Raw genomic sequence first — 57,671 nt, forward strand, 5'->3', positions numbered from 1 at the left:
ATGTTTGCATATCTGCGCTCATGAATTCGTTGTACAGATTTTTCGAAGAATTCCTGGTGTTTAGCCATTCTCGCATTACCATACTCTTTAGCAATGTTAGAGATTTCAGTTACAGCATCCATACCAGGGATGTGCTCACCTGTTTTAACCATGTTGGAGAAGTTATGGAATCCAATACCTTGAGAAGCAGCTACAAGTAAACTTGATTGTCGGTATCCTTGAACACCCATTTCACTGTAAACTTCTTCTGCTCCACCTAAGATTTGGAGAGACTTCTTAATGAATTCCTGATTTGACCCTTTGTAAACTTCACCTTTTCCTACTTCTAGGAATGGTTTGTTCTTAAATAGACCGCGCTCAACAAGGTCAGCTGAAGCTAAATCATAATCCAATCCGTTACTAGGATTATTAATTTTATCAATCATGCTGTAAAGGTCGCCCATTACTTCTTCTGCAGTTTGCTTAGAACCTTCTACTTTCTTAGCTGAGATAGACTTCTGAGAATATTCACGAAGGAATTCATCCACCATTGCAGTTTCTCGTACATAATCATCCCTAGAGTATTTCATTGCTCCTTCTGCTTCATTGAATAGTTTGTATTTCGTTTCTGCCATTGTCATAAACGCTGCAGACATTCTCATACGTGTATTATCTACACTACCAATTGTAGAAGAAGTTGCACGAGCTAAGATTGATTTTTCGTGTTCGGCCTTACCTAGTCCGAATTCACCATTCTTAACTGTTCCCCAATCATCATACACACCCGTACTTTGAAATGACTTACGAAGAACATCATGTGCTTCTCCACCAAACATATCTCCTAATGAAAGGTCTTTATTTGAGAAAAAGGCATCTGACAATGCAATTACATCTTTATGATCAGCACTTACCTTCATTGTGTTAGAGACGTTTGTACGGAAGTCTTTTTCCATACTATTCATGATTTCAGTCGCTGCTAATTGGTTCTTCGCTCTATCAGAATCATGTAGCTTAGTAATGTCATTTAACACTGCACTTCTTTGCTTCTCATCATCTATTCCATAATGAGTTAAGAATACGGCTAAGTTATCACCGTCAAAGTCCCCGGAAATACGTTCAGCCATACCACGTAATCCGACCACTTGCCCTTCACCAACAGCATCACTGATTTTCAGTTTAAGAGCTTGAGTCGTACCAACGTCAATCGATGGATAACGAATAGTAGTTGAGAACACATCGTTTTTGTTCCAGTTTTTCATAACATACTCTGTCATGTCCTCTGGTTTGATTTTCGTTGTATCTGTACCCCAAGATTTCGCAATGTTTTCAGCTTTGTCTCCAATTAAATTACGAACGTCTTTCTCGTTCATGTAGACTTCGCCTTCTTTAGCGATACCGTTGTTTACCCACTTTTCGCCCTCTTTCTGATAAGCTAGAGCAGGGTTAACGCCTCCAAATTGGTATTGAGAAGACATCGGCAGTCTTCTTGCCATGATCTTAGCCATACCTTCTTTTGAGGTTGAATCACCAAGAGTTGTAGTAAGATTAGCTATCTCTCTGTTTATTTCTGTTTCTAGAACTCCACGTCGTTTAGCTACATCTTCTGCAGAGAACTTATCTGTTGTAAATAAGCCGTTATATTCTTCTGTTTTTCTTGCAATAGAAGCATAGTGACCTTTTAGTGTATCAAGGAACTCTGTTTTCTCTACATAGTTAACATCACTAGGTAGTTTCATTGAATTGATATCAAGAAGAGGAATGTGTTGGTTCGCTGCGAACTCTGGAAGCTTTAAATACGCTGTTCCTTTTGTGTTAAGTAAGTGTTCTTGGATCTTCTTACCTTTACCGCCAGACTCTAGATTGAACTCGGTTGCTCCGGCATTAATGATAGTTTTATTGTAATCACCAACAGTGAATGTTTGACTATGGCCAGACTTATGAGGAATTGATTCGAACGAATCCTTACTTACATGAAGTACTCCATCTTTCATCTGTGCATTTACATCCGTCATTACTCCCATACCATCAGAAGTGTAATCAATTACTACATCTCCTGCTTTAGGAGTCCAACCGCCGTCATAGTTACCAGCAACTTTAACCATCTCATTAAATACTTTTTGTTGCGCTTTAATTTCTGGTGAAGTTTGAGAACCGTAAACCATATCACGCATGAAGTTAGCATGTGCAGAAGATTCTCCTGGTTTGTATATACCTGTTCGAGTATAAGAACGATCTAACATGTCAATCTCTTTAACCGTGATTTTACCGCGATCAATTCCACCCTGACGATTCCAAACATCATGGGCCATTGTGATATCAGCAAACACTTCACGATTCAGACCTAGCTCTTTCATCCACTTAGCTGAAAGTTTTTCACGACCTTTTTGATCAAGCTGCTTTCCATCTAAACCAAAGTTGGAATCCACAACATACTGACCATTATGATTAGTAGTTTTAACACCTAATGTTTCTTCGACATCTTTGTAAAATGCAGAAAGTGCTTTATCTTCCGAACCGTAACCAGTAATTTTCTTATCTACTGTACCGTTGAATTGTTGACGAATTTGAGTATCATAACCACGAATTAATGCAGGTAAGTCAGTAGCACCCTTCTTTTCTCCTAGATGAGAAATAACCTGCTCTACTCCTTCTACGCCATATAAATCACTCATGATTTCTCCAAGCATAGGAGTCATAGTAGCACGGAAACCACCTTCAGTTACTGCTTTGAATCCATGTCCTGTTTTACGTTGTCTACCCAATACAAGAGATCTCTTATCAATGTCATCTGCGTTGAATCCAAGGATAGATACTTTATCACCTTTCTTAAAACGTTTGTCATCAACAATTTCATTTTTTATATTGTTAATTTCATATTTCCCAAGAGTAAGATGGTTCTTTTCATTGAACATCGAATTTATATCGATATTTAATGGCTTATCAAAAGTGATTCCTTTCTCTTTCCATAGACCGTTACCAAGACCTTGTTTTTCAGCCTCTTTTTCAATAGCTACCTCAATAGAATTGTTGAACATTACTTTTTCAGCGTTCATATTAATACGAACTTCGTCCATTCCATCGAAGGCTTTCATTAGTTTATGATCCATAAACGCTAGACCTTCACTAGTCGAAAGCATACCCATATCTAAGGCCTTCTTCATTTGTCTTGCTTCTACAGGAGAGATTTGATTTTTAGATTGAGCTGTATCAATCATGCTCTTGTATTTCGTAATAGTGTTAGCATCTTTTAGCTTTAATGCAATTTCTTCATCCGTCATATAACCTGTTTGCATTGTAATACCGCGGACTTCATTTGCATCATCAAGTGCTTTATATGCAGCTGATGAAATAAAGCTGTTTTTTGTACGGAACGATTGGTCTTTACCAGAACCACGTAATACTCGTGATGCAACTTCTTGGTCTACTTTTCGATAGTTGATTGTTTTATGCGGGTTCTCTACTGAATCAGCATAGTAGTTACCTAATGCCATATAAGTACGAGCATCTGTATTTGCAGTACCAACAAAACCTTTTGAAGCAGAACGGTTGTTAATACCAAACATACTTCCTTTTAATCCAGAAGCACCATTTGCGAAATCAAGAAGTCCTCCGGCAGTAGCGTAACCTTTTGCTCTTTGCCCCATTGCTTCAAAGAATGTAATTCCTTTTTCTTTTGCATTTTGAGCAATAATATCAGCAGAGGTGTTCAAGCCTAATCTTTTTTGATTTGCTTTATACCAAGCTTCTGCATAGCCTGTGATGTCCCATTTACTTGAACGAACTTCACCACTAATAGCTGATTTAATATCAAACATTTCTTTATCATCGAAATGTAACTTTCGGCTTGCATCAGTAGGAACAGGATCTACTTGTCTTCCAACACGATAACGAAGTCCTTGTCTGATTTGAACAAATGCATTCTTATTGCCAGTACCTTCAGCAATTTCAGCTAACTCTTTAGCTTTCTTAGAATAATCAAGAATCATATTAAGAGCATCTGTAACTGACGTACTATGATAAGCTCCTTTTGCACCAATACCAGAACGAACAACAGAAGCTTTTCTGTTTCCACCGTATTTCACCTTCATGTCTTTATCGAAGGATGGAAGTTCAATAGTTGCTAATCTAGGGTTACGAACTAGTTCTTCGTATGTCTTTACTTCACTTAAATCCATACCGCTCTTTTTATCAGCTAAGATAAGCAGTGGATTTCCTCCATCCATGAATCGAATTTGAGTATTAAAGTCATTGCTGTAAGATGATAAAATCTTACCAACAAGATCCTCATACTTAGCAGCCATACCACTTGCTTTACTAATTGTGTCTGCATCGTTCATTCCATGTGCGCCGAAATTCTTCTCAAATAATCTTTTAATGCGGCTATCCTGCTCTCTTAAGAATCCTTTTAGTGGACTGTTACCATTTAATATGTCTTTAGCATTTTTGTATGAACGAGCGTTCTCAATGCTTTCATGCATAACATCTGGTAGGTTCTTCATTAGTCCTTTGATTGCAGTTGTACGGTTATCCGTCATCTGATTCGTTACTTCACGAACGAAATTATCTGTACCCATATTTTCTACCTTGTCACGAACAAGATTAGACATTTCAGTAAGAGCTGTTTCGATTTTATTACCTGACATAACTTCTTGTTTCATTTGTCCGATAAGATATTTTACATCTTTTGAAGCTTTACCTTCTGGTGAAAGTTTGAAGTTGTTAATGATGATATCCTGTAATTCATCAATACGAGCCATCTTGTATGACTTCTCAGGATTACCAATACGATCCCCTCTTCTTCTTCCATTAATATAAGAACGGAAAGAACCTTTGATTGAGTTCGTATCTTTTGCATTGAAAATAGTTTTATCTTCTTCTCCAAAAGCAAAATCGAAAAATCTATTTCCTTTAGCAGTTACATGTGCTTTGTTATCGCCTTGCTCATCTAACTTATTTTTAATGTGTCGCAGAGCAATTGATTTCTGTTCGTCGCTTAACCCTGAAGCTTTTAGAGTACTCATGGCTGTTCCCCATACATCTCTTTCCCCTTCTAATCGTGCGACCATGTGAGGGAACTTCATAGCTAGTTCTTCTGTTCCTCCATTTTTAACAACGTGTGATTTCCAATCAAAGCCTTCTCCTACACTACCTGCTTTGTCTAGATAGTTGTAGTATTCATTCATCTTCTTCCATCCATTATTATCGAACATTCTTTCATATTCACGGAAGGAAGCGTCATGTTTTACCTTTAAATCACGTAAGCTTTTAGAAATTGCATCATCCATTGGCATGAAAGAACCATGAATTTGTTGAGCTAGTCCTTCTTGAGTTTCAGACATTAATAAGATGCTTTTACCCTTAATATCTTTAGAATCAAGTCTTGCGCCAAATCCTTTTTTATTTGTTCCTGGTAATGCTACGTCTTGTAAAAATTCTTTAATTGTAAAATTCTCGTTTGAAGGAAGAGATGTGTTTAAGTTCGCCCATCGGGGTTTCATCTTCCCATCTCCATCAACTGTTCCCACAAGATTGTATTTGTGCTTCTCTTTGTCAAAATAACCACTCTGATAAGAGAATACGTCTTGTCCTGCTTTTAGGATTTCTGTTTTTAATGTAGAAGGATTAAGGGCATAAGCTGGAGATTTCTTCGCTTCTTGGATGAATGATTTAATTTTGTTGTGGGTGAATCCTGCAATTTCAATATTCGCTTGAATATCGTCTTTTGCTAAGTGATACAGATAAGAAGATTGATTCGCTTTAATCTTTTTCTTGCTTAATAAAGATTGGTGGATGTGTTCTTGTCGTAAACTTGAACCTGTTAATGAATAAGGATCTTTAGCGGTAGCAGAATATCCGTGATAAAAATCTAATGAATCTTTTGCTACACTTCTAAAGAATTCTTTTGTACTTCTATTTCCTGCAGCACCAATAATAGCTGGTAAGTCATAGTGATGAATGTTGTATCCACCTAACTTTGAATTCGTAGATTTGATATGATTTTGGAAAATAGATAGTGCATCTTCAACCTTTGTTCCTTTGTGGTAAAGGTTATTAAGGCCTCTCTCAATTTCTTCTATTGTATTTCTTGTAAAAGCTGTACCTGCAGAAGGAACACGAGAATGTCCTAATAGTGACATGTAAGCTTTACCATTACTTGTAGCACTCTTGAATTTATTTGCATCAGAATACTTAGCTAAATCTAATAATGTACGGTGCATATCCTGTGAAACTGCCATCATTGGATTTTGTTTTAATCTATTGATTTGTTGCTTTAATCGAGCGTATTCATCTTTTCCCGGAGCAACTGCCATCGATACGATAGAACCTTTATTTTTAACAAAGTCTTTCCCGTTGAACTTAGTTCCACCAAAAGATAACTCAGTCATAGCAAATAAATCTAGACCTTTATTACTTCTCATATGTTCAGGTGTACCGATTGCTTCTATATCAAAGAATAATACGTTGTCGTTACCTTTTAAATTCATAAAAGGATTTAATGCCTGTTGAGCATTCACATTAAAGCTATTTGGAGTACGAGCCGACTCCCAAATTCCTAATGAACTAATACGATTGTCTTTTGTTAATTCGTTATATGTTTGAGCTATTGCGCTTTGTCTATATTCAGCAGCTGTACGTTCTGCTGCGTTCTCCATTTTAATCTTGCCTGAACCATCCGCAGATTCATAAGCAGGTGTTAATGTTCTGTTCTTTATAGGTACTCTTTCGATTCCTTCCATAATACCCTCCTAATAAATAACGGCGTCCGTCTAAAAAGACTGAACGCCGCTTAATGTATTCTAGAATAATGAGGAATGTATCCCTGCATTAAGATTATCTAAAATTTCATTTTGCATATCCTTCATGATGTCGATGGAAGTATTAATTCCACCTGGTCCCTCTCCGTAAGAAGTAGTTAATTGAACATCTACATCTGAGAGTCCTAACCCTGACAACACCTCACGCAAGCGACCTGTATCGATCAAACTACTTAAAGAGTGTATTGGTATTGCTTTTTCTCCTGATTTCTCCGCTCTAGCTTGGTCTTTACTCCAATAACCAGAAGTAGTTGGGTTTACACCTTGCTTTTTCATAACCTTGATTTTTATATCATCAAGATTTGTACTAGCGTTCCATCCGGACCAATTCTCACTCGGTAGATAATGACCATCAAAGTAATCTTCAATGTCTTCTTGTTTATCTACTTTAAGTCCCCAACTACCTTGTAAGATTCTTTTGATGTCCTCAGGAACATACTTCAGAATCTCTTGACGTTCTTTACTGCTAGTCGTCTCAAGGAATCGAGGAATGTATTCTCGCTCTTTTGGTGTTAAGGCTCTCATTAACGATGTTCTATCAGAGGCTCCAGTCTCACCCATGCTATACAGAGTACCTTCATACTCTTGTCGATACTTAATAGCTAAAGATGTGTACTTACCTGCTTGATAGGCTTCTTTTGCAGACGAAATATCTTCTATTTCGCCAGAGAGTTCATGAATTTGTGATTTAACGGCTTCGGTGTCACCATAACCCATTTTTTTAGCCCACGACAATGTTTTCTTCTTGTCTGTTAGGTAACGTTTTAAGCCTTTGTTTTTTCGCCCTTTTTCTGCTGCAGCATCAAAGAATTCTTCTACATCTACGCCCTCTTCGCTTCTAGCAAGCTGACTAGCTTTTTCGTAAAGACCACGATACTTAACGTATTTTAAACGGTCAAAGTACTGGTTAATTTCTCGTTCATCTTCACGCTCTTGAGGGATCCAAACATTATCTAAACCAGGAAGAATTCTACCTGCTCCTTCATCCAATACACGGAGAGTAGAAAGTCCCGCACCGATAGCAAATCCAGCTACACGACCTAGCCCCTTAGCTTTTGTTGTCTTGCCCCAAAGGTGACCGATAGCTGCCATTTCTGCACCAGCGATAAGTGGATTTTGAGAAGCGACCGTATTTACCATCGGCTTAATCCAACCCTCATATGGCTGTGTCCAAGGTCTCCAATCTGAACCGTATACTTGATCTCTCTTATAACTTTCAATCGGTGTACGTACCTGTAAGAACTTATCAGCTAGTATTCCGACGAAAGGAATCTTAGGAAGAATATCATGCGTTAACATCTCAGTATACTTACCGACAGTTACCATGTCATTTGAATAAAGGGCTCTTGTAGAAGTTGGGCTACCATCATCTTTAATCTGAACTGGATTCTTCCAAGTTCGGTTTGCGATAAGAGCATTTAATGACTGACCTTTGTTCGTCTCAAACCAGAAACGGCCTTCTTCATTTTGGTTCGTGTATACAACAGCATCCATTGAACCGTATGTATCCTTGTTCATTCGCGCAACAGGATCATCAGCAATACCAATCTTAACTTTTGCACCAACTTTTAAATACTGTCCCATCCAATCAATAACATCTTGGTTATCTTTTTGTGTTAATTTAATACCCGCTAATTTGATTGGAGCATCGAACTCTCGAACCATGAAAGTATTTGCATCGATAACTTTAGAGATTGTTACATTCTTTTCTTGAATGTCAGCATTTGAAAACTTCTTATCGTACCAATGATACGTGTCCTGTTTGTCGTGAACCTGTTTCTTAATCTCATCAACTTCTTTGGCCATGTCTTCTGTAAGACCACCAGATTGACGTAGTAATGAGATTTGATGCTTAGCTACTTCATACTGTTCGCTATCAGGGTCAACATCTGCTAAGATACGGAAGCGGTCAAACACACCATAGTTTGCAAACTCACCAGAACCAGTTCCGTCCGGATGAAGTTTGTAAAGAGTTTCATATGCTTTACCAGGGAGTCTTATTTCACCCTTCTGTATTTTCGTATATGGATCACCGTGTAAGAAATCTGTAGATGATCCTATACCTGGCAACCATTCAGGCATTGTGTTTCGAATTGGAGAATAATAATCTTTGTTAGGGTCACGAGGAACATAACGACGACCAATCTCCGATAGCGCACCACCGGCACCACCAAGGTTCATATCCCAAAAAGCACGACTTGGAGAAGTCATTAATGTTGATGGAGCAAGTGTTGTTCCACGCCATGACTCTTCATATCCAATTCCTGTTTTTGTTAAGAAACCATAGATACCACCTAACTCAGACGCACTATAGAATCCATCTTTAAGCAAACCTGCTAAGTTATCAAGTTGACCAATACTGTCAAGATCTTGTGGGATTCCCATGTTTCGAAGTTTCATTAAGCTATTAACTGTTCCTGCTTCTACACCGTCACCCATTTGAGCAAGCTGATAGTTTTGTTCAGCTAGAACGTTTTGAGATCTTGTAGCACCACTCATGCCTCTACCGATAATACTTCCACCAACTGCTGTTCCGCCTGAGCCACCTATAGAACCTACAGGGCCTCCTACACCGCCACCAGCAACGTTTGTTTTATAAGCAGGTGTAATTCCATTACCGTAGTTAACAATACCAGCATCAGCACCATAATTAGCTGCTGAACCACCAAAGTAATCACCTGTTCCTTGATCAGCGTACATATTGTATTGAGTGACTGCACCTGTTCCAGAAATACCGACATAAGAACCATCATTAACTGGACTGTACTTATCTTGGATATATTGGTTGATAGAAGAAATGTATTCTTCATGCGCTTTCTCTAATCCCTTATGTTCTTTACGAGGTTTTAAGATTCGGCCAACAGTTCCATCGATAAGATTACCCACGATAGGAATGTTTTGTAATTCACTAAAACCACCAGTAATAGCATATGGCCTATCTAATTCATGTTTGTTTTCATAATGATAAGGGTCTGTTAAGAAGTGTTTGATTGGAGCGAACGGATGAGTTAATGTAGGCATCCAGTTATTTGCCCAGTATTCACTTTCACTACCGTACATAGTGTCTGTGAATTTATAATCAGACTTTAATTTACGATACCAGTTGGCTTCAAAGTGGTCGATTCCTCCACCAGCCCAAGGAGAAGGAGAACCAATTCCCCAGTATCTATTTTTACGAATTGCATCTTCACCAGACTCATAGTATTCTCTAGTGTCTTCACCACTGCGGAAATCACTAAACATACCAAATGTTAAGAAGTCTAACTGTTTAACTCCTAGCCATTCCCCAACTTGGTCAGCACCTGCATTTTTAAATACATTTGCCCAAGGACGTAATGCCTTATTAATACCAAGTCCCTCTTTAATACTTTGAAGAGTTGTATGAGTATTTACGTATGCATCTGCAGCAGTATCACTAACCGTATCGCCTGTTAATCCATCAAAGTAAACAGCTTGTTGATAAGCTGCGTATGGAAGAACAATACGACGTAAATATTGGTTACCGATAATACTTTGGAAAGAACCTAGATTCTTCTGTGATAAACTTAATCCGAAGTTACCTAGCTGATTATCTAGACGTTCTGCTAATCCGTACATAATAGCAGTTGAGGTTGTTACATTTTCTAAAGAATCTCCATTAATGTGTCTTCCTGCTAACATCTCTTTTGAAACTGCTAGACCTTGTTGAACTAATGTTGAGGAAGCATTTCTTGCATACATTTCTGTATTAATCGCAAGATCCCAACCATCATCAATTGGACCGTAATTTTTTAGGTTATTTATGTTTAACTCTGATACAATTTCCTTACCAGCTTTACCTAATCCACTTTTACGCATGATAATGAAGTCCGCGCCGTTAGGAGAAGGCTTTCCTGCTTCTGGAGCCCTACCTGCAATAGGTTGAGCACGCAAAATACCTTCTTGAAGGTCTTGACCAAAGCCATTTAGACTAACTCCACCACTTTCAAACATTAGCTTAGTATCATCATAACCAACATCGCCTTTGTGGATGTTCATTACATCTTCAAGGAATGTCTTCGCTTCACGAGGTCTTGCATCGATATTGTGGATATTGTCATAACCTAAAATGTCAGTTAATGTTTCTAAGTCCTTCGCATTCTTTACATCTGATTCAGATAGAATACCTTTATTTCTTGCATCGATTAAATACGCAAGAGAACTTCTTTTTCTTGCTCCATTCTTAACGACATCCGGAGCAAAGTCCCCTGCTTCATTATCTAAAGCCCTTAAAGCATATTGATGGAATGAACGTCGTAGTTTTTCTGTTGCAGGGATAAGTGCTGCATCATCACCAAATGTAGGAACCATAAACTCCATTAAAGATGGTAAGTTTTTATCGACTGCTGCTTCCCTTGAGGAATTGAACCCTTCAGGATCGTTGATGTACTTTTGTGTCCATCTACCTAATTCTTTAACAGATGGATCCTCATAATGTTTTAAAGCATCTCTACCTGATAAGTCTTCATTGTATACAGAACGAGTATGAGACTTGTACATTCCTATGTTGGATGATTGATTTTTAAGTTCTTTATTAAATACAAGAGCTGCATCTTTTACATAGTCATCATCAGTTAATCTAGCAAAGTCGAAAGCTTCTCCATTTACTTTAATATGGTCAAATAACTTGTTTACGTGAGGAGAAAGAACTTCTGTAGCTTCACGAGTAAGACTAGTTGCACTCTTGTCCATACCAACACGCATTACATTGTAAACATCACGAACCATATCTGACTGATTCTCTTTAGAGGTATGTAAATCATATACTAAACCTCTTAGTGCATTTGGCCCGTACTTTGGATCTGCAAGTTTATCCCATGCTTTTCTGTATGTTTCTGCTCGGCTTTCATTTTCCTGATACCCAACATCAAATAGTTTCTTAATCCATCCACGTTCATCCACTACATCTTTTTCGCTATAGTTGGTCATGTTTTTATGCATACGTGAGAATGCACCGAATTGTGATGGAGCTAAGTATAGGCCTTCATCAACTAAATCCAGTCCACCTGTTTCTGTATAACGAAAAACATTTCCACCAGTATAGAAATGATCACTGTTCTTTAACGGATTACGAATAGCTCCTTCTTGAGTCGCTTTAGCTACTCCATCAAAAGCTTGGTCGCCTAAGTTTCTTACAAATCCATGAACTTGTCCTGCGGATAATACTTGTAAGCCCTCTTTAGCTTGACCAGAGCGGAATGCTTGCCAAGGTGTTAAATCAACCGGGTTAATATTAAGAAACGGAACTTTAACACTTTCTTGGAAAGAATCTATTGCACTAACAGCACCAGATTTTAAATGTCGATTATCAATCATTTCACCTGTTTTTGCGTGAGTATATAAATTCTTATCAAGAATCATATCTTCAAAGTTGAAAGATATCCCCTTTTTACCTAACAGTGCATTTAAATCGTCATTGTGTTTGTTGTTGTCTAAGAATTTTCTTAACTCCTTAGTAACATCAATAGACTTTTCATTTCCTTTTTCATCAACATCATCAATGATTAATCCATATTTACGTTTAGTAGCTACATCAAACTTCTCAGCATCTTTTAACGTAGTATGATTAAAACCTTTCTTCTTAAATTGATTGCTTAACACATCTGTTTGTTTCATTGCATCTTGAATGAAACCATATGCAGAAGCGGTCTCCATCGCTTTTGCTTGAGATAGGATTGAGCCTTTATTCCCTTCAAATACTTTTCTAGTATCCTTATATTGCTCAAGGGTTTGAAGCATTTGTTTCTGGAATGTATTTCGTTGTGTACTATCTTGGAATTTAACCTTATGAGAGTACTTACCATCCTCAAGCTGCTTTATGAAGTCATCAACGTGATCAGCAGGGCTATTGAAAATACCTTTATTCTGATTGTGGTAATGGGTGAGAGCATTAAGAATTTTGTCTCCACCATTGTTTTTAATAGAGGATTGTTTTCGTAGGTTTTCAAGGATTTTATTTTGACGGAATGACTGAGTTGCTGCGTATTCAAACTTATTAAGACCACCCATATTTCTCTTATGGAATTCTTTATAGTAACGACTAACGAATTCTGTATTGTTTTGACCTGGGCGATTCGTAAGCATTTGTCTCTTCTTAATACTGTTACGGACAGAAGCTTCAAAGTTTTTATGCATCTTCTCTTGGATATTACTATCGAATCCACCGCGCAATGTTCGAATAACAGATGGATTATCACCAAGAGCATCAGATATTCCCTTCATAAATACTTTTGCATCGGATAAAGCACTGTATGCATGTCCATCCTTACTTAATACCCTACTCCCTGTGACCGATGCATTACTAGATAACTCAGACATAGCTTTACCTATCATTGCTCGGTTACGGTAAGCCATTACTCCTCCACCGATAAGGGAACCTGTTTTTGCTATATTACTAAGCAGATGACTCTTCTCTTTCTCTTCACCCGTATAGCGTTTATCAGCCATACTTACTCACCACCTTACTGTTGTTGTTGCATATCTGATTCATTCACTAATTGTAATCCTCTTAGATTTTCTAACAACCATTTAGCTTTAACATAATACTCTGCTGTTTTAGCCATTGGCCATGATTCTATTTCGCTTAATGGGATATCTTGAAATGCTTCTTTTATTACTAATGGAAGTTGATTTTCTGAATCCTCCATATGTTTTTCCCATCTAGCTATCATGATTTTAACTTTTTGTGCCTTTGTATATCCTGACTCTTCTAGAATAGAACGACAAAGAATTTCTGGCACACCTGCAAAAATATCTAATGAGTAATCCTCAATAACTGGTTCGATAACGCAAGTTTTACAGATATATTCTGTTCGTTCATAGTCATCGTTGTATACTTCCTGGGCGATTTTCAACTCTTCTTTACTTAATGCACGGAAGAAAAATAGTACATCACTTATTTCCTGCATGAAGATATGTCCGTGCTCTTCATGCCACATACGCAATTGTTCTTTGAAGTATACTTCTTCTTCATACGTTTCAAATTCAATAGGTAATTCTTCTACCTTGTCATTCAATAAATTAGGATCGATTAACATGTTATTTCCTCCCTATAATAAAAATAGGAGGCGATAATACGCCTCCTCCGCTTTTAGCTTAAGCGCATTGCGCCTGTTTTCGCTACGAATCCTGACTTCTCTAACACCATTTCATGTAACAGTGTAGGAATACCAGCCTTACCATTTGTCATATTCATGAAACCGTAGTTAGCAGGGAAAAGAACTGCTTTCTCACAAATACGTTCTTCTTTATAGAAGTTATCTGCATTTGGAATTTTAGCAATATCCTTGTATTCTTTACGCTTAATTGGGCGCCATACGAATTGGTTTTCTTCATCAAATTCAGTGTAGTATACTTCTCCTGCGTACATTGACTTCCATTTTTCTAACTCGTTATAAGTTGGACCACCTGGGAAGATTTCTTGTTCTGCTTTTGAAACATCATCTTCATCAAATTTTTCTCCTGCTGGTACAACTGGAGCTTCTTGATCCTCCATGAAAACTTCTTCTTTTTCAGCACGTTTTGCCATTGTGTTTCCTCCTCTTTCTCTCATAAATATAAATGACTTTTAGGTTACTATAACTCTGTTATGTAAACCGTCTAGTCAGACTAATACGCTTTTTGTACATTTCCTGAGATATCTTTCGCTATAAAAGTATATACTTCAGAAATGGGGTTTCCAGATGGATCAACTCTTTGAGAGACACCTGTTAGTTGTACCCCGACGATAGTTTGGGCGGTCTTATAGCTTCCTGCTCCTCTAACAGCGCAAGGATTGTTCCCGTAAGTTAGCAAGATATTGAAACCATTTTCCTTTAAAGCCTTATTCTTTGAGTTTTCATTTGTGCTATAAAAGAATGTATCAGTTCTACGGCTATCTATTAACTTTGAAGAGTTAGAGTTTGTTCCCCATAGTGCATTTTCATAGTCATCTGCTAAAGCCTGAAAATTATCTATCAGATCTTCAACCTTTGTGTTTTTGTGGGCACTCTGTCCACCATCACCGTTAAATTCTGCTAGGTTAAACCACTCTTGTTCGTCTGTCATTTCAGAACTTAAACTATTAAGTACGGTTTGTAAATAACCAGCTTCTTTGAAGTTAATAGAAAAAGAACCTTGGACAAATCGACTTCCTCTAGCTACCCTATCCCACGTATAAGAAGCAAACCCGTAGATTGGTGCTAATTGTTCTTGCATTGTCCATTCTATTTCTACAATTTCATCTATCCAGTTATCTCCGAAATAGATTCGGATATCTGTTCCTGAGTAATAATTCGCATAACCTTTTTTAGGTTTCCCTACTGGCGTGTAAGCTCCATCACTCATATTTCTTACCACCCTTCATCAAAAACATCTGGTTTCATTGTGTCGATATCTAAAGCAATGAACTCCATTGTGTTTTCTGTAATCATGTCTTCAACTGACATCGTTTGTCCTTCTGAAATAAGATATACTCCGTAGATTACTAGTTTTGAAGACTGGCCATACTCATTCATAAAGTTGATTGTTATATCGAATGGTGGCAGCTCATCACTCTTATTAATCGGACAACCATCTCCATTGTTGTTATGATCTCTCATAATTTCATATAAAACGTGACGGTCAAATACAGTAAAGATTAGACTTCCTGCCACTGTTCTTGCTCCACGTACAACACCTTTAGCTGCAATCTGTCCTAAAGCATACACTGGAGCCGTTGGTCTAAATACAGAGTAAGAGATTGTCTGTAATTGACCTAACACTACAGATTTACCGCCTTCAGGAGTTACAACGGCAACGATATCTGTACCTGCAAAACTTGTATAAGTCTTCTGATATCTACTACTCATGAAGACACCTGCCTTTCTATTTTTCTATAACCGGAACATAACCACTCGAAAATAATTTTGCTACCAAATACAAAAAGAGATGCCGAAGCACCTCTTTAGGTTTTATTATTCTACTTCCCAGTCATCTTGTGGGCGCATCTCAACGATGTTACGAGCGATGAAAGTACAAGCTTTTTCTGTAGTGTTGTCATCTACACTTAAGCCCATTCCTTCATTAAGAATCTCTACGCCGTAGATTTCCATTTTACTAGCTTGTCCATATTCGTTAAGGAAGTTGATAGTGATATCAAATGGAGGGATTTCGTCGATGAAGTTGGCTTTACGTTTTGTCTGCCATCCTTGTACAAGGTCATTACGTTGAGTTAAAGCTGCAGCGTTTGCATCTACATCTAAAACTTGAGTAGTGCTACTTGATAGGGCATCTGTTTGGTTTAAACCATGACGGTGAACAGAAGCTTGTTGTTTAAGGTTGAACAGTGCATCACGGTCGAAGATAGTAAATACTAAACTTCCTGCGATACCACGTTTACCACGAGAGAATGATTTTGGGTTTGGGTCACCCATTACGTACACAGGACCTTTTTCACGAGTAACTGAGTAAGTAATAGCTTGTAATTGACCAACTACCTGTCCATTAAATGTACATACGATGTCTGATCCACCGTAAGTAGTAAATGTTTTGCTATAGCGAGAAGCTGTTGTACTCATAGGTTAGTAACCTCCTGTTATTCTTTTATATAAGAGAGGGGCGTTGATTCCCCTCTTCTCATCAATTGTTATTACTGGCTAAGTCCTTGTAGCATGTACTCAGGAGGAGCTAAGTTAACTTGAACTTCTACACGACGTAATTCGAATGCCGGGATGATTTCTAAAGTAACTGTTGCTTGGTCTAAGTAAACTCCAAGATTACCAATTGTAAATTTGTATCCTTGGATAGCACCTGCTTCGCGGATTTTCTCTAATGCTGACTTAATAGCAGTGTTCATTGCGTTATATTGTGGCATTTCATTCGCTTCACCAATGAATGGTTCTACTGCTTCACGAACAACTTGCACTGCAAGCTGAGTGATACGAAGAGTAGATAAGCGAGCGAAGTCACTTTCACGTACTTTTCCAGCTGTAAAGATAGATGGAGCAGTTGTGATTCCATCTGTAACAACTAGTTGAGTTGAATCTTTCAGGCGGAATGTAACGATTTTCTTGCTAGTCAGTTTAGAAAGTTGGCGAAGAGAGTAATCAAAGCGGATAGCTTTAACACCTTTTACCGGTTTGTTTGTAGGAGCACTTTCTTTTCGAAGAGTTGAAAGTAATGAAGCGTAGTGAGTCGCACCATTTACATAGTGGATTGAGTTTGTAGTTGGCATGATTACCCCAACTTCAGACCCTACTACTTGAAGGTAAGGAGAGATTTCTGTGTCAAGCTTAGATAGCTCGTCCACATATTTGCGGATTGTAGAAACTTTCGTATCTACTGGAGATTTAACCCCGATGTATCCGATAGCAGCTGACTTCATTAAAGTCTTCATTGAACAATAATCAGCAACTGTTTGAGCGAATGAACCGCGGTGGATTACACCGAAGCTTGTTTTCTTCCAAGATGCTACTTTGCTACCTAATTGAAGACCAGTAGCTGTTGTACCAGCTTGTACAGAAGCAGGAGCATCAAAGTAAAGAACGATTTTACCACTGTCTTCTCTTACGTTAGCTTTGATACCAGTTGGATCTGCATCGATAACAGCTTTGATATCTTTTACTAAGTCGCTAATAGTTAGTGTGCTGCCGTTGTAAGTTTTTGCAGGAAGCGTAAACGTTACATCTTTGCCGTCAACTTTTACTACTAATTTATCGTTAGTTCCAGTTGTGATTTCTACTGGATAAACAATAGAATTAGATTCCATTACATAAGAAGAAGTAACCATTCCGCTGATGTAAGGGAAGTCTTCAGAGTTTGGAACTTCAGGGAAGAATTCACCAACTAGGTTAGTAGCTTCGTCCTCAAGTGTAACTCCTTTAAGAACTACGTGATCTACTGAGAAATCAAGTAGGTCGCTCATTAGTAAGTCATAGAAATAGATAAACTTACGACGAATACGTACAGCTTCTGTAGAGCCAACTAAAACGTCTTTGAACTTAGCTTGAGCTTCTTGTAGAGTGTTTCCTGCAGCTACAAAAGCATCGATTGCATATTGCTCAAGTTCAGCAGCACGCTCTAGGCTGATTTCTTTAAGAGCTACTAGGTAAACCATTCTAGCTCCTCCATCAGTAGCGGCTTTCCACTCTGCAGCAATCGGATTTACTTCTCCTGCTACATAGAAATCACCAAATCCAGCTTGTACAAGTTCATTTGAACTACGGATTAATACTGGTTCTTCAGGAGCATCTTTCGCAAGAGATGGAGCGATGATTAGGATCGATTCTGATCCGCCACGTTCCGGGATGATTAAACCACCATCTTTTAGCGTGACATTAATACCAGGAAGATTTTCGTAAAGCATGGGTTTGCCCCCTCTTTATTTTGTTGTATTTGAAAAGCGACGAGCGCTATTCATCCAGTTGTGGTTTTGTTGTTTCTTGAAGTCTCTTTTCTACGACATCTATCACACGGAAGATATCTACAGGGACTTCTGTTAATTCTTCGAACTTAGCAAAGTAAACAAGTCTGCGAATTTTACTAGCATCACGGATATTTGCCTTTGATAAGTCTGTTTCCATCCTTACGAATTGAAGTTCTTTAAGCCCCTTCTCTTTAAGGAATCCCGTGTATGTTGCAAGTGTTTGACGAAACTCTCTTGTGAGCTTGTCCACTCGTGCATTGGTTTCTTCCCAAATCTCAAAAACGATCTCTGCATCAAACACCTGACCATAAATTTTAGTTGCAGGTGGTAGAGTTCCATTCGGGTCTTCATTAAAAGCAAGGTAACGTTGACGAGGTTTAATTTCTCTGGTGTTTTTACCAATTAACCCTGGTTGTAGTACGCTTAGATAATGAATAATGATTGGATATTCCACATGCTTGTCATCTGTTACATTTGGTCCATCGGGGATAAAGCTTCCCCATTTAGGGCCCCATGCGGCATCTAATAGATACTTAATTGTTTTTGCCATGTCTTCATAGTCCATAGAACCATTTGCTTGAGTCGGCTTACTGATTTCTATTGCCATGAAACATTCACCTCACTTGATGGAACATAAGTAAAGGAAGTTCTAACCGATTCAATTTCTCCATACAACTCAAATGAGATTGATAGAGTGAGATTTACTTGGTCATAATCTAAGACTTCCATTTTTATATTTCTGTAGATTGGATGATCTTCTGAAAGATTATCGATGAAGGCATCAACTTGTGTGATGATGGATTGAAGTAATACGAAGCTGAATGGTTCTCCAATGTATTGATTAAAGAATCCAGCGATTCGGTTAACGTCGTAACTTATACTTCGAAGGTAATGAGGTTTTGAATAGAGTGTGTTTTGAGGGTAAAGATTTTTTGAGGAAAAAGGAACAAATCCTTTTTTAATTGATGGTACGATACATATATAACCACTACTTGTTAATTTAGCAACTTCAACCTTTTTGAGTTCCCTACTTTGTAACGTATTTATATACAGCAGTTGCTTATTAGTAGCTGAATTGTGGAAATTAGGTAGTTTGTATCGCATACAAGCGTAAGTTGCTGCAGCTGGCTGTGATAAATACTTTGGATTTTCCGAGTCCTGCATACCTACTACAACTTCTACATGTTCTAAATGACGACTTTCTTCCTTATTAATAGAAGCTTTTTCTAGAAGTGTTTGTATTTGAGGTTCATATGTATCCTCACCTGTTACCGAATAACGACTCTCTGAGAATAAGTCAGAACATAAAACAACTGAGCAGAAAATAGATTGTTCATTTGTTTTTGTCTTAGCAAACTCCCCAAATATAGAAGTTAGGTCAACAGATGCTTTTTCGTAAGGAATGTCTGTAAATAGGAGTGTATCTATTTGAAAACTACTTAGTTCCCCTGTAAAGAACAATTCACTTCCATCTTCATCAATTAAACTATCTCTTAGTAGCTGTAATTGCATTTGGAGCTTATCTTCTGAGTCTGAATCATCATGATTACTTACATAATGGAATCCATCGTCCGCTCCTGTAAATCGAACATGTCTCTCTGTCGAACACAATCCGCTTATAGGAATCTGATTAACAACTTCTACATCTACTTCCCCTGCTGTAAAATAAAGGTCTTGTTTAATTGCAAAAGCTAATTCATCCAATCCTTTATAATCAGCAAACAAATAGGAATAACTATTGTTCACACCCTTAATTACCATATGAGTTGGGAACAAGTGAATACTGATATCGTTTGATTGATCTGTTGCTTCTAATGTCTTGAATCGAAGTGCCGGAGTGTTTAACTCGTCATGGTTAACTACACATTCTCCATGTGTTCCGTTTAATCGAAGGATTAGTGGTGTAATTCCATATTTTCTTGCCATTCTTACGTTTTCTGTTAGACGACAATTACCAAGAACAAAAGATGGGTCTGTGTCCTCTCTAATAATAAAAGGTGTCCCTACTGGCCCATTCAAAGAAAAACCCGCTAACACTAGAAAGCGAGTATTCTTTTCCATGTGAGAAGGGAAGATAAGTTGATTGTATTTATACATTCTTACCCCTCCAATAAAATATTGTATTGTTTAACGCCATTTATTTCTGAAATGCGGATACCACGTATTTTGCTTCTTACAGGCTGTACAGTGGCAAAGTAGACTTTGTAAATTGTTTTTCCTTCGCCAAGATCTTGAGTATGGTCTACGTTTGTGATTTTCCAGATACCTTCATCTTTATAAGAAGGTCGTCCGAAGTTGTCCCAATCCACTTCTACAATCAAGTCTTTTTCGTTAGCTACCATGTTTGGTTGGAAATAATACTTTCTACCCCCTGTTAACACATCTCCAATAGGATTTTCCTTTAAAAGACCTGCTAACTGTGGTTCTAAAGCAATTGTTTCAGCTCTTGTTGTATGTCTTTCAGCGATGAAAGAATAACCCAGCCCGAGACAAATCGGGCATTCCCGATCCGCCTCTTGGGTTACTTCGTTATAACAAGAACATAAAAGCTTCTTATCTTGTCTAAGAACTAGTACATCATGACCGTACTCTTCCAAGATTTTTTTGAATTCATTAGATAGATCGAAACTTACTCCCATTATCTATTCACCTACTTATCGAAGTCTTTCAGTGTAGTTCTTGTTACGAAATCAGGGTATGGTGATACTGATTCACCTTTTACTGCATTACCTGGTTTTGCATATCCTCTATTGTGATGACCATGAATAAGATCTTCCCAAGGTTTTAATGCTCCTTGTAATTTCTTAATCATAGAAGACACATTGTTTGAGCTTGAGCTTCCAGCCTTTTTCGATACGGACAAGTCACCTAGTTTAATGCTCTCGTCACCACTTGAAGAAACAGCACTTCCACCACTTAATAATGAATCGATGGTTACTTGTGTGTTTACATACTCATTAATGTAGTAAGGCGCGTCACCATCTTTATGAAGTTCTTCATCAAATGCTGGGGATTCAAACCAAATATCACATGCAAACTGACTGTACTTTCTCATTAATGATTGAAGGAATCGCGTTGATGGATTTAGTCCAAACTGCTTCAATACTTCTCTGATTTGAGTAATGTCACCATGTAAATGTTCAGGTGTACCTACGAAGCCAAATGTATAAGTCATTCCAGTAGGTAAAGTATTTTCACCTTTTAGGTTCTTAGAAACTACTACTGTATATTCCTTACCTTGTCTAAAGACTGTAGGGCCTTCTGCAGGCGTAAAGATTAATACATTAGCATTCTCTTCATCTAGGCTTATACGACCTTTTATAGCCTTATTAGGGCTATATGCACCTCTCGTATCAATTAAGGAAAGTTGTTGTTTGTAAGGGGCTTCTACAACGTAGAACAAGGGGTTTGTTTCGGGCTGGTCTTCACCAAATAAACTACTAGCAATGGTATCTGTAAACACCACTACCACTTCAGAGGGCTTCTGTAGCTCTCCTGTTTGAGGGAAATGATCGACAATAGATAACTGACCAACTACTGTTCCTCCCCCGCCGCTCTCTCCACCATTGCCTGTAGTTGGTGGGTCTACTACTGGTGGAGTTACGGGTTGTTCTCCTTTTTTCTCGATGTAAATTTGGCTTGTTAACCAAGCTGTCTCTTTATCACCTGTAACACCTTGAACATGTACATAATAGTTCTTCTCTGCTTCTAAACGATACGGGATAGTGAAGCTAAGACTTGTTGTTTTACCCTCTAATGGGTTCTTTGGCCACAAATCATAAGCTTCAGGATTATTTGAAGTAGAAAGACGAACATTAAAGTAAATCTCTTCCCCATCCACTAATCCATTAGGTAAGTCCCACTTAGCAGAAATAAAGTAGTAGTCTTGTGCTAATACTAAGTTTTCTAAAGCGGTAATTCCCTTTTTCTGAACAGTTACAAACTCATATGTCTTTGTACTAGGAAGATAGTTGTTATCGATTGAAACAACCCCACTTGCTCCGCCCATTACCATTGTTTGATACTGTGTATTAGGTTCAAGTGGAGCATTAGGAGTAATCTCGTACACTTTGTTCACGTTGTTATATCGCCCAGTGTACTCTACGAAATCACCATTTACTTTTCTTAGGCGAATCGTATTACTATTTAACGTATCAAGATTGATATGTTTAGCGAACGTGATTGATATTGTAGTAGATAGCTCTACATTTGATTCATTTGATACCGGATCAACACCCAATACTAGATATGCATTAGAAGGCATCTACCTCACCTCGCTTATTCAGTTTCTTTTTTAGTACTTTTACGAGTTTTCTTAGCAGGCTTAACTTCTGCCGCTTCAATTACTACTTCCTCTTTCTCTACCGGTTCAACTACTTCTGGTTTAACTGGCTCTTCGTCTTGAACAATATTTTTACCATTAACGAATTCACGAGTTTGTTTATCGTAAGGAAGTAAAATGTTTTTACGTAAAGCTGATTGGATACCAGATAGTTTATTTTCTAGAATATCAATTGAGTAAACATTGATTGAGCGACCTTTTTTAAATGTAAGACCACTAACCGTGTCTTCAAATTCCTCTTCTGAAAAATACGGAGATACAAAAACTTTTAATTCTGTCATGAATAATTCATCCTTTCGGTTCTGTGTTTTGTTTGGGTTATCCTATAAAAGAAGCCCCTACATCAACTGTAGGAGCTCCGTAGGAACATAATTGTTATTCAATTAGATAGCGTCGTGTGCACCTTTAACGTATCCTGAAGCTTTTGGATCCATGTCACTTGGTAGTGGCATATCAGCAAAGCTACGAGTTGGAGCTGGGTAAGTTTTAGCGAACTTGATGTTTTTAGCAACAGCGATTGCTTTTCCGCCGTTTAGTACGCCTACGCCATAACGCTCACGTAATTTTAGAGATTGGATGTCACGAGTTGGATCATCGAATTGCTCTGTAGAGATCTCATCTTTAACTAGCATTACACCAACGTTGTTTTTGTCTACTAGGAAGAAATCGAATTTCTTGTTAGCTTGATCGAAAGGAACGAATGGAGAGAATACTACTTCTAAGCCTAATGCGTTTGAAGTGTTGAATGTACGAGGGTCAAAGTTTGAAGTGCCTTGTCCAAATGCAGCAACGCTTGTGCCTTCTAGAGCAGCGTTCTTAGCAAATAGAGACCAGCAAAGAGGGTGCATGATGATTGTTGTAGGAGTGTATCCTGCGCTCATGATTGATACAGCCATGTCGATGATATCTTCAGCAGATAATGTACCGTTAAGTTCGCCATCGAATCCACGACCTGTAGGGTGTCCGTCAGTACCAGCTGGGAATAATTCCGCATCGTATACTACGTGACCAGTTTTCTTAAATTCGTTGAAGCAAATTTCTTCTTTCTTAGCAGCCATTGCACGACCAGCAGCGCGAAGGTGTAATCCGATTACATCCCATTGTGAATCTGAGATCATTTCGTCAGTAATAGCGATTTTTAAACCGTATTTCTTAACTTTAACGTCTACAGATCCGATTCCGCCTTGAGCTAAGTCTAGTGCTTGGTTTGGATATTCTTGTCCTTCTCCGATTTCGAATGCGCGAATTGCTCCGAAGTGGATGAATTCCATTGAACGTCCTTCATTTAATGTAACCTTTTGGAATAGGTTAGATACTAATGTTAAAGGTTCAGCAGCCTCTAATACTACTGTAGAGATTACTTTCGGGATTAAAATGTTTGCATCAGCCGATGTTAATGCTTCACTTACTTGTACGCGTTGATTAGCAGGTACTTTTCCTGCATAACCCATCATTTTTGTGTACTTCTCATGAAGTTCAATATTTTGAGTTTTTTCCATGATATATGTATCCTCCTGAGTGTTTGTGGTAAGATTTAAAGTGGGGGATTATAGACTTTCCAGCCCCCACCTTAAATGGGAATTGTGTCTACTTATCTTTTAAGCTGTTGATCTCAGGACCGTAAAGGTTAAACTATTAGGTTATTATTTTAGGAGATTACATGTTTAGAAGAATAAGTGAGGGGTATTTCGAAGTTGATTATTTTTGAAGTAAGATACGTACTGCACCAACAGAACCTTTGTGGTCCCAAGCAGTAGGAATTCCAGCGATTGGATCAACTACCATTGGTACTGTTAAAGTTAAACCAGTGTGTTCTACAGCTGCATCAGTTTCATTGATTGGTAAGTAGATAACAACAGTGTTGTGAGTAACGTCAACGTGCATGTCGTTAGCGTTTACTGCTTTACCACCAATTTGAGCAGCTACATCAGCTAGTTTAGTAGTATCGATTTTTTGTTTTAATTTGATGAATACAGCAGCGTTTTTAACTCCTGCACCAACTACTACTTTGTTGTTTTTAGCGTCGAAAGTAGTACCTTCAGCACCACGAACAGCTTCAACGTTAGCGTTCATTGTCATTGCACCCTCTGTGCCAGAAGCAACAGCGAAGTTACGAGTTTCTTGAGCGCGGAAGAATCCGTCAGTTAAGAATGGAATTCCAGTTAAGCCTTTAGCACCTAACATTTTTTCGAATTCAGGCTTCCAACCTTTTTCAGTGTAAGAAGATCCATAAGGGAATGCGCCTACACCTGTACCTGGAGCACCTGGAGATGGAGCGTGAGACATTTGTTTTAAGAATGCTTCCATTTCAGGGTTAACTAACTCTGAGTAGTATTGAAGGAATCCAGCTGGTGGAAGTTCAGTTTCTTTCGCCCAAACTTGTCCAACGATAGCTTCAGGAGCATCTGTGCCTTTTACGTATTTACGGAAGTTACCGTCTTTGTCAGAAACAACGCGGTCACCAGGCATTAATTTTGTTGTATCTTGTTTTTTCTCAGATACAGCAGCACCGAACTTCATTGCTTTTGCAAGTACTTGAGCAGCAGCTAAATCAGCAGTACCATCAGTTTCGAATAAAGGAACCTCAACATAGTTACGAGTGATAACAGTTGGTTTTGTTAAAGTTGAATGCATTCCGTCACGACGACGAGAATAAACGTTGTGTAAGTTTACACCTGCGATTTTTTCAGCAGCATCTGTTGCTTGTTTAACAGCTGTTTTTTGATGACCTGTTTCAGGATCATACTCAGCGCCAACTAATTCAACGATTTTACCTTTTGCAAGTACTACCGTTTGGTTACCCTCTGGGCCGTACTCATAGATGAAAGATTCAGCGCCGTTAGTACGAGAGATAATTAAATCTTCCGCCGGAGCCATACCTTCAGAGATTACTAAGTTAGTATGTGTCTTACCTTTGAATTTGTAAGAACCATTCACATTTGGAAATTGTGCCATTTTGAATGTGCCTCCTTGTTATTTGGGGGTTTTATCTGCGTCCAGTTAATAGACGAATAATTGCTTCTTCATTACTTGTAACCTTTACTGATTCAGTTGCCAACGTTTTACTTTCAGTAACAACTTTTCCAACTGGTTTCTCTACATGCTCAACAGTACGAGTCGTCTGAATAGATGGCTTTTCTGCTAGAATGTCTGAGATAGAATCACGTAAGGACTCGATAGAACGAGTAGCAAATTTTGCAGTTGCTTCTTCGCGGCTAGATTCTTTACCTACTGCCATGCGTAGATCAACTAAGAAACCAATAGTAGATTCATGAAGATCTTTTGCAAGTTTCTCATTTGCACTTGTTAGTTCTTCAATCGTATTTTTAGCTTCAGCTAACTCTTCTTGAACTTGAATAAGTTCAGCAGATGGAGTTTCTTCTTGCTCTGTTACAACTGGTTCAGCAGTTACTGGAGTTTCTTCAACAGTCGTAGCTGGAGTTTCTTCTTCTGTAACTTCTTGAGTTGCTTCTTCTACTGTCTCTTCTACAACAGTTTCTTCTGTAGTTGCTTCTTGAGTAGCTTCATCTTTCTCTTCTGTAACCGGAGCAGCTTCTTCTACCACTGGCTCAGTTACAACATTTTTGTCCTCTTGCGTCACTATGTTTTCCTCCTTTTCATTTGATTCACTTACACTTTTAACCACTCCTGATTCAGTAGTCAACGTTGAAGTCGAAGTATCGATCTTAACGCCCTTAACTGTGCCTGTTACGATGATTCCTCCACCAGTATCTGTCACACCTTCACCAGTAGACATTGTGTTATTAGTTAATCCGTTTGTTGTAATCATTGCATCAGAATCAGCAGGTACGTTTACCCAACTTAATTCGTCGAAGAATAAGTCACCAGCAACCCATTCACATACATTACCGTCATACTGTTCTCCACGCATATGACCACACCAACCTTCGTTGATGATGTCTGTTCCACAAACAGTACATACAGCAGCGTTTGTAGTTGCACCGATAGATACAGTTAGTAAACGACCTTCTAGGATATCTTTGATTGCTTTTTCTTGAGTAATTTTAGGAGTTACGATAATGCCGGGGCGACCAGCTGAAGTGTATTCAGTGAATGAAGCGGAGTAAACACGACCAGTAGCTTCAGTATTAACGTCGTGATTATGAATAACGGGTTTTGGGAAAGGCTGCGTCCAACTATAAACACCACTTTTTAATTCATGGTTTCCTTTTAGTTTTTCTGCGGTATAGCGATTGAAGTTACGAGTTCGTCCTTCATGGATTGCTTCAATCTTTGGATAAAGAACAGTGATTCCACTTTCACTAGTAGATTCATTGAATGCTGTATCTATTTGAGAGATTTGAGCTTTCGTAGTTACAGATTCATGAATTTCCTTAGGGTCAATATCAAGACCCTTCCACTTTAAAATGTTCATCTTTAGATGACCTCCTTGTTGGTAAGTACAATTGTGCATTCGCAGTTGGTATGATGAGGTGGTATTTGTGTTCTCCAACCATCAGTTAAGAGGATTTCAGAAGAAGCGGATAAGCATGTCTTACAACAATTAGGTTTATGCTTAACATAAACCCTATCTTTTTTGGCTCTCTCCGCTGCTAATGCAACTCCATAGTTATAAGCTTCATAAGCAATTCGTTTCGCGATAAATCCAATACGATAACGATTAGCTGTAAATGCGTGACTAACATGAGCAACTGGTGTGTCCTTTTCATAACAAGCTGATACAGAACTTGTAATATCCTGTGTTAACTTCTTAAATGATTGGCTATGTTTCTCTAACGCGATCTCTACATCGCCCGGCTGTAATTTCGTTAGCTGATTTCCCATTTGGTTTAATCCTTCTTGGAATCCGTACAGGAATGAACGCTCTACGAATGGACGAGCCTTTTCATTAAATAGTTGAGTCACAAGACCAGTAGTAAATGCAGTTATGGTTTCAGTGTCCTGTTGATTAGAAACTCTATCTTGGACATCCTCCATTGCATCAGACCAGTATTTCTCCATCTTTTCAGTGAATGAACCAACTTGTAATGACTCAGACAAGTTAACCAGTTGAGCAGCCTCGGTCAATTTTGTGTTTTCTGAAACTGAAACACTCTTGTTTCTCGTCTCAGCTGTTTTAGGTTTACCTGGGCTTGTCTGTTTACCATGCTGATTCTCTGGCTGATCTTTGTTGTTACCTTGACTAGCGGCACCTTCACTATCTGAAGCAGTATTAGTTGCTGCACTAAACATATTTCCATATAGACGGGATTCATCTACTGTTATGTCTTTACCAAGTAACTGACGCATTTCTTCAAACGTAATTGTGTTTTGCATAAATAATTGAACAACATGATTTTCGCGTTTGATTTTTGCATCGAATTCAATCTCGTGGAATACAAAGTCCACTTCATCATCTGGATTTAAAATAGGGTCAAATCCACCTTCAAAAAGAAGCTCATTGATGATTGCGAACTTAGCAATATCAGCGAATGTTTTTTGGAAGTCTTTCACGGAGTCATTTAAATCTGAGGATTGATTATCAGATGTGGATTTATTAGCGGTATCCGAAATACCCATGATTGTGTCACTTACTCCTAAGCCGGAGAATACACGTTGACGGAAATACTTTAAGTATCCATTTGCATCGATAGCTTGTCCTTGTGAACCAACTACTTCAATGTTGTGACGCTCTGGAACAACTAAAGCTCCATCTACAGGAATGTTACGGATTTCTTCTCGAAGTGTTTCGATTTCTTCATCTGTGGCTTCAAAGCCCGGTTTATCGATACCGACTTTGTATAAATATAGAGGGAATAGGTTGCGGTAAATTAATCTTGCTACGTTCTCTTCAATTTGGCGAAGTAACTTAACATCATCTAAGGCATTGAAGATGAATGGTACACCGTAAGCACGACCACTTGGCTTGCGATAAGTAAAGTGGACTATATCTTCTGGTTTGTATTGAACACCTTCTCCACCACCACTACCTGCAGTTTCTTCATAAGCTAGAATCTTACCATTCTCATCACGACTTACTGTGATGTTTGGAGCAGCTAATGGGAAGTAACCTGCAATTGGTTGTTTACCTGTGTATCCTATAGCTGTAACACCAGTTGCTAATCCACCCGTCTTTGCACGAGCTTTTACAACATAAGCATTACCATAAAGGATTAGGTTGTCAGAAATCTCTTGTAGGAATGAATCTATACTTTGACCTGTTGCTTCTGACATTAGTTTTAATCGGGTCCATACATACTCAACTGCTTGATCGTTCTTCCCCGAAATCTCCCAACCATTTTTAAACATTAAGGCTGCATGTTTATCGACAGCTCTACGAATATAACTGTCCGTATAATAAGCACGTCCAATTTCCGCTAAATCAACTGGCGAATTTTCGAAGTCCCCTCCCCCACCTGCAGTTTTGATGGCTTGTCCTAAACGTTTAACTGCAATTTTCTTTGGGTCACGTTTAGTTGCGGAAGGTGCTTCATTAATAGTTCTTAATCGAACCCCTTTACGAATTCGTTCTATCATATTCAATTTAGTACACCTCTCTTATAGATACTCTAATACCAAAGAATAACCGGCTCTTGCATTTTCCTTGTTTAACGTTTTATCGATTTTCTCTTTTCTTACTTCGTATTCAGACATATACATTGCATACACATCTTGTAGGAATGAATCATACTGTCCCTGTACAAGACTTAATCCTCCAGCCATCTGATTTAGGAATGCTTCCACCCCAGGTGCTTTACTTGGAGATTCTAAATGTTGCAATGAGTCATACATGTTTAGATACATCTTGTTTCGAAGTTCGAACGCCATAAGTAATTCATCATGTGAGCGTTTTTTACGAGAAAGATTGTTAATGTTCTTCAATACATCTCGATATTGTTTTTTATCTTCGATTTGTTGATTAAGTTGTAGCTTCAAGGATAACTGCGTTAATTTGAGTAAATCGGTAAGCTGTTCTTTAGTAGAAGCTTGATTTTCTAATAAATTCATAACCCCTTCACTATCAATCTCGCTACCTAAAACTAATCCGGATTTAATAGAGTCGGAACAATCTTCCGAAGCTATAAGAAGGCCATCTACAAGAGAACTCATTTCATTAATTGTTTTTTCCTCACGTATCGCAATATCATAAGGTCGTTTTGCTTTTGTATACTCATCACTTGCTTTGAAGAACTCAGGAGAACCGTACTCTGTTCTAAGAGATTCATAGTATGTATCTTCATTGTTTTTATAAAGACGCGTTACTTGTCCAAACCATTCTTTTTGTTTCTTAACTGCCTCTTCGATTTGTTCAGTGAAATCCTTATTCTTCTCTGGTAAAGCAGGAATGTCACCATCAAGGTAATTCTTTAGAACTGTTTCTTTAAATAGGAAGTATCCTTCTTCTACTGTTGACTGCAACTCTTTTAGGTCTTCATAAAATTCAAGTTCCAAGTTACCTTCTACATCTTCTGCATATGAATGAACAATATCTTGAATAAGTGAGTTTGCAGGCGCTTCCGGATCTTCAAATGTTTTCTTGTATGTGTCAAAATCAATAAAACCATTGTTAGCTATACTTGGGTCAAAAGACGGTTGTGATTCGTAGATTTTTTCTAATTCTTCCTTAGAAAGAGGAATCTGTAAGTCTTTTATTTTCTTCTCAACGGAATCAATAAGCTCTTTAATCTGCTCCAATGTATCAACAAACTTGTCGTATTGTTTAGCAGGTTTTTCTTCAGGAACAAACAAGCCGTCTTCTTCCAGTTCTTTTGGATCTTCTCCGATAACTTCTTCTGTTTGTAAATGCACGGTGAACGGTTTATTTGGTTCGTACTTTACTCGTGGTCTGTACTCTATAACGGAACGTTCTAATTCGGTATCTATTTCAACTTTCTTTCCTAAAACTTCATCCATATTGTTATCCTCCTTTTATTAAAAAAGACGACAGGCCCATTGCGGATACCTGTCGCCCTTTATTACCACCCTCCGCGGGAAGGCATATTCATGTTAGTGCCACGTCTACCCCAACCAAAACCTTGGGTAGCTCTCTGTCTTACTTTTGTTGTTTTGGATTTTTGTCTTAACTCGGAATCACTAGAACTAGTTGCACGTTCCTGTTGTTTAAACGGATCGGTAAATGTTTTCTTTACCTTAGCTATTGTCTTAGCGTTTGGTTTATTAATAACAGTTGCAGCTAAATCAGGTTTCTCATTGATAAATCCTAGTAAGCTAAACATCAATCCATCTAAAGCATGTTCGTCTACGTCTGTGAATGTAGGTTCACCTGTTTTCGGACTATAACGAGTTACTTGGTAGTTTGTCATTTGTCGTGCTAGTGTTTCGTCTTTTTCACGGTGAGGGATTCGAAGCTGTCCACGCTCAAGCATTAAATTAGTTTGGTTAACAATAAACGCTTTTAATGGCTTCTTCTCAAATTCTCTACTATGTGGATCTCGTACCATTTGTGAACTACCTAAGTGAACACGTTTAACTTTATCACCTAGTTCTTTACGTAAAAGCTCAATTTGGTATTCGCCGGCTCCTGCATCTGCATAGATGCCAAAAGGATTGTATATCTCATCTAACTCAATAATCTTCTTAACCGCGATATCATATGTAAATTCCCCTTTAGGGATTTCAATACGGTTAATAACCTGGAATCGTCCAAATGATGCTTCTGTTTCTCCAAGTTCTGGCCTTGGACGACGAACCTCAAAGGGATTGTATTGGGTAACAACAATCTGTGTAGAGGCGCCTGCTTTATCCCAGTCTACGCCGATAGCAATAGGACCATCATGAGTTGGTGATGTAGTGTAGTTGTAACCAATGCTTGAAGCTTCGTCAACGTAATCCTTGTTGAACACCCCAACCATCTCTGTACCAAACTCCGCAAGTACCTCATGCTCATAAGCAGCTTCGGAGAATAGTTTGCGTAATTCACGTTCCATCTTAGGTCCCCACTCAGGGTTAACCATTGTTGGGAAGTAGAATTCCGCCCAACCTTCTGACTCAGTACGGTTATATGACCGCATATCATAAACGTTGTTTTTATTCATTTTTACATCTTGGTTAAGCTTCATTTGAGTACATGTTTTGTAGAACATCCCTCTTCGACCTGTTGGAGTTGATGCAATCATACACCCAATTCGGTCAGGTGCTTCGTTGACGATGGCAAAGATAGATTCGAAATCTTTGTCGCCCATGTAGTCAACCTCATCCATGTATAGCCAATCTGCACGTTGTCCACGAAGAGATCCACCCTCTGAACCAGAACGTGTACCCGCTGTGAATAAACGGATTACGGAACCATTTTTAAATTCAATTACATAAGGGTTTTTGGTGATAGATTTAATGGATTCTTGTAAAACGGGGTTATTATCAATGAAGGTTTTTAATTGGTCAAAGATTAATCGGGCTTGGTTATCATAAGGGGTCGCGACAACGCAGGCTGCTCCTTTTGTCATTCTTGTTCCACCGTTACATGTAAATGCTACCCATAACATATGAGCACACATTGTCCATGTATTATGTACAAGGATATCTTCAACTACTAAGTTATGAGTCTCTGGAACGAAAACATCATAAGTTTGTCTCTTACCTAGGGGAATGATCTCTACTACTTCCTCCCATAATACATGAGAGTTAATTAAGTCATGTAGCATTGCAGACTGTAAGTTCTCTGCATATACACGAGCATTACTTAAAGAGATACCTTTTTCTGTACGGTAGCGGCGGTTACCCTTTCCAACTACTTCAGCTTTCTTGATTCCTTTAGCAATACGTTCTTCTTCAATGTATTTCCATACTTCTTTAGGGAGTGTTGGTTCAGAAGAGTTCATTTCAAGTGCGCGTTGCTGAATTTCTTCATAATTGCGCTCTGGTGTAGCTAAGTGTTCGAGGAATAATAAAATTGAGGAACGGTGGTAGATCATAAGGTGGTAATAAACGGAGTCATTCATTTCTTTTTGAAGTAAATTCGCTTGGATACCAAAACGTAGAAGTAAGTGTTTTAGGTCTAATGCGAATTGTCGATTCTTCGTAGCATATCCAATTTCACAGATACGGCCAGCAAAGAACCATCCACCTGCAGAATACAGACTTCCTAAGAAGAATGCTAAATGTTCTCTATCTAACTCGTAGATAAATGAAGGAATCTTTTTCGCTTCTATTTCTCTATAAAACTCGAAGCTACTAAAGTTCATTAAATAGATTGTCGCCTTCTTATGACGCTCACGATATGTTCTAATACCAAGTGCCTCACAGGACTCCTGTAACGTCTCTCTGACGCCTTCATAACGCGCTTGGAAGCTAATGCTATCCTTGTTAAAACGGCCCGCAGCGAGCATGTACGCAAGGATACGGAGCTTGTTTTTATCGACTTGTTTTGTTCCGTATACAGGTAAGAATTTAGGTGTAGCGATACTTTCACCGATGCGAAGTGCATCTACTTCTTTCCATCCATCTACTGTTAATACTGGATGGTTTCCTGTAAGAACAACTCGTGCTCCATGTTTTGTTACAACAGCGAATGTGTCTTTTACACCATTATCTTCAATAAAGAAGGCTTCGCTATTTTCTAACTTGTAGGATTCATTCAATGTTAATAGTGGTGTAGCGCTACCGTTAACCTGAGCCTTATAAAGCTCTCCTACCGATTGGTATTCTCCCGTATTCGGGTTGATGATTCGTTGATTTTCTTCTATACATTTACCGATACGACGACCACAACGTAAAACTTTACGATGATGCGGATGTCGAAGGATTTGCTCTTGATACCAACGTGGTTTTTCTCCTAAGTGATGCTCTGTCCACTTAACAGGATCACGGATAATTTCGAGCATTTCCTGGTCATACTTAGTAAATTTGCTCATACTTCTATTCTCCTTTTAATATCTTCTAGATGCGTAAGGGTTTAATATCTTAGCTTCTCCGCCAAGCGCACTCCTTGCATTCATCTTGCTTCCTTGAATGGCTTGTACAGCTGCCTGTCTCATAGTTTGGGCTCTTTGTGTATCTACATAGTTACCGCCTACTCTATTGTTTGTTGCATACTGTGCATTCCACCATTGTTTCTTTTGATGATTGAATTGCTGTAAGCCCCAATAGCCCTCTTGCGCCATGCTTGCAATAGTTACTCCCGTAAACAGTACAGGGTTTGAAGCGGCTAAAGCCCCGGTAACACCTGCTTTCATTACAGATGTACCTAAGTCATCGCCACCATATAAGTTCATTGCAGTATCAGCTCCGAATGCAAGACCACCAGCTGTAGCAAGTTTCTTACCACCCTTAGACCCTACTGCTTTCAATACACTAGAAACTGCTTTTAGTGCCATCTAACTACCCCCTTCTATTATTGTGAAGTCCAAATACGATACTACCATCAGCATTTAGGTTTTTAGGAGCACGTTCTTGTCCTACGCCGTCATACATCATGACGTCCGGCGCACCAATCTCCTGATAGTTATTCATAGTTGCTAGTCTAAGAGGTTCTACCGTCTTATGTTCAAACCCTAACTTAGCTTGATTAATAGCAAGATAACCTCCACCGACAGCCATAACATGTTTTGGATTTAATTTTTTACCAGTGTAGAAATTGCTCAATGATTTTTCTTTGTTCTTTGTATCAACAACAGCACTCTTAATAATGTTCTTTGGAGCGTTTTTAACTCCATTAGCAATTGTTTTAGGACTGTTTTTAACACTATGAGCAGCCATCTTTGTGCCGATTTTTGTATTTTGAACACCTATCTTAGTAAGGTTTTTGACTGAATTTAAAATAGCCATTGTCTACCTCCTATTTATTAGAAGCCATATATCTTGCTTAGTGACTGATCCATTTGCTTTGCTTCCAACACACGTCTTAATTGGTTAGACATTCCATTCTTCTGAAGAGATGCGTGTCCCGCTGGTGTGTGGGCCTTATACACTTGATTAGTCATAGAACCTATGTGTTTAAGATTACCCTTTATAGAGCCCGCATTAGCCTTTGTAGCGACTTTTAAACCTTGGTATCCTGCACCTGCAAAAGCACCTCTAATTGCACCTGTTTTAGCTGCTTCCCACGGATCGTCACCTTGCAAGTAACCAATTCCACCATGAACAGCTGCAGAAGTAACTGATGATTGGAATGCACCTATACCTGCTTTTCTTAGTGCACCTTCTTGTTTAAAACCCTCGATTCCTGAACCAAGTAGAGTTTTTGCAGTAGCACCTATACGACCAAGAAATTTATCGTTTGGAGTAACACCTTTTAGGGCTTCTTTTGAACCTGCTACTCGCTGTCTTGTCTCTCTAGCTGACTTACTTTTTCTTGCTGCTTCTTTCCTAGATTGAATTTGTTCCGGAGTTGCATTTCTAAGACTTCCTTTATTCTTAGAACCTACTCCCGCTCTTGCTTGTTGTCTTGCTGCACGAATTTTATCTCGTGGCGCAGTAGCCTTAGATATCATGTCGTCCATCAAGTTTGTTGAGCTAGAAGGAACGAAATTAGGAGTTCGTGCAATAGGACCTTCTACTGTTCTTGTTACACCTTTAACTGGTGATGTCATACGCTCTAGCAGTTCAGGACTATTATTGATCTTCCTGCTTACTGCATTCATTACTTTTTCTGCGCTTTTATGCCATCTTGCCATAAACTACACCGCCTTAATTAAATTTAGCGTTGCCCATTTTGTGATGACCTGTTCTTGCTTCAAATAGGTCAAATACGACTTCTCCTTGATTTATGTTTCCATATGAATACTTCTTGTTCTTATCTTTCTGCTTCTTCATTTTTTGTTTAAGACGATATTCTTGTTCTCTCTTAATCTTTTCTGCATCATGGCTCTCACCCATGCGTTGCCCTACATCTAAAATCGTAGCAGCACCAACAGCGTACATACCCATTTTCATAGCAGTACCAAGCTTATTACCTGAAAGTAGCATCTTACTTCCTTTGCTCACTTTCTTAATAGCTTCTTTTCCTACATCAGAAATCTCACCTTTTACTAGGTCTTGCACGGTTTGAGTTTTCATCAAGTGTTCTGCACCATAAGCTAGACCACCAACTAAAGCTCCTGTCTTGATTCCTTTTCCTGCAGAAGTAATTAAATCATCTTCTTCTCCATCAATAATAGATTTAGCTATTCCAAAACCGACAGCACCCATTGCAATCTTTGACCTATTCTTTTGTAGAAACTTAGAGGTAGCAAAAGTGTCAATTACATGCTCTTTAGCAGTCATAGATACCACCTACTTTCCGTGTATGATAAAAATGATTCGACTAAGCGCCGCTATCCAGAGCGTTATCAAACGTCTTCGACAATTGATTCCTCGCACTGGGGAAAAATCGCCCCCAGCACGATTAATACAATTCTAAAAGCTTTTTTGCCAAGGCTGAAATTATTCCCCAACCTCGTCGAACTCTGCATCGAATATCTGTCCAGGCTCCATAGTGGATGCAATTTGAGACATTAACTGAGATGCATAAGTACTTGGGTCCAATGTAAGAGTTAATCTATCTCCTGCTTTATCAGAACGAGTAGAGTGCATCAATTGAAGAACTTTATGTTTCTTCGTCATAATCTTCTCTTTATACTCAGCTGCCTTAGATATTTGAGGGGCTGTTATCTCCTGACCGTTATCCGTTACACTAACTACTACGTCTTCGATGAAATCACCTTGCATAGCAATTTTGTTCTCTGCTCTGAATAACTGAACATCGTAATCTACTAAGTCTTTAATCAAACTCATATCAACTACGTCATCATCAGCAACATGGAATTCCTTTTGGTATTCATCAACACGTTTCATAATTAGTCCAATTTCTAAAGGACAACGAGAACCACTAGGATCCATTCCTCCATCAAGTAACGGACAAACACTTGCATAAGGACAACTCTCTCCTTGGCATAGCATAGGAACAGAAGCATATAATCCATGTTTTGTGTTGTAAATCTCCATAGACTGATTGATCATTCCTCTTGTCTCATTGGACACTTTCCAAGTAGAAGGTAATACTAATTCATTTGTAGCTCTAACCTTTAACTGTTCAGGTGTTTCTACTTCTATCTGACGTAACTCTTCCATACGTTTTTCTACAGACATTTTACCGCCCTCCTTTTCTCCTGACTGGTTCTCTTTATTGTTAAGCTACTTCTTCCCAGTCTTCTGCTAGTAGGTCTGCTTGACTTGCTAACCAACCTGGTTGCCATTTCTTTTCAGCAGTGAACATTGCAATGTAAGGTTGTGAATCTAAATCTACACCTTGTCCTAGATGTTTAGATGTACGTCCATTCACTACACCTGCTTCTAGGAATAATGAAGGCATTAGTACAATCCACATTCCTTTACCATTCCAACCATTACGTGCTACTTTCTTTCCTTCTTTTAATGAGATCAATGCTTGTCCGAAATCCATTGTGATTCCTCCTGTATGTGTTTTATTTGAGTGGATGTTATATCGAGGTTTTTAAGTGCGGTTCATTTTGAAAAGATTAAAACATGTAAGAGCACTGATTACTTCCCACGCTCTTCTCTTCTGACTTAATGCCTAAAATGTTCCTTCATGTTCAAGGTAAGCTACAATGTCAGCGATTCTTTTAAGCGCATCTTTAGTAGCGTAATAGACACCTAGTTCATAGTCGTACTCATCTGGATTCACACAAGCTGATTGTCCAACTACTTCAAATCCATTGTTCATTTGAAGACAAACAACCGTAGTCTTTAGTCCCACCCTTGCTGACTCCTGACTCTTCACCCAATGATCAAGTAGGTCTTGTTCAAATCGTTCATACATAAGTCCTTCCATGTGCTCGCCCTCCTTTCCTGACTTCAGCCATAACCTAACCAATTTGTCACATTTTCTCAATCAAATACTGTTGCCTTCATCACCGGCTCGTTTATTCCTGACTGTAGGCACAAATAAAAAGAAGGTAGTCGTCCGCTGTTGGGCTGTGCCCTACGGATAACCGCCTTCTTTCTTCCTGACTTGATGCCCTATATAGGCTGGATTTTTTTATATTTTTTGAGGCGCAAGGTGGTATATATGGGTTGTACTTGGTGGACTTTCGATGGCCACCCCCTACTACCGACCCGCAAATATAGGTCTAGCTCCTGACCAATTAAATGAGAGCATATGAAAGGAATTATCATGACTAACACTACTACTCAACTAACTGTAAAAGAACTATTTGAAAAACAAGGTAACGAGTATACTGCATATCCAGATTGCATGGAAGCAGAAGCTTTAGATGTATTAACTGATTTATTCATGACTTTAAAGGATGCAATGAACTATAGCATGGGTATGGAACTAAGAAGATCTAGCTACTTCACTGTTGATGTAGTAACAGGTGATATCGATGTAGAAGGTCAGCCTTACGGTTTAGAGTCTAATCTAAAGGATGAGCCTGATTTTGCATCTCTATTTGAAAGTGATGTTATCGGTAAGGCAATTACTTCACCTGCAGTAGATGAGACTTCTGCTGCAGACATCAATATTGATTCATATGTACAAGAAACAGATCTTAACGAAAACACTAAGGGAGAGATTACTATGACAACAACTACTAACACAACTGTAAACAACACAACTAAAGGAGAGATTAAAATGACAAACAAAACAGTAGTATTCACAGCAGGTAACTTACAGGTAGTACAAAACGCTTCAGGACAAATCGCTAAAGCATTATTCGGTATGGGTGTAAAGGCTCCATTATTCTCACAATTCATTGGTACTGATGCAACTGCATTAACTGTAGATGCTCGTCGTAACAAATTCGTAGTAACTAAAGAAGATGGTACTGAAGTATCTATCCAGTTCTCTTCTGCTACTGGTAAGCAAGTAATCGACTACTTAATGGTAGTTATGCCTGGTCTATTCCCTAAGTTCATGGAATCTCCAGAGTTTAAAGCATTAGAGAAGTTAAACTTAAAAGGCCGTCTTACTGCTAAGGCTAAAGTACACGGTAAGAAGACTCGTGAGACTGTATTAATGGCAGCATTAAACATGGGTGATATCTATGTAGCATCTAGTGGTGAAGTACTAGGTAAATTAGTAGACTTCGATGTAGAGGAATTAATGGAGAATGTAATGGTTCAAGTAGGAAAAGACGACAACAAGAAAGTAGTTCTACGTGATGGTGTTCGCTTCTACATTGCTAAGGATACTAATGTAAGCAATCTAACTAATGTTAACTCTCTATTCCAAAAGATGTCTGGTAGCTTAGCGGCTTACCGTTTTGCAATGGCTAAAGGTAAAAAGACTCAAACAATCAATGTTGTTAAAGAGTATAGCAAAGATGGTATGACTCTATCTATTAAAGAACCACAAAAAGCAGTTGTTCTTGATGAAATGTGTACATTTGATGGTTCTGCTTCTCTTCCATTTGGCGAAGAAGTAAACGGCGCGGTATTAAAAGCGGTATTCTCTGAAGTATCTGTATTACACCGTGAAGATGGTCAATTAGAAATCGGTTCTATTGTATCTGAAGAGAAAACATTCTCTTACAAAACGTATGCTAAATCTATGTCTCAAGCTCGTTCTAATGGTGCTGTTGGTTTCAAAACTCTTGAAGATGTAATCACTTACTTCTTAGGAACTGGTCAAGATGAGCGCGCTTATGGTAAAAAGCACAAAATTAATAAAGAAGAAACTGGATACAGTGTAATGGATGTTGCTAAGTCTTACAAACGTTTCATGTTAGCAGGTTCTAACGGTCTTAAAGCTGATAAAGGTTTATTAAGCACATTCAGCCACAACCACACAGTTGAGTACATCCCATCTGGATCTGGTAAAACAATTGGTGAAATTAAGCCAGCTTACATCATTATCACAAACAATAATGGTGATAAAATCACGATTGCTCTAGTTGATGATTTCACTGCTCAAATCGCAATGGATCAAGATTTCATGTTAAACGTATTAAATAAAGATAATGCATTTGTAGGTGTTGAGAAGTTCAATAACTGGGATAACGAAGATGCTGTTAAAGAACTTCTATTCCGTAACCTTACAGATGGACAAGGATGGCACAATAACCGTATTACTGAAGGTTTACGTTCTGCAGGCGTAATCAACAGCTTTGATGCATTCCAATTACGTATTTCTAATGCTGTTAAAGGTGCTTCATACGAGTTCAACCCTATCTGTGACTTATTCGATGCTGACATTATCCTAACTGAAGGTATGGTAAAATCAGAAGATATCTTAGCTGATATCCAAGAAAACGGATTCCAATTATTCGTAGTTGGACAACGTAAAGATGGTAACGATGGTATCTGGGTTGCATCTCAAGCTACACAACAAATGGGATTAACTGTTGAAGAATTAAAACAAGGTGTTACAAACAGCGTTGATTTCGTGAAGAATTCTATTGAAGAGAAAATGACTTCTGATATCTTAACAATGCTTAATGCTGCTGAAGAAGAAGCAGAAACAGAATTCGCGGCGGTTGATTATGTACGTCTTGCTCAAGAGTTCGGTGACATTCTTGATGAGCAATACATCAAAGATGAGATTGTTGGTTTAGGAGTTAAGAAGCTTAACAAATTATTAGATTCTAAACTATTCACTACTCAAGCTCGTACTCGTTACATGTTCACAGATGTATTCGCTATCTACAATGCTGCTAAAGATGGTCGTTACACTGCAACTAAAGAAGATGCTGTATTAGGTGCTTACGAAGTAGTTGCTCCATCTAAGAAAGATGACAAGTTCTTCTTAGAAACTGGTAAAGCATTATCTGTTCGTTTCCCTGTTACAGTTACTCATGAGATTCCAGTTGTAACTGCTGTTCAATCTGCTGAGTATGCTAAGTTTGTTGAACAAGGTTTATGGCAAGGTGTTACGTTCTTCGATGCTTTCTCTTGGGTTGTTGCACAACAAGCTGGTGCTGACCATGATGGTGATACTTCAATCATTATCTTCGATGAGTTAATGGTTAACGCTCGTATCCGTAAAGAAGTTGAGTTATACGGTAACCAAGCTGTACTTCCATTCGTTGATGCTTATGTTAAATACGAGAATGGTGTTGCTGTTGAATTCGCTACAGGTTGCCCTACTTACGTAACTGAAGCTGCAAAAGCTAAAGAAGTAAAACCTGAGTTAAAAGATATGAATGGATTTGATGTAGTAGGAAATAAAGTATTCTTTAATCCTGATGAAATGACAGGTTCTCGCCGTCATGATTTCTTAGAAGTAGTTGCTGAACTATCTCAACAAATCACTGTTGATACAATCGAAGCAAGCTTAATTGGTCAAATTGCTAACCGTGCAATGATCTTAACTGACCTTCTTTCTCGTTCAGTATTAAATGCTGCTCAACGTGCGGAAGTTGAAGCTGACTTACTTGCTTTATGTACTGCTGGCCGTTGGGAAATTGACCGCCCTAAACACGGTGGAGCTTACCTAGAAATGAAGAAAATGAAAGAGTTATTCGCTAACTTCGAAGGTCGTTTCTTTGAGGAAGCAGAATTAGAATTAACAAATGAAGCTAAATTTGCATTACTTGTTGAAGAGAAAAAAGTGTACGCTAATATCTTTAGCCCAGTTGTTCATCAAGATAAAGTATCAGGTCAACCTGTAATCATTGGTTTCGAAGTTAAGAAGCCACAATGGTTAGCTTCTCAGAAAGATGAGTTTGGTATTGTTAACAATGATAGCTCTTATGAAATGGTGTTCAATCATGCAGAAGAATCTATCGTAGCTTTATGTGAGAAGTTCCAATCAGGTCACAGCAATACTGCTAAGAATGAAATCCGTACTCGTATTGTTCAACACATGGAAGTTGCTCCACAATCAATGGATGCAGTGAAGTACTATGTTGCTAACCTATACAATGCTTACACTCAAAAAGAGAATGTTCGCGCGGCTGCTGAGAAAGAGTTTGTGATGCAAGCTGAAGCAGAACTTAAAGAAGCTGGTGTATTCCGTAAGAAAAACATGCAATCTCTAACTAAAGCGAAGAAGACTGCTAAGATTCGTGCTAATTACGATGCTGCTTTATCTCAATACAAAATGGCTCGTGACTTATACAAAGCAGAACTTCGTAAAGAAATGTATGCAACTGCAAAAGAATTAGGTTTAGATGTTCGTCAATTAGTTGGTGCTCTATACCTATTAGTTAACGAAGCAAAAACAAATGGTAAAGCTGCTTACCGTAAAGATGGCCGCGAATATCGTTTCGTAGCATCTAACGGTTTCATTGCTTTACCATTCGAAGTGTTTGCGGAAGAAATGAATTCTCTGATCTCTGGAAAAGTTTCTGAGACTTATTTCGTACCACAAGATATTACATTCACTCTTTTACAATCTAGCTTAGTTGAGAAAGTTGCAGCACCAACTGCAGTTTCTAACCAAGTAAAAGTTCGTGTTATGAACCCGGTTGCAAAAGTAGCGAATAAAACTGTTTCTGTTAACCGTAACGTTCGCGTTGCGATTAAACCAGAACAACAGCAAGATTCTGTTCGCCTTGTAATGTACTTCTTAAACAAAGATGCACAAGTTACTGACGCTATGGCAGTTACTCGTGAAGATGCAGCATACATGGGGTTTGCACCAACAAACTTCAGCATGGCTGGTATCTATGAAATCCCTGTTACAGAAATCGCATTTGGCGAAGAAGGAACGACGGCAATCGTTCGCTTCTAATAATTAAAACAATCATTTGGGTAGTGGAGTTAATCCGCTACCCTTTTATTTTATCAGATAAAGGGAGAGAAATGAATATGAATAACAATGAAATCATTGCAATGTATATGAACACATTAAACCAACAAGCACAGGCTCTTAACCAACAGACGCAAGCTTTACAACAAGGCTTAACTTGGATGCAACAATCAAATACTGCACCTGTTCAACAAGAACAGTCTGTAGATGTTAATACATTAGTGCAACAACAAATAGATGCTATGATGCCAGAGTTAATGAAACAAGCGGCGGCAGCTGTACAACATACAAATGAAATGCCAGCACCATTCATTCCTCCACAACCAGTAGTGGAAGATATCGTAGAAGATCCTGCACCACAAGAATATGTACTTGGCAACAAACAGTATGACTTATATGTTCGTATTGATAAACCATGTGAAGGATGTCCATTCGCATCTTCTTGTGACTTAAAAGCATCTCACATTGCACAAGAGTGTGGAATCATGAACATGAAAGAAGCAGCTGTTAATGCAGGTGTTATGGATATAAAGATCGAGGTAAACGAACAAACAATGACTACATCTTATCTTGTTTATAAAGATGGTCAATTTATCGGTTCTCTTGCTGACAATAGAGAGAACAAAACAATTCGTGCTGAATTAGAAAAATATATGGGTCACACTGTTCGTGTATTAACTCATTTAAAGAAGAATGTTCCTAACTCTACTTTCACTGGATTATACGCGGAGATCTTAGAAGTAGTTGAAGAAGTAAAACAAGCTCGACCAGTTCAATCTATTGTGCCAGTACCATCAATGTTTGATGAATCAATTCTTATTCCAACAGTTGAATACCCAGAACCACCTACACAACCAGAAGCAGCAACACTAGACTTAGGTGACATCGTTCTACCAATTTAACAGAGCGGGGATTATTCCCCTGCTCTTTTTCTTTTATATAGACAGATAAAAATTAAAGACTTAAAACTAAAAAGCCAATTATAAGGAGAGATTTCGATATGACTAAAATTATGACAAGAGAAGATTTAAGAATGCACCTACAAGCACAGATTAACGGGGAGAGTATTAAGCAAGTTCCTAAACCTGTAGATACTGTAACTGTAGCAGAAGATATTGTAGATAGTCCTAAACCTGTATTCAATGTGGATCAAACTACTGAACCTGTTCAACCAAATAAACGTAAGAAGAAAAGAGATATTGTATTAACACCTAGTCAACAATCAGTAGTTAGCAAGATTAAGAGATGGTACTCTACTACTCATGGTTATGGAAAGTTTGAGTTAGCAGGATTCGCTGGTGTAGGTAAATCTACTGTTGTTGACTTTATCTTAGAGGAGCTTGGAATTAGAGCGGACCAAGTTCGTATGTGTGCACCAACTGGTACTGCTTCTCTTGTATTAAAAGAAAAGACACCTGGATACTCTTGCTCTACTCTACATAGATTATTCTTTGTCCCTGAGTTAATGAAAGATGGACGTACTCGCTTTGTTCCGTCTGCAGAAAACTTATATGGTGTAAGACTAATCATTGGTGATGAGTTCTCTATGACAGGTAGACGTATGGCTGAAGAGATTCTTCCTATGGCTAAGAAAGCTGGATGCAAAGTATTAATCGTTGGAGATCCAGGTCAGCTCCCTCCTGTTAAGGATGAAGAGTACTTCTTTGTTAATCCAGATGCAATTCTTACTGAAGTATTACGCCAAGCTGCAGATAATCCAATCGTTGCTTTATCAATGGCTATTCGTCAGGCTACAGAGAATGGTGCACCATATATCTTCCCTAATAGAGATCAGAACATTAATGGGAAAGTATTTGTTATTAACCGTAGCAGAGTGTCTATTGCTCAATATGCAAAGGTAGTTTCTAATGGCGGTGTTGTTATTGCTGGTATGAATAAAACTCGTCAAAGTTTAAACCAAGCTATTCGTACACATCTAGGCTTTAATGAACCAGTTCTTATGGATGGTGAAACTGTTGTAATTAAAGAGAACATTGATGGTGGTAATAATGGAGAGATTCAAGTCACTAACGGTATGCGCGGTACAGTATCTGAAATTAAGAAACTAAACAACGGAAATACTAAATTCAAGTTTACCCCTGAAGCATTTGATGGGTATCGTTACATTGAAGTAAACGAGGATGTATTGTTTGAGAGAAAGACAGCTTCTGAGATTCGCAAGAAGAACAAGGAGCTTAGAGTTCAAGGTAAACGTGAGATCCCAGTAGGTGTAGAAGTTCAGTTCGGATATGTTATTACTGGACATGCATCTCAAGGTTCACAATGGAAGACTGTGTATGTAATTAATGAAAGTGGAGTATTTAATCGTGGAGCTGATGGATATAAGAATGCTAACAGATGGTTATACACTGTAGTTACACGAGCAGTAGAAAACTTAGTAATTATTAGATGATTTATAGGAGTGGGGGGTCTTCCCTGCTCCTGTTTTTATATGTGCGTTTATATAAAGAACGTAGATATAAGGACGGGATTTACCCGGGCCTTCGGCCGGGGCTGTTGCCCACTGCTAACGCATTGGTCAACCGTATAGGTGCTAACGCACCCTCACTAACGTTCAGGCTAACGCCTATACTTCCGCCTATGAAATGTAGAGCGGGATTCTTTAACTGGACGTGCCCTCGTAATGGATAGGGGCTAACGCCCTATCCGATAGTGATTAAAAGAATAGTTTGGATTAAGAACTGGACGTATGGTTCTGTACCCAAAAGGATAACTCCTTTACCTTTCTTGAGGTAATGATTCCTCTAATTAAATACAGAGTACGCAAAAGTTTAAATGTACTACTCAAGGGGCTAACTCCCCTACCTTTTTTGATTTACAAATTTTAATTATGAAATGGAGAGATTTTATTATGACAACTCAACAATTTGCACAACCACAATACGGACAACAGTTTGGACAACAACCACAATTTGGTCAACAGCAACAGAAGCAGTCTGACCCGTTCTGGTATCGTCAAAATAGTAGTTATCTGTATGGTGTAACAAACGCACCAAGCAATATGCAGTTAGGTATTGAGAATATCTCATTGAAACCTGCATCTGCTAACCAAGTGCCTCATGGCATTATGTTCAATGGTTTATTGCGTTCTGTATTGGGTACCCTTTCATTCCAAGTTCGTATGAGTCCTCGTACACAAGCACCATTCGTACAGACTATCTCAACTGAAAATGGAGTAGACCCACAAACAGGTCAGAAGAACTATTGGGAGCACATTAACTTAAATCCACAAGTTAAAGCTCAAATTCTTCGTTTTGCTGAAGCGATGTTGACTGGACAAGCTCCAATGCAACAACCACAGCAACAATTCGGAATGCAACAACCGCAACAACAATTTGGTATGCCAATGCAACAGCCTATGAATCAAGGTATGTATGGTATGCCAATGCAACAACAGTTTGGTATGCAACCGCAACAGCAAATGCCTATGCAACAGCAACCAATGCAGTTCCCGCAGTATCAACAACAACCTGCTTATCAGCCACCTGCTCCTCAGGATATGGCACAACAAACTGAACAGCCTGCTCAACAAGAGCAACCAGTTGAAACAGGGGATAAAGTTGAGCCACAAATTAAAGAAGATGATTTACCAATCTAAGAGAGAAGGTATCCCCTTTTCTCTTTTTTATTTACACAAAAACTAAAATCCGAAAGGTGAGAATCCATCATGTTAGAAATCACAACGAACGAAAATTCTATTTACCTTGCAAAAGAAGAAACAAAAGGTTTAGTTGCTGTAGTAGCCAGAAAGATTGAGGAAGGTATTATCGAAATCACTTATTTCTGTAATGGCGTAACGAAGGTACTTAAATCTGCAAGTCTTCTAGCATCACGTATGATTGCTGGTCTTATGGAGGCGGACTATGCAGAAGTAGATAAAGCGGTCAGAGGTGTTGCTTAATGCAAAAAGGCTTTGAAGGCATCATGATGTCCAATGTCTGGAACGGTCTTCGAATAAAGAAAGAAAAAAATATAAAGAATATGCCCTTACATGTATTACGTGTAGATGGAGGCAGTGAAAAAGTCGTGTTCCAAGACGTAGAGGAATTTGACTTTCCTAATGAATACACACTAGTGGGAACATGCACCATTAATAATCGGGAACACACATTTGAATATATAGCCAAATACGGCAGGCAGAACTCTACGGTGATAGGGTTCTTGCCTGTAGACGAAAGGAAGTTATCGTAATGAAGATTAACACTAGAGAATGGTTCGCAATGTCAAAAGAGGAACGACTTCTTTGCATTCGCTTAACTGTAGCAGACAATATCTTGGCTCAACGTAAACGTCGAAGAGGCTAATGTCCTCTTCTTTTTTTGTATTCAATTTTAATTAAACTTAAGGAGAGATTTTATCATGTTAGAAATTCAACAATCAGTTTGGTACCGCACAGTAAACGTACCAGTAAGAGCATACAACAAAGAATTCGGTTTAAACGACATCAAGGTGTATCCTGCAAATGATTTGCAAAGAGCACACGGTATTGTCTGCAATTGTATTCTGTATTTAGTAAGTGGTTCTATTCGTGTCACTATTGCAGAATCAAAGAATAATCCAGGAACAATTTATTTAGTTACACCTGGGCAGACTCCATTTGAAACACAAGGTAACGTACAATACTACGAGAATGTTCAGCTCAAGTATGAGTTGAAAGCACAAATATTAAAGTATATTGAATCGTTAACGAAGCAGGTTTAATCCCCTGCTTCTTTTTTTATCACAATTAAATAGGAAGATGAGGTCAAAATTCATGAGTACCTTATTCGACAGATACACAAAGTTCGAAAGTAAGATTGATAACAACAAAGATATTTGTATCAACATTGATGGTATACCAACAGTGATTGAGTATTCCTACCATTCTATTAAACGCAGTAAGCACCGTGTTGTATTTGAGAGTGCAGTCATAATGATGATTCAGAATGCGTTTGATGACATATTAGATTTACACAACGATGAGAGATTTATCGTAATCGACAAAGAGCTATGCATCTCTGTCATTGGTTCATTAAGAGGAGTTGGAGGTGACATCATAATCAGTATTGTTTCTGTTATAGATTCTGATCAGCCTACCAATCCTTATGGTACATACACTATTGCAATTTAAGGAGAGATAGTCATGGAAGGTAACAGTTGGCTTTTATTTATTGGGATGTTATTTACGTTTGCTTTATTTATTCGTGTTTGTATCACAGGTGTTAAGACTGCTGGTGATACTCCTACTCGTACAGAGAAGAAGAAAGTTGATTCTAAGTTTGAACGAGTGAATCAAGTAGAAGGTATTCTATATGCTGATGATATAAAAATTAAGACATTCAACATCGGTGAGCTTGCAGTTGATAACGTTACAGTCAAGTTGTATAACCACGTAGGTAAACCTGTACAGCCGACTGATATTATCTTCAATGGTCAATCTATATATGCTTTTGCCCCAGTTGGGACATCTTATCGTGAGAAAGCAGAATATGCTATCCAAGTATTAAAGAACAATGCTAATCAAGGTGCATTGTCTTTCCATACAGTGGATGAGATTGAGCATATCTTAATTGAAGTAGATAACCTGAACGACTACATCAATGACGGCAAGGTTTCTCAAATCAGCAATGATACTGAAGACTTTGTTTGGGTAGGCTAACGCCTACTCCCATTTTGTGTATTAACAATAACTAGAACGGGGAGATTTAATCATGAATAACTTATATGGACAATTTCAATCAGACGTACAGGGTGCAGCTAACAATATGATGACTCAATTACTATGTGCAGAGAAAGGCATCGACTATAACCAGTTAATGCAACAAGCTCAAATGGCACATGTAAATGGTATCTTACAAGCTGAACAACAACGTCAAATGGCGAACTTAGTAAAACGTCATTATCAAGGAAACAGTGGTTCTATTGTTTCTAAGATTAAAGATATGTTTGTATCGGAACCTGCACCGAACATGTTCATGCCTATGGCTCCTATTCCTGGTATGCAACCAATGATGCAGAATCCTATGCAACCACAACAAGGGATGACTCCTCAACAGGTGTCGTCCTTTTTAGTTCCACCAACTCAACCTACTGTAGAAGAAATCCCATTAGAGGATAACTCTCGTATTGAAAAGCTTGAGAAGAACATGGAGCAAATGATGCAACAGATGACTCAATTTATGATGGCTATGCAACAGCCACAACAAACAGTGGTACAACCTGCACCACAACTATAAGAGGGGATCACTCCCCTCCCCTTTTTTAAATATAGGACTAACGACGTCCATTTTGATTTTGACTATCTCCCCTTAGTCAAATGTAGAACTACCGACGTCCATGTCCTATATCACATCTACGACTGCATTACAAGTCTAGACATTACCTGATCAGATGGTTAGGTTTAGTCGTCTATTTTAACCGGAACAATATGAACCACAGGAAGAGGATTACGTGAAGCAATTTTCAACGAGACTATCCATTATCAAAGTAGATGACAGTTCCTACTATATCGGACTGCAATTCTATCACTCTGATACATGGATGACATTCAAGCACATATCTCATCGCTACTCTTCACATGACGAAGCTGCGGCATCCTATGAAAAACTCGAACGCCTTGGTTACATGGATCCCGCTCTATATAGTCATGAGCTATATAAGTAGCGTTGGGGCGTTAGCCCCAGACTCTGATACTTACTATATAGGAGGAAACACACATGAAGAACTCACCACTTAATCCGGGGTTTACCCCTGCTCACTCAGAAGCTTATGCAATGACATCATACATGAACGACGTAGTTGTAGTCGGACTCAATCACTATACAAAGAAATACTTAGCTTTCGTAATCGAAGGTGACATCGAGATGGATGCAGTCGTGAACTTACGCAGCCCCTATCTAGAACTATTCGTACCGGAAGAATTAATCGAAACAGGAAACTCGTTAGCTTGGTTGTCGAAGGATGAACTACCGACGCCCATCTTCTATGCAGACAAACTGATCCCTGCATGTATCTAATTTTATTCACTAAGGAGAGATTATTATTATGCCAACATTCATCGTTAACATTTACGAACGCAGCTGGGCCTTCACTAAGTACGAAGTCATCTATATAGATACCGACGGTACCGTCACTCGAAAAGAACGACGTGTCATCAACTGGGTCAAGAATCCGAAAGAAGCAGCTTACCGTCGCGCGCAAAAGATGGTCGAAGACTGGCAACTGTCAGCCAATGTAGCCAATGCTTTCGTTACCTATATAGTAGACAAAAAACCTGCTGTAGCTGTCTAGGAGGGGCTTTTTCAAATTAGGCTAAAACACCACCTCTCGATGGGGGTGAAGCGGGTCTCCGCCCCTTTTAAGCCTTCTGAATGCCATAGGTTTTAGTGGTGGTCTATCCCCTCTCCTACCTGTCTATCAATCTAAAGTATGTGATTCTCCCTATATAGTAGACGTCTATATAGAGGTGTGTGTCTCTGTCTATATAGCAGTAGATAAAGAGAATGTCTATATAGTAGATACACATAATCATAGGGTAATAGTCTAAGTGTTTGTCATATATAGAGAAGTACAAACGCAGTCATATCAAGGGTTTGGAGGTTATCAATTGAGAGAATGGTATTGGTATGTCTATATAGTAATGCTGTCTATGGCAGTGTTAACAGTCTTTATAGCTATTGGTCTACTGTCCTATATAGAGTTGTCTTCATAGGTCTATATAGTAGTAGATGTGTAGTTCTATATAGTCGTTATGTCATAGTGTTATGTCTATATAGGTATGTATATATGAGTCTATATAGTGGGTTATATAGAGAAAGAAGAAGCAGTGAATTTGTTTCCGGGGAATTTTCCCGCCCACTATATAATATATATCATTTCGGTATTTTTCGGTCGATTTCACAAAAAAGTTTAGGAGCTGATTGGTTATGAAGTGGCTATATAAAAAAGAAGAACATATGACTAGGTTTTTCGGTACTAGATGGAATAGTCGTTTTTCCTTAAAGCGCTGGCATAAAACCGGTTTAGGTAAACGTGGTCTATATTTCTATCAAGGATATATGGAACTGCAAATTGGTAATTGGGTGTTACGTTATAGAAATAATAAATAGAGCAATCAATCTATAAGGAGAGATTACTATGTTGGAAGTTTACATAGGTTCTGCACAGCATGAGAAAGTAGCTGCTATGGTGCAGGTCTTTATTAATGTTTATACAGGTGAACATGTAGATGTAAAAGAGTTAGAAGGTCGTGTCTTACATCATACATTCACTGATTCATGTGGAAGACAAGTCATGATGTTTAGGAGGAAGTAATATGGATGACGTTCAAAAGTTTATATCTAAGAATCAACATCAGTTTGGCTATGTCATGCAAGTAGCTAGTGAACAATGGAAGAAGAAAGATCCAGTTGGTGCTTTAACTGTTGGTCCTTGTAATTACTATATAGAGAAACACGGTGACTATCATACAGTACTTGATAAGTTACAAAGTAATGAAACGGCGGCGATGAAACAATTAGTTAAATGTGTTGAGACGTTACAACAGATTCGGTTTATATGTGACAGAGCAACTGCTACTCATATTGAAAAGAAAGATATAGATGACATCTTAGAATTACTTAAAGGAAATGTGTAAAGGAGTTGTTATGTAGTGACTATTGTTAAGGTAATTATTCAACCTAGCTTTGGTTCGTTTAAGCCTAAGAGGGATTTTCAAAGGCTTATAGATAAAGTAGGTATACCTTTATGGAATATTGCCGGCCGCGTTAATTCAGCTTATGTAAAGTTTGTTGAAGAGAACTCTGACGACAATGGTATTTTGCAAGGCAAAGATGCTTGGTCTTATCTTAAGGTTACAAAAGTTGATACTTCTAGACCTTGGATGATAAACGATTATGATGGATCAGAATCCATTAAGTATGTTGACTATAAAGTTGTTAACAAACAATTAAACTATGTCCAATTCATATCATAGGAGGAACAGTCATGGTACTAACATATGCAGAAGAAATTGAACTACGATATCTATTCTTAAAAGGTTTTACATACTTAGTTCGTAATGAAATCGGATCAGTAAATGTATTCGTTAATAAGCCACATCGAGATAAAGAAACAAACTATATCCCTCATGGTAAAACAAGAGGTGGTTATGATATGTGGATTGAAACTAAAACTCCTATACCTATGGAAGAACAACGTAGATGCAGAGCTGTTGAATTAGGAGAGTACAAGTTTGTTACTTGGAAGTCTGAACCCATCTTAATATCTGATCTATTAAGTGTAGATAAAGAAAAAGAAGTGTATGTGTTACTATCCGACGGAGATGGAACTATGCGCTCGACGGATACACCATTCGGAGTTGCAGTTAAAACTGAAGATGAAGCGAAGCGTTTTGTTTCAGAAGGTAATTGTGGATATAGCCAATCTTATGAGAAGCTAACTGTCTTTGACGATAAAGATGAAGCTATTCATTTTGCATTTAATAAGGAGCGATAGAATATGAAATTCAGAAACTATAAGCAACTATTAACGGAACTAAATAAAACCAAGCAAGTTATCCTTACTATTAGCCTATGGACATACAACAGCAAAAGAATGGTCTTTAAAGTTCCATTCGAACAAATTAAGAATTGCTTAGATGAGGATATGGTATTCGGCTACTCTGAAAAGGTACTTAAGTTCACTGCTTTGAATGGTCAAGAGTTTAAGTCTCGATTAAATAAACTACGGATATCTAAGATTGATTCTGTAGAAGTTGTGGAACGTAAGCCTATGTCATTCGGAGAAATCGAGGAATTAGTTAAGTCTATCCGTAACGATGTTAAACAAGGTGCTTATGATCCGGAAGAGATTCTCCTGCTTTGCGATAAAGTTAGTGAAGTATTAGAAGAAAACTTAACTCTATGGTGTCAAAATGGTGGACTACAAAAGGCGCTGAAGATTGCTCAAATATGATTAAGTTTATCAAACGTCTTATATGTAAACACAAAGGTCATAATTGGGACACTTACACAGTTAGTACTGGTTACTGGAGTTACGATATTGAACAAGCTGGGTATTGTACAAGATGTGGTTATGATACACATGGAGAATACTTAAAGCATTAAAAGGAAGTGTTATTATGTGCGGAGATACAAAGGATGTTGTTATTCTTAGAAAAGATACAGATGTTACGTATTGCCCCGGTACTCCTAATAAGTTTACCGCTAAAAGGCACAATGTTATCTTGCGTAAGCGTAAGGATAAGATTGAGTTAAATATTCGAAATGACGGTTATGATGCGAATGGCCAACGTAAGTCTATTCTAAATGGCTGCTCATTAACTAAAGAAGAAACTCAATATTTAATTGAACAGCTTCAAGGATTACTTGAAGAAGATGTAGTGAAAGAATGTTATGGTTGTTCTCACTTCACTCATACAAAACAAGGTTGGTATACTGTTGGGTATTGTAAGTTAAAAGATACAACAACCGATGATAAAGACGTATGTGAAAAATTTAAGGCAAGGCAAAATAGAAAAGTATCTTAAGGAGAGATAATATGTCAGGTATAAATAACACTATTCACGATTGTCTATTTAGTGTAACTGGACGTACACCGGAGCAGGATTTAATGAAACGAGTTATCCGCCACCTCCCTGCTTCTATCTTATTATTAGCTGAACACTGGGGACCGAACGATACAGTGTTCAGAGATGAAACATTGATTTGGATTAGTAACAACAAGAAAATGCTAGAGGGTGAACTTTGTGGAATTAACTAAAATTGTAGAAACGTTAAAAACATGTAATGCGAAAGTGTATTTAGTAGGTGGAGCTGTTCGTGACTTACTATTAGACATCGTACCAAAAGATAAAGATTATTGTGTTACCGGTATATCTCAAGAAGTATTCGAGAGCCTCTTCCCTACTGCTATGTTACAAGGTAAAGACTTCCCTGTTTATCGTATGGATATTGATGGAGAACTTTGTGAAGTAGCATTAGCTAGAAAAGAACGTAAAGTATCTGAAGGTCATAATGGTTTTGCTATCTATGCATCACCTGATATTACTATCGAGGATGATTTAGCCCGACGAGATATCACTATTAATTCAATGGCTATTGATGAAGAAACTAAAGAATTGATTGATCCTTACTATGGTGAGATTGATCTACGTAGTAAATTGATTCGAGCAACTACTGAAGCCTTCTGTGAAGATCCTCTTCGTGTGTATCGCGCTGCAAGATTCGCTGCAGAATATGGTTTCTTTATTGAATACAAAACATCGACGATGATGTACCAACTTAAATCAGAGTTGTCATCCCTATCTATAGAACGTGTATTAGAAGAAACAAAGAAGGCATTGATGTCTCGTACCCCTTCTCGCTTCTTCCATGCATTAAAATCTGCAAATGTATTAGATGTTCATTTCCCTGAGATTGATCGTTTATCAGAACTTGAACAGAACTTAATGTACCATCCGGAAGGAGATGTATTTGAACATACAATGCAAGTTATTGATTCTGCTCGTTACCTTATAGATGAATTGCCTGTTGGTAATAAACTAGTAGTTATGTTCTCTGCCCTTCTTCATGATGTTGGCAAATATGTAACAAAAGGTATTCACCGCATTAAAGGTACTCCTACTTATTTTGGTCATGAAGAAGCAGGTGTTCCAATTGCTGAACAATTTCTTGAACGTTTCAATTTAAAGTCATATAAAAAAGCTATTTTATTTAATGTAGCTGGTCATATGGTCTTCCATGACAAAATTACTGATATGAAGAATGGAAAAGCAGTTGATTTTATGGAAGGTAAGTTTGAGTACAGTGGTAGTGATTACATTAGAAAACCAGGTCTTCTTCCAAGTGTAGGCTGCGTACACGACTACATTGCAGTATGTATGGCTGATACAATAGGCAGAATTCAAAATCCAGAGAGATTACCTTATTTATTACAGGTTGTTTCTTATATGATGCGTGTAATCAACACTAAAGATACACTCTATACGGATAAGGTAATCAGAAGATTGCTATTTATTACCGGCAGTTATGAAACGACTAGTAATTTAGCTATTTCCTTAACCACTGCTATCCATCATAAATGTATTTTAGAAATCTATGTAGAAAAATCAAAAGACATCACCTGTCTACTTGATATCGAGGACTTAAAGAAAATGTATAAAGGTGAAAAACTAGGCTATATGATTCATAAAGATAAACGTGCTCAGCGCACTGTCATTATGAAGAATGCACGTAAAGTAATGTCTGAGTATGTGGAGAAGATGGTATGAATCAAGAACTAACGCCTAGCGAATACTTTGAAATTATAAAAGGTAAAAAGAATACGATAGATGATCAGGAATTAGTAAACATCTATGATAACTGTCTTACTCTTTTAAACAAGTACAAAATCACTGGCCAGACTAAAGCTATTAAGAAATTAATCTTTCATTTAGAAACAATTGAAAAAGAACGTAGCATTGTGCAGGCTGGTATCGATACATTTGTATACCGTGATGACATCGAAGAATTTATCGAGAACATTTCTAAAGATACAGTTAAGATTCAGGATCTTGAAAGTTACGAACGAGAAATACCTGATGATGTTGTTGCTGTTTTAGAAACTGTTAAAGATAAGTTCGACCAGTTCTATGTTGTGTTCACGGATTATACAGGTAAAGTGGAAAAACAAGTAACGAAAGAACGACGCGACAAGGACCCTATCCTCTTCGGGACATTTCAAGATGAGAAAAGCAGAACAGTTATTGATCGCTTCTATTTCATTGGTGATTGGGAAGATGAGTATTGTGACCTTACGTTAGATAAGATGGTTAACAAAGTACAATCTTCTAAGGGTAAAAATATTTCTATGACGATTAAAACCCCTGAAGATATTAATGAATTAAAAGAACAGCTTTCTCTGTTGGAAGAACACGAAAACCGCTTTATGATGGGTAACAAACAAAAACCCGGTTTCTTCAAGAAGATATCTACGTTCTTCTCTAAAAAACATTGAAAGCAAACATAGATTTAACAGCTAATCAGGATTTTAATAAACCTGCTCAAAGAAAGCCTTGGTTCTTACAAGAAAAGACGCTATCTATGTTATCTAGTCGCTTAAGTAAACCTATTCCCTGGGATCAGAACGATATCTTTTCGATGTTAGGTTCTACTCCGAGAAATAGTTTAGTGCCTATTGGTAACAAGGAAGCTATTAAGAAAGAAAAGCGGTGGGCTAAATTTGAGCAAGGTCTATCTTGTGAATGCTGCGGTAAAGATTTATCGCTTATGCCTTGGAACATGACTTACAACTTATGTACTCCATGTGATGAAAATCTAGACATGGGTAGGAATAGACGAACGGCTATCTTAGATTTATAAAGGGGAATTTATATGAGAGCACTTATTGAAAACAATATGAAACTACTTATAGAAGAGAAATTAATTCGCACTGATGTTGTAGATCGCGCGATGATTACATTGGAAGGTTAACCTAAATGTATGTTGATGATAAAAAAGTAGCAGAATTAAAAAAATATCTTCTCCACTTAGAAAAAAGAAGATGGGAATTAAAACGTAAAGGTAACTTATCTGAGTTTGCAGAGAAGTCAGCAAAAGTGTCTGGTATTTTTAATACTACAGAAGCTTTAGGTATTGACTTAGGTATTCGTAGAGCTGGTCCTTTCTATAAGGAAAAGATTGATGAGGAATAGAAAGAATTAATTTTATTAACTCATGGGAGGGGCTAACGCCCTCCCCTTTTTTGATTTTTATTCTATTTACTAAGGAGAGATAAATATGAGTACAGTAATTGAAGCAACATTTGGATTAACAACACAAAACACAATTGAAAACAACGTTGAAACAATTGTTGATCCACTAGTTGGGAAATATGATTTAGAACAGGTTGAAATTAACTGGTCGGAAAAATCTACCTTAGCTAGAACAAATGAATTTGTAGCTTATTTTAAAAAACGTTTAAATCAGTTTCTAATACGTAACGAACGTATTGAAATGGCACATGAAATGAAACATTCGGTTGCTGGTGGTTTTCTTTCTGATTCATATATGAAGAATCAACCAGAATTAAATAATGAAGAATCTTATGTTGTGACCGAGAATAAATATAAGTCTAAAGATGTTGATGTATTCATGGAAGTTCCTGTATCAGCATTCAGAGGATTAGATGTTGAATCATTTATTGAAGAAATACGAGAAGAATTAAAAATAGCTAGTGGTAACTCATTCTCCTCTCCTACTTTCAATATTAAGAAGTTTGAAAGAAACTATTCATATGACTTCATTTCTGTTCCATATATCTTTGAAGTGAGTATTGATAAGATGACTAGAATCGAATTAATACTATGTCGTGATATAGAACGAATTATGGACTTTGATATCTCAATCAGACACTTCTTTAATTTTGGAGGTACAGAGGTTTATGCAGCGAAGTTTGCTATTGATGACATTAAGAAAAAACGATTGTCTGTAGTGTGTCCAATTACACCTAAGAGTACATTGGTTCGCCTATTCTATTTCAAAAAACGCTACGGTTTCTCAATTCAGTATGCTGCTTTCAATATCCTAACATGGGTATTCAAGCAAAAAGGTAATACAGCTGAGGAACTAATAGAATATGTAACTACTGTTGAGAAGTTTAAATACGACTTCGCTCTTAGAAGCCATCTATACAATATGGTTCTTGTTTATCTTGAGGCATATACGGAAGCTACAGACGGAAATGTATCTCGAAAACAATTTGTATCTCATGAACTACATAGCGTTTTAGCTAATGAAAAGATGTATCGTAATAGTCTATTTGTTAATGACAATGTATCATACTTCGGAGAATTCAAAATGTGCTTCCCTTATTCTGATTTATTCCGACCTATTTATACATTCGTTACTAACAATTCTCTTTATGATGTGATGTTTGCAACAAAATTTCCACATGGCTTCTTCGGTAAGTTTTACAAGCATTTGAATATGGGTAATAACTTATCCACTTTCTTAAATGAACATGGCTTAGAATATCTTGAAGTGTTAAAGAAATGTGAATACTCTTCCAACGGATTAATAATGTCATATGTAGAATACGAAGAAACTAAATCAAAAGAACAAGAAATACGTGATAAACGAAAGTTTGAATCAGAACTACGTAATCTATTTACACTTACTAGCGACAAAGACAAGTATCGTTACCTTAATAAGAAGTTTGTGAGAAAACTTAAAGCTGGGTATAAATCATATCAAACCCCGCTTCCGGACTATTGTAGTGAAGAAGACATTCCTTCTTTCTTACGATTAGCTAATCCTGATCCGGTTGAGTTTTATAACGTACCATCACCTATGAAAATAGATGATACCGATTTACCATTTTAATATGTTATTAACCATGTATCGTAACTCTTTCTCAGCCATATATACGGTTGACTACACCTACCCATGCGGGGAGACGATACATGGTCTTATTTTAATTTCAAAATTGGGGGAATTTAAATATGAAAAAATTAATCGAGTTCAGTAAGAAACGTTGGCCATATAT

51 protein-coding genes (2 of these 51 running past the window's edge) are annotated in these 57,671 nt (G+C 38.0%); 25 read left to right on the forward strand and 26 right to left on the reverse strand.

From position 1 onward, the window contains the following. From F3I02_RS01040 to F3I02_RS01165, 26 genes are all read right to left on the reverse strand, one after another. Positions 1-6,716, reverse strand: partial view of a hypothetical protein gene (locus F3I02_RS01040; protein WP_196477402.1) — the 5' portion only. The gene continues 547 nt to the left of window position 1, outside the view; 6,716 of the gene's 7,263 nt are visible here — the first part of the coding sequence; the start codon lies at positions 6,714-6,716; its stop codon lies beyond the left edge, outside the window. A 60-nt stretch (positions 6,717-6,776) separates the two neighbouring features. Continuing rightward, positions 6,777-13,259: a hypothetical protein gene (locus F3I02_RS01045; protein WP_196477403.1), complete on the reverse strand. Its 6,483-nt coding sequence runs from the start codon at positions 13,257-13,259 to the stop codon at positions 6,777-6,779. Positions 13,260-13,273: 14 nt separating this feature from the next. Next, a complete protein-coding gene (locus F3I02_RS01050) occupies positions 13,274-13,849 on the reverse strand; it encodes a tail chaperonin (RefSeq protein ID WP_196477404.1) in 576 nt (191 codons plus the stop codon). A gap of 53 nt (positions 13,850-13,902) precedes the next feature. Beyond that, the gene (locus F3I02_RS01055; RefSeq protein WP_196477405.1) at positions 13,903-14,340 is read right to left on the reverse strand and encodes a tail chaperonin; all 438 of its coding nucleotides are present in this window, start codon (positions 14,338-14,340) and stop codon (positions 13,903-13,905) included. Between the two features lie 80 nt (positions 14,341-14,420). Next, a complete protein-coding gene (locus tag F3I02_RS01060) occupies positions 14,421-15,137 on the reverse strand; it encodes a hypothetical protein (RefSeq protein ID WP_196477406.1) in 717 nt (238 codons plus the stop codon). A gap of 5 nt (positions 15,138-15,142) precedes the next feature. After that, positions 15,143-15,640 (reverse strand): virion structural protein, encoded by a 498-nt coding sequence (locus tag F3I02_RS01065; RefSeq protein ID WP_196477407.1) that lies wholly within the window; start codon positions 15,638-15,640, stop codon positions 15,143-15,145. Between the two features lie 105 nt (positions 15,641-15,745). Further along, positions 15,746-16,348, reverse strand: coding sequence for a hypothetical protein (locus tag F3I02_RS01070; RefSeq protein WP_196477408.1), 603 nt, complete (start codon positions 16,346-16,348; stop codon positions 15,746-15,748). A gap of 71 nt (positions 16,349-16,419) precedes the next feature. After that, positions 16,420-18,135: a phage tail sheath protein gene (locus tag F3I02_RS01075; protein WP_196477409.1), complete on the reverse strand. Its 1,716-nt coding sequence runs from the start codon at positions 18,133-18,135 to the stop codon at positions 16,420-16,422. A 46-nt stretch (positions 18,136-18,181) separates the two neighbouring features. Then, the gene (locus F3I02_RS01080; protein ID WP_196477410.1) at positions 18,182-18,802 is read right to left on the reverse strand and encodes a hypothetical protein; all 621 of its coding nucleotides are present in this window, start codon (positions 18,800-18,802) and stop codon (positions 18,182-18,184) included. Then, on the reverse strand, positions 18,793-20,292 hold the full coding sequence (locus F3I02_RS01085) for a hypothetical protein (RefSeq protein WP_196477411.1): 1,500 nt from the start codon (positions 20,290-20,292) through the stop codon (positions 18,793-18,795). Before F3I02_RS01085 ends, F3I02_RS01080 begins: the two co-directional genes overlap by 10 nt. A 2-nt stretch (positions 20,293-20,294) precedes the next feature. Continuing rightward, complete coding sequence (locus F3I02_RS01090) at positions 20,295-20,834, reverse strand: hypothetical protein (protein ID WP_196477412.1); 540 nt, start codon at positions 20,832-20,834, stop codon at positions 20,295-20,297. 11 nt (positions 20,835-20,845) lie between these two features. Beyond that, positions 20,846-22,459, reverse strand: a complete 1,614-nt coding sequence (locus F3I02_RS01095; protein WP_196477413.1) for an Ig-like domain-containing domain — start codon at positions 22,457-22,459, stop codon at positions 20,846-20,848. Positions 22,460-22,473: 14 nt separating this feature from the next. Continuing rightward, the gene (locus F3I02_RS01100) at positions 22,474-22,818 is read right to left on the reverse strand and encodes a hypothetical protein (protein WP_196477414.1); all 345 of its coding nucleotides are present in this window, start codon (positions 22,816-22,818) and stop codon (positions 22,474-22,476) included. 102 nt (positions 22,819-22,920) lie between these two features. After that, positions 22,921-24,036, reverse strand: coding sequence for a phage major capsid protein (locus F3I02_RS01105; RefSeq protein ID WP_196477415.1), 1,116 nt, complete (start codon positions 24,034-24,036; stop codon positions 22,921-22,923). A 199-nt stretch (positions 24,037-24,235) separates the two neighbouring features. Next, positions 24,236-25,492: a hypothetical protein gene (locus tag F3I02_RS01110; protein ID WP_196477416.1), complete on the reverse strand. Its 1,257-nt coding sequence runs from the start codon at positions 25,490-25,492 to the stop codon at positions 24,236-24,238. Positions 25,493-25,523: 31 nt separating this feature from the next. Beyond that, positions 25,524-26,933 carry a hypothetical protein gene (locus F3I02_RS01115; protein WP_196477417.1) on the reverse strand — a complete coding sequence of 470 codons (1,410 nt, stop codon included), beginning with the start codon at positions 26,931-26,933 and terminating at the stop codon, positions 25,524-25,526. A 2-nt stretch (positions 26,934-26,935) separates the two neighbouring features. Continuing rightward, a complete protein-coding gene (locus F3I02_RS01120) occupies positions 26,936-29,035 on the reverse strand; it encodes a phage portal protein (RefSeq protein WP_196477464.1) in 2,100 nt (699 codons plus the stop codon). A gap of 21 nt (positions 29,036-29,056) precedes the next feature. Continuing rightward, positions 29,057-30,412 carry a hypothetical protein gene (locus F3I02_RS01125; RefSeq protein ID WP_196477418.1) on the reverse strand — a complete coding sequence of 452 codons (1,356 nt, stop codon included), beginning with the start codon at positions 30,410-30,412 and terminating at the stop codon, positions 29,057-29,059. A gap of 62 nt (positions 30,413-30,474) precedes the next feature. After that, on the reverse strand, positions 30,475-33,369 hold the full coding sequence (locus F3I02_RS01130; protein ID WP_196477419.1) for an LAGLIDADG family homing endonuclease: 2,895 nt from the start codon (positions 33,367-33,369) through the stop codon (positions 30,475-30,477). A gap of 15 nt (positions 33,370-33,384) precedes the next feature. Beyond that, entirely contained in the window at positions 33,385-33,831 is a 447-nt protein-coding gene (locus tag F3I02_RS01135) for a hypothetical protein (protein ID WP_196477420.1), read from the reverse strand. Positions 33,832-33,835: 4 nt separating this feature from the next. Beyond that, positions 33,836-34,282, reverse strand: coding sequence for a hypothetical protein (locus tag F3I02_RS01140; RefSeq protein WP_196477421.1), 447 nt, complete (start codon positions 34,280-34,282; stop codon positions 33,836-33,838). 17 nt (positions 34,283-34,299) lie between these two features. Beyond that, positions 34,300-35,130, reverse strand: coding sequence for a hypothetical protein (locus F3I02_RS01145; protein ID WP_196477422.1), 831 nt, complete (start codon positions 35,128-35,130; stop codon positions 34,300-34,302). A gap of 13 nt (positions 35,131-35,143) precedes the next feature. After that, positions 35,144-35,719 carry a hypothetical protein gene (locus F3I02_RS01150; RefSeq protein ID WP_230876744.1) on the reverse strand — a complete coding sequence of 192 codons (576 nt, stop codon included), beginning with the start codon at positions 35,717-35,719 and terminating at the stop codon, positions 35,144-35,146. A gap of 159 nt (positions 35,720-35,878) precedes the next feature. Continuing rightward, on the reverse strand, positions 35,879-36,583 hold the full coding sequence (locus F3I02_RS01155) for a hypothetical protein (RefSeq protein ID WP_196477424.1): 705 nt from the start codon (positions 36,581-36,583) through the stop codon (positions 35,879-35,881). A 40-nt stretch (positions 36,584-36,623) separates the two neighbouring features. After that, on the reverse strand, positions 36,624-36,896 hold the full coding sequence (locus F3I02_RS01160) for a DUF2829 domain-containing protein (RefSeq protein WP_085782822.1): 273 nt from the start codon (positions 36,894-36,896) through the stop codon (positions 36,624-36,626). Positions 36,897-37,028: 132 nt separating this feature from the next. Then, the gene (locus tag F3I02_RS01165; protein ID WP_085782821.1) at positions 37,029-37,286 is read right to left on the reverse strand and encodes a Gp49 family protein; all 258 of its coding nucleotides are present in this window, start codon (positions 37,284-37,286) and stop codon (positions 37,029-37,031) included. A gap of 327 nt (positions 37,287-37,613) precedes the next feature. On the opposite strand from F3I02_RS01165, the gene F3I02_RS01170 reads away from it, so the two are divergent. The 25 genes from F3I02_RS01170 to F3I02_RS01290 form a co-directional block, all read left to right on the forward strand. Continuing rightward, positions 37,614-42,128, forward strand: a complete 4,515-nt coding sequence (locus F3I02_RS01170) for a hypothetical protein (RefSeq protein ID WP_230876745.1) — start codon at positions 37,614-37,616, stop codon at positions 42,126-42,128. A 77-nt stretch (positions 42,129-42,205) separates the two neighbouring features. Further along, complete coding sequence (locus F3I02_RS01175) at positions 42,206-43,048, forward strand: hypothetical protein (RefSeq protein WP_196477425.1); 843 nt, start codon at positions 42,206-42,208, stop codon at positions 43,046-43,048. A gap of 98 nt (positions 43,049-43,146) precedes the next feature. Continuing rightward, positions 43,147-44,559 carry an ATP-dependent DNA helicase gene (locus tag F3I02_RS01180; protein ID WP_230876746.1) on the forward strand — a complete coding sequence of 471 codons (1,413 nt, stop codon included), beginning with the start codon at positions 43,147-43,149 and terminating at the stop codon, positions 44,557-44,559. A gap of 459 nt (positions 44,560-45,018) precedes the next feature. Further along, a complete protein-coding gene (locus F3I02_RS01185) occupies positions 45,019-45,765 on the forward strand; it encodes a hypothetical protein (protein ID WP_230876747.1) in 747 nt (248 codons plus the stop codon). A gap of 69 nt (positions 45,766-45,834) precedes the next feature. After that, complete coding sequence (locus tag F3I02_RS01190) at positions 45,835-46,068, forward strand: hypothetical protein (protein ID WP_098265236.1); 234 nt, start codon at positions 45,835-45,837, stop codon at positions 46,066-46,068. Further along, positions 46,068-46,358, forward strand: coding sequence for a hypothetical protein (locus F3I02_RS01195; RefSeq protein WP_196477427.1), 291 nt, complete (start codon positions 46,068-46,070; stop codon positions 46,356-46,358). Before F3I02_RS01190 ends, F3I02_RS01195 begins: the two co-directional genes overlap by 1 nt. Before the next feature lie 168 nt (positions 46,359-46,526). Further along, positions 46,527-46,868: a cupin domain-containing protein gene (locus F3I02_RS01200; protein ID WP_196477428.1), complete on the forward strand. Its 342-nt coding sequence runs from the start codon at positions 46,527-46,529 to the stop codon at positions 46,866-46,868. 52 nt (positions 46,869-46,920) lie between these two features. Further along, positions 46,921-47,277 (forward strand): hypothetical protein, encoded by a 357-nt coding sequence (locus tag F3I02_RS01205; protein ID WP_196477429.1) that lies wholly within the window; start codon positions 46,921-46,923, stop codon positions 47,275-47,277. Positions 47,278-47,289: 12 nt separating this feature from the next. After that, a complete protein-coding gene (locus F3I02_RS01210; protein WP_196477430.1) occupies positions 47,290-47,805 on the forward strand; it encodes a hypothetical protein in 516 nt (171 codons plus the stop codon). Between the two features lie 52 nt (positions 47,806-47,857). Continuing rightward, complete coding sequence (locus F3I02_RS01215) at positions 47,858-48,382, forward strand: hypothetical protein (protein ID WP_196477431.1); 525 nt, start codon at positions 47,858-47,860, stop codon at positions 48,380-48,382. 537 nt (positions 48,383-48,919) lie between these two features. Further along, a complete protein-coding gene (locus F3I02_RS01220; RefSeq protein ID WP_196477432.1) occupies positions 48,920-49,162 on the forward strand; it encodes a hypothetical protein in 243 nt (80 codons plus the stop codon). 28 nt (positions 49,163-49,190) lie between these two features. Beyond that, positions 49,191-49,436: a hypothetical protein gene (locus F3I02_RS01225; protein ID WP_196477433.1), complete on the forward strand. Its 246-nt coding sequence runs from the start codon at positions 49,191-49,193 to the stop codon at positions 49,434-49,436. A 635-nt stretch (positions 49,437-50,071) separates the two neighbouring features. Beyond that, positions 50,072-50,254, forward strand: coding sequence for a hypothetical protein (locus tag F3I02_RS01230; protein ID WP_196477434.1), 183 nt, complete (start codon positions 50,072-50,074; stop codon positions 50,252-50,254). Between the two features lie 28 nt (positions 50,255-50,282). Beyond that, the gene (locus F3I02_RS01235) at positions 50,283-50,459 is read left to right on the forward strand and encodes a hypothetical protein (protein ID WP_003310273.1); all 177 of its coding nucleotides are present in this window, start codon (positions 50,283-50,285) and stop codon (positions 50,457-50,459) included. Between the two features lies 1 nt (position 50,460). Continuing rightward, a complete protein-coding gene (locus tag F3I02_RS01240; protein ID WP_196477435.1) occupies positions 50,461-50,781 on the forward strand; it encodes a hypothetical protein in 321 nt (106 codons plus the stop codon). Positions 50,782-50,796: 15 nt separating this feature from the next. Next, positions 50,797-51,120 (forward strand): hypothetical protein, encoded by a 324-nt coding sequence (locus tag F3I02_RS01245; RefSeq protein WP_196477436.1) that lies wholly within the window; start codon positions 50,797-50,799, stop codon positions 51,118-51,120. Between the two features lie 11 nt (positions 51,121-51,131). After that, complete coding sequence (locus F3I02_RS01250) at positions 51,132-51,641, forward strand: hypothetical protein (protein WP_196477437.1); 510 nt, start codon at positions 51,132-51,134, stop codon at positions 51,639-51,641. Positions 51,642-51,644: 3 nt separating this feature from the next. Next, on the forward strand, positions 51,645-52,100 hold the full coding sequence (locus F3I02_RS01255; protein ID WP_196477438.1) for a hypothetical protein: 456 nt from the start codon (positions 51,645-51,647) through the stop codon (positions 52,098-52,100). A gap of 166 nt (positions 52,101-52,266) precedes the next feature. Then, positions 52,267-52,674, forward strand: coding sequence for a hypothetical protein (locus tag F3I02_RS01260; protein ID WP_196477439.1), 408 nt, complete (start codon positions 52,267-52,269; stop codon positions 52,672-52,674). Positions 52,675-52,685: 11 nt separating this feature from the next. Next, positions 52,686-52,907 (forward strand): hypothetical protein, encoded by a 222-nt coding sequence (locus tag F3I02_RS01265; protein WP_098587063.1) that lies wholly within the window; start codon positions 52,686-52,688, stop codon positions 52,905-52,907. Beyond that, positions 52,894-54,417 (forward strand): tRNA nucleotidyltransferase/poly(A) polymerase-related protein, encoded by a 1,524-nt coding sequence (locus tag F3I02_RS34580; RefSeq protein WP_196477440.1) that lies wholly within the window; start codon positions 52,894-52,896, stop codon positions 54,415-54,417. The genes F3I02_RS01265 and F3I02_RS34580 overlap by 14 nt, the downstream gene beginning before the upstream one ends. Then, positions 54,414-55,142 (forward strand): hypothetical protein, encoded by a 729-nt coding sequence (locus F3I02_RS01275; RefSeq protein WP_098265251.1) that lies wholly within the window; start codon positions 54,414-54,416, stop codon positions 55,140-55,142. The genes F3I02_RS34580 and F3I02_RS01275 overlap by 4 nt, the downstream gene beginning before the upstream one ends. Positions 55,143-55,623: 481 nt before the next feature. Then, a complete protein-coding gene (locus F3I02_RS01280) occupies positions 55,624-55,839 on the forward strand; it encodes a hypothetical protein (protein ID WP_196477441.1) in 216 nt (71 codons plus the stop codon). An 85-nt stretch (positions 55,840-55,924) separates the two neighbouring features. After that, on the forward strand, positions 55,925-57,508 hold the full coding sequence (locus F3I02_RS01285; RefSeq protein WP_196477442.1) for a hypothetical protein: 1,584 nt from the start codon (positions 55,925-55,927) through the stop codon (positions 57,506-57,508). A 119-nt stretch (positions 57,509-57,627) separates the two neighbouring features. Then, positions 57,628-57,671, forward strand: partial view of a toxin regulator gene (locus F3I02_RS01290; RefSeq protein WP_196477443.1) — the 5' end (the start) only. Its footprint extends 640 nt past the window's final position; 44 of the gene's 684 nt are visible here — the first part of the coding sequence; its start codon is at positions 57,628-57,630; its stop codon lies beyond the right edge, outside the window.

It is taken from the genome of Bacillus sp. SRB3LM, from assembly GCF_015712745.1.
Taxonomy (GTDB): domain Bacteria; phylum Bacillota; class Bacilli; order Bacillales; family Bacillaceae_G; genus Bacillus_A; species Bacillus_A thuringiensis_K.

What these genes read in the sequence shown, in the direction of transcription:
- F3I02_RS01045 (WP_196477403.1), bottom strand. Translation starts at nt 13,259, where the DNA reads ATGGCTGATAAACGCTATACGGGTGAAGAGAAAGAGAAGAGTCATCTG.
- F3I02_RS01050 (WP_196477404.1), bottom strand. Translation starts at nt 13,849, where the DNA reads ATGTTAATCGATCCTAATTTATTGAATGACAAGGTAGAAGAATTACCT.
- F3I02_RS01055 (WP_196477405.1), bottom strand. Translation starts at nt 14,340, where the DNA reads ATGGCAAAACGTGCTGAAAAAGAAGAAGTTTTCATGGAGGATCAAGAA.
- F3I02_RS01060 (WP_196477406.1), bottom strand. Translation starts at nt 15,137, where the DNA reads ATGAGTGATGGAGCTTACACGCCAGTAGGGAAACCTAAAAAAGGTTAT.
- F3I02_RS01065 (WP_196477407.1), bottom strand. Translation starts at nt 15,640, where the DNA reads ATGAGTAGTAGATATCAGAAGACTTATACAAGTTTTGCAGGTACAGAT.
- F3I02_RS01070 (WP_196477408.1), bottom strand. Translation starts at nt 16,348, where the DNA reads ATGAGTACAACAGCTTCTCGCTATAGCAAAACATTTACTACTTACGGT.
- F3I02_RS01075 (WP_196477409.1), bottom strand. Translation starts at nt 18,135, where the DNA reads ATGCTTTACGAAAATCTTCCTGGTATTAATGTCACGCTAAAAGATGGT.
- F3I02_RS01080 (WP_196477410.1), bottom strand. Translation starts at nt 18,802, where the DNA reads ATGGCAATAGAAATCAGTAAGCCGACTCAAGCAAATGGTTCTATGGAC.
- F3I02_RS01085 (WP_196477411.1), bottom strand. Translation starts at nt 20,292, where the DNA reads ATGTATAAATACAATCAACTTATCTTCCCTTCTCACATGGAAAAGAAT.
- F3I02_RS01090 (WP_196477412.1), bottom strand. Translation starts at nt 20,834, where the DNA reads ATGGGAGTAAGTTTCGATCTATCTAATGAATTCAAAAAAATCTTGGAA.
- F3I02_RS01095 (WP_196477413.1), bottom strand. Translation starts at nt 22,459, where the DNA reads ATGCCTTCTAATGCATATCTAGTATTGGGTGTTGATCCGGTATCAAAT.
- F3I02_RS01100 (WP_196477414.1), bottom strand. Translation starts at nt 22,818, where the DNA reads ATGACAGAATTAAAAGTTTTTGTATCTCCGTATTTTTCAGAAGAGGAA.
- F3I02_RS01105 (WP_196477415.1), bottom strand. Translation starts at nt 24,036, where the DNA reads ATGGAAAAAACTCAAAATATTGAACTTCATGAGAAGTACACAAAAATG.
- F3I02_RS01110 (WP_196477416.1), bottom strand. Translation starts at nt 25,492, where the DNA reads ATGGCACAATTTCCAAATGTGAATGGTTCTTACAAATTCAAAGGTAAG.
- F3I02_RS01115 (WP_196477417.1), bottom strand. Translation starts at nt 26,933, where the DNA reads ATGAACATTTTAAAGTGGAAGGGTCTTGATATTGACCCTAAGGAAATT.
- F3I02_RS01120 (WP_196477464.1), bottom strand. Translation starts at nt 29,035, where the DNA reads ATGATAGAACGAATTCGTAAAGGGGTTCGATTAAGAACTATTAATGAA.
- F3I02_RS01125 (WP_196477418.1), bottom strand. Translation starts at nt 30,412, where the DNA reads ATGGATGAAGTTTTAGGAAAGAAAGTTGAAATAGATACCGAATTAGAA.
- F3I02_RS01130 (WP_196477419.1), bottom strand. Translation starts at nt 33,369, where the DNA reads ATGAGCAAATTTACTAAGTATGACCAGGAAATGCTCGAAATTATCCGT.
- F3I02_RS01135 (WP_196477420.1), bottom strand. Translation starts at nt 33,831, where the DNA reads ATGGCACTAAAAGCAGTTTCTAGTGTATTGAAAGCAGTAGGGTCTAAG.
- F3I02_RS01140 (WP_196477421.1), bottom strand. Translation starts at nt 34,282, where the DNA reads ATGGCTATTTTAAATTCAGTCAAAAACCTTACTAAGATAGGTGTTCAA.
- F3I02_RS01145 (WP_196477422.1), bottom strand. Translation starts at nt 35,130, where the DNA reads ATGGCAAGATGGCATAAAAGCGCAGAAAAAGTAATGAATGCAGTAAGC.
- F3I02_RS01150 (WP_230876744.1), bottom strand. Translation starts at nt 35,719, where the DNA reads ATGACTGCTAAAGAGCATGTAATTGACACTTTTGCTACCTCTAAGTTT.
- F3I02_RS01155 (WP_196477424.1), bottom strand. Translation starts at nt 36,583, where the DNA reads ATGTCTGTAGAAAAACGTATGGAAGAGTTACGTCAGATAGAAGTAGAA.
- F3I02_RS01160 (WP_085782822.1), bottom strand. Translation starts at nt 36,896, where the DNA reads ATGGATTTCGGACAAGCATTGATCTCATTAAAAGAAGGAAAGAAAGTA.
- F3I02_RS01165 (WP_085782821.1), bottom strand. Translation starts at nt 37,286, where the DNA reads ATGGAAGGACTTATGTATGAACGATTTGAACAAGACCTACTTGATCAT.
- F3I02_RS01170 (WP_230876745.1), top strand. Translation starts at nt 37,614, where the DNA reads ATGAAAGGAATTATCATGACTAACACTACTACTCAACTAACTGTAAAA.
- F3I02_RS01175 (WP_196477425.1), top strand. Translation starts at nt 42,206, where the DNA reads ATGAATAACAATGAAATCATTGCAATGTATATGAACACATTAAACCAA.
- F3I02_RS01180 (WP_230876746.1), top strand. Translation starts at nt 43,147, where the DNA reads ATGACTAAAATTATGACAAGAGAAGATTTAAGAATGCACCTACAAGCA.
- F3I02_RS01185 (WP_230876747.1), top strand. Translation starts at nt 45,019, where the DNA reads ATGACAACTCAACAATTTGCACAACCACAATACGGACAACAGTTTGGA.
- F3I02_RS01190 (WP_098265236.1), top strand. Translation starts at nt 45,835, where the DNA reads ATGTTAGAAATCACAACGAACGAAAATTCTATTTACCTTGCAAAAGAA.
- F3I02_RS01195 (WP_196477427.1), top strand. Translation starts at nt 46,068, where the DNA reads ATGCAAAAAGGCTTTGAAGGCATCATGATGTCCAATGTCTGGAACGGT.
- F3I02_RS01200 (WP_196477428.1), top strand. Translation starts at nt 46,527, where the DNA reads ATGTTAGAAATTCAACAATCAGTTTGGTACCGCACAGTAAACGTACCA.
- F3I02_RS01205 (WP_196477429.1), top strand. Translation starts at nt 46,921, where the DNA reads ATGAGTACCTTATTCGACAGATACACAAAGTTCGAAAGTAAGATTGAT.
- F3I02_RS01210 (WP_196477430.1), top strand. Translation starts at nt 47,290, where the DNA reads ATGGAAGGTAACAGTTGGCTTTTATTTATTGGGATGTTATTTACGTTT.
- F3I02_RS01215 (WP_196477431.1), top strand. Translation starts at nt 47,858, where the DNA reads ATGAATAACTTATATGGACAATTTCAATCAGACGTACAGGGTGCAGCT.
- F3I02_RS01220 (WP_196477432.1), top strand. Translation starts at nt 48,920, where the DNA reads ATGACATCATACATGAACGACGTAGTTGTAGTCGGACTCAATCACTAT.
- F3I02_RS01225 (WP_196477433.1), top strand. Translation starts at nt 49,191, where the DNA reads ATGCCAACATTCATCGTTAACATTTACGAACGCAGCTGGGCCTTCACT.
- F3I02_RS01230 (WP_196477434.1), top strand. Translation starts at nt 50,072, where the DNA reads ATGAAGTGGCTATATAAAAAAGAAGAACATATGACTAGGTTTTTCGGT.
- F3I02_RS01235 (WP_003310273.1), top strand. Translation starts at nt 50,283, where the DNA reads ATGTTGGAAGTTTACATAGGTTCTGCACAGCATGAGAAAGTAGCTGCT.
- F3I02_RS01240 (WP_196477435.1), top strand. Translation starts at nt 50,461, where the DNA reads ATGGATGACGTTCAAAAGTTTATATCTAAGAATCAACATCAGTTTGGC.
- F3I02_RS01250 (WP_196477437.1), top strand. Translation starts at nt 51,132, where the DNA reads ATGGTACTAACATATGCAGAAGAAATTGAACTACGATATCTATTCTTA.
- F3I02_RS01255 (WP_196477438.1), top strand. Translation starts at nt 51,645, where the DNA reads ATGAAATTCAGAAACTATAAGCAACTATTAACGGAACTAAATAAAACC.
- F3I02_RS01260 (WP_196477439.1), top strand. Translation starts at nt 52,267, where the DNA reads ATGTGCGGAGATACAAAGGATGTTGTTATTCTTAGAAAAGATACAGAT.
- F3I02_RS01265 (WP_098587063.1), top strand. Translation starts at nt 52,686, where the DNA reads ATGTCAGGTATAAATAACACTATTCACGATTGTCTATTTAGTGTAACT.
- F3I02_RS01275 (WP_098265251.1), top strand. Translation starts at nt 54,414, where the DNA reads ATGAATCAAGAACTAACGCCTAGCGAATACTTTGAAATTATAAAAGGT.
- F3I02_RS01280 (WP_196477441.1), top strand. Translation starts at nt 55,624, where the DNA reads ATGTATGTTGATGATAAAAAAGTAGCAGAATTAAAAAAATATCTTCTC.
- F3I02_RS01285 (WP_196477442.1), top strand. Translation starts at nt 55,925, where the DNA reads ATGAGTACAGTAATTGAAGCAACATTTGGATTAACAACACAAAACACA.